Genomic DNA, 56305 nt, shown 5'->3' on the forward strand with positions numbered 1-56305 from the left:
CGGGGCGGGGCGGCCCCGCCCCGCGCCGGCCCGCGGGCCCCCCCCCCCCCGCGCCCCGGCCCCCCCCCCCCCCCCCCCGCGCCCCCGGGCCGCGACCTCCCCCATCGAGGGGGAGGTAGGCCGCTGCGCCAGCAGCCGCAGCCACATGTATTGCGCGGTGTTGGTGTCCTGGTATTCGTCGACGAGGATGTATTTGAAGCGCTTGTGGTATTCCTTCAGCACGTCCGGATTGGCGCGGAAGATGCGGATCGGGTGGCAGAGCAGATCGCCGAAGTCGCAGGCGTTCAGCGTCTTCAGCCGCTCCTGATAGGCCTTGTAGAGTTCCCGGCCCTTGCCGTTGGCGAAGCTGCGGGCATCGCCCTCGGCAATGTCGGCCGGGCCTTGGCCCTTGTTCTTCCAGCCGTCGATCATCTGCGCGAACTGCTTGGCCGGCCAGCGCTTGTCGTCGAGGCCTTCGGCCTGGATCAGCTGCTTGATCAGCCGTACGACGTCGTCGGTGTCGAGGATGGTGAAATCGGATTTGAGCCCGGCCAGCTCGGCGTGGCGGCGCAAGAGCTTGACGCCGATGGAGTGGAAGGTGCCGAGCCACGGCATGCCCTCGACGGCTTCGCCGACGAGATGGCCGATGCGCTGCTTCATCTCGCGCGCGGCCTTGTTGGTGAAGGTCACCGCCAGGATCTGCGAGGGGAAAGCCCTGCCGGTGGCCAGGATATGGGCGATGCGGGTGGTCAGCACGCGGGTCTTGCCGGTGCCGGCGCCGGCCAGCACCAGGACCGGGCCTTCGGTGGTTTCCACCGCCAGCCGCTGCTCGGGGTTGAGGCCGTTGAGATAATCGGGTGCGCTGTTGGGTCCGCTGCGGGCCGCCATGGCGCGCGCGGCTATGCCCGACGGGGCCGCGGGCCGCGCATTGGGTTCGTCGAAAAAGGGCATTTCTTCCGCAAAGCCGGACATCTCCCCCGAATGTAGTGATTCGGGAGCGAAAGACCAGAAGTGTCTACGTTTTGTTCTGCTAAAGTGCCCGATACTGCGGCTCAGGCCTTTCGGTAACCGAGCGCGACGAACAATCGATGTCCGAACGAGCGCGCTTCCTCTGTCATCACTATGCCAAAGGCCGTCAGCATCTGGTCGTAATAGCGGCTGCCCGCGGGTGACGCCAGGAATGTCGAGTACAGTCTGAGATCGCCGAGCGGGAGATCCCGGTACGTATAAGCGCTACCCTGCATGGCATTCTGTTCGATGTTCTGGCGAATTTTCACGGATTGCTGACGCACCAGCGCCATGATCTGTTCGTCCGACAGAGGCTTTCCGGCTGCGCCCAGCATCCCCGTAACCATCGCGTAGCTCATGTTCAGCGCTATCGCCTCGCCGGTGTCGACAGCGCTGATATCGTCGATGATCTTGCGGTACAATTCGAGCCGGGCTGGATCCTTGGTCGGAAGCTCGGCGAGGATTTGCTTGCCCTCTGTCTTCTTGCTTTGCCTGCCTTCCGGGCCAGACGACTGAATTTCCAAAGCGGTGACGTGCTTGCCCAACGGGGAAGCGTAAAACGCTGCGAGGTCGGACAGATCGGTGGCCGACAGCCTGTCCGCCATCCGCGATTCGATGGCAGTCTCCATTTTGACTGCGTCGAAGGCGCCTTCCAGCGCGACCGACAAGGCGTCCTGGAAATTTGCCGGTAACGGTTCGGGTATGGATTTCGTGGCTGCGGCGATGCCGGGACCGATGCCCATCAGCATCTCGTGAAAGCCGTTTGCCTTGTTGATCTCGCTCAGCGTCTGTGCCGGCGCGGCCACTGTGCCGGCCGTGAGCGCGACGAAGCTACAGAGGACAAGGACTACTCGCGTCAGAGGCGAGGCGAATGACATCACTCTGGTTGCTCCTGATGGTTGGTCGAAAGCAGACTGCTGGAAAACCCGGATGCCGGCAAGGCGGGATTGCCACCTGGGCGTGTGGCCTCGAAAAAACGCCCTGTGCGCGGAGCCTGCGGGCATGGCCGTTTGGTTTCGCCATGGATCGCTCCCCGGCGGCTTGACAGGCACGGCGGGCGGGAGAAGGTTGTACCGCCGGGGGCAGGATTGGCATACCTTTGCCCATGGCCGCGCCGCGGAATGCGCATCAGTCGAAGGAGTATCGTCTTGGCTGTCGTCATCACCTCCCTCATCCTGTTCCTCATCGGCCTCGCACTTGGCGGCGGCGGCGTCTGGCTCGCGATGCTGGGCGGCAGCTGGTACTATGTCGTCACCGGTCTCGCCTTCCTCATCGCCGCATGGCTGCTCTTCCGGCGCAAATCGACGGCGCTCTGGCTCTACGCGGCGATCGTGCTCGGCACGCTGGCCTGGGCGGTGTGGGAAATCGGCTTCGACTGGTGGGAACTCGGACCGCGCGGCGGCGTCATCGTGCTTCTGGCGCTGTGGCTGCTGACGCCTTGGGCAAGGCGGGGCCTGATCGGCCCCGACGCGCGCGCGCCGCTCATTCTGGCCGTGCTCGCATCGCTCGCCGTCGCCGGTTATTCGATGACGGCCGATCCCAAGGACATCGCCGGCGACCTCAGCGCCGACAAGGTGACGCCGACTGCCGATCTCGGCGGCAATGTGCCTCCGGGCGAATGGCATTTCTACGGCCGTACGCAATTTGGCCAGCGCTATTCGCCGCTCGACCAGATCACGCCCGACAATGTCGCCAAATTGCAGCCGGCCTGGATCTACCAGACCGGCGACGTGAAAGGGCCGGACGATGTCGGCGAAACCACCTACCAGGTGACGCCGCTGAAGGTGGGCGATGCGCTCTATATCTGCACGCCGCACAATTTCGCCATCGCCATCGATGCCGCCACCGGCAAGGAGAAATGGCGTTTCGATCCCAAGATCAAGCTCGACAAGGACCGCCAGCACCAGACCTGCCGCGGCGTGTCCTATTATGCCCATGCCAAGATCGCCGCCGGCCAGCCTTGCGCGACGCGCGTCTATCTGCCGACCTCGGATGCGCGGCTGATCGCGCTCGACGCCGCCAACGGCCAGGTCTGCCCGTCCTTCGCCGAAGCCGGCACGCTCAATTTGTTGACCAACATGCCGTATCCGAAGTCGGGCTATTATTACTCGACCTCGGCGCCGCTGATTGCGGGCGGCAAGATCATCATCGGCGGCGCGGTCAACGACAATTATTCGACGCAAGAGCCGTCCGGCGTCATCCGGGCCTTCGACGTCGACACCGGCGCCCTGGTGTGGAACTGGGATTCCGGCAATCCGGACCAGACAACGCCGCTGGCGGCAGGCCAGACCTACACCCACAACTCGCCCAACATGTGGTCGACGGCAAGCGCCGACGAGAAGCTCGGCTTGCTCTATGTGCCGCTCGGCAACCAGACGCCGGACCAGCTCGGGATGGGCCGCAGCGCCAATGTCGAGAAGTTTTCCTCCTCGATCACCGCGCTCGATCTGGCCACCGGACAAGTGCGCTGGGTGCGGCAGACCGTGCATCACGACCTCTGGGACATGGATGTGCCGGCACAGCCGACCCTGGTCGACATCACCACCGCTGCCGGCGTCGTTCCGGGCCTGGTCGGGCCGACCAAGCAGGGCGACCTCTACGTGCTCGACCGGCGCAGCGGCGAGCCGATCATCCCGATCAAGGAAGTGCCGGCGCCGGGCGGTGCTGTCGAGGGCGATCACACGTCGCCGACGCAGCCGGTCTCGGATCTCTCCTTCAATCCGAGACCGCTGACCGGCGCCGACATGTGGGGCATCACCATGTTCGACCAGCTGGCCTGCCGGATCGAATTCCAGGGCCTGCGCTACGAGGGCCGCTATACCCCGCCGTCGGTGCAGGGGTCGCTGGTCTATCCCGGTAATTTCGGCACCTTCAACTGGGGCGGCGTCGCCGTCGATCCGGTACGGCAGGTGATGTTCGGCATGCCGACCTATCTAGCGTTCAAATCGCAGCTCATTCCGCGCGACCAGGTGCCGCCCCCGGATGAGGGGCGCGGCAGCGAACAGGGGCTGAACCGCAATGAGGGCGCGCCCTATGCGGTGGTGATGGGGCCGTTCCTGTCGCCGCTCGGCGTGCCCTGCCAGGCGCCGCCATGGGGCTATGTGGCGGGAGCGGACCTCAGAACCGGCAAGATCGCCTACAAGCACCGCAACGGCACCGTCTATGACATGACGCCGTTGCCCTTGCCGCTGAAGGTCGGTGTTCCCGGCATTGGCGGGCCGATGATCACCGCCGGCGGTGTCGTCTTCCTGGGCGCGGCGGTCGACGACTATCTGCGCGCCTATGACCTGACATCGGGCAAGCAGCTCTGGCAGGCCAGGCTGCCGGCCGGTGGGCAGTCGACGCCGATGACCTACACCGTCGCCGACGGCCGCCAGTTCGTGGTCATCGTCGCCGGCGGCCACGGCTCGGTCGGCACCAAGCCCGGCGACTATGTGATGGCCTATACGCTGCCGAAGTAGCAGCGATGTGACTTAGGTAAGTGATCGGCCCGGCAGATATTCTGGCAATGTCGCGCCGCCCCTCATCTGCCTGCCGGCATCTATACGGGGAGAAGTGCCCGGCAGGGCGATGAGGGGCAGCAGCAGCCTTGGTCAGCTTGCGTAAGAGATGGCCTTTGAGACTGGGCACGGAGCCCAGTACTTCATTGGTTAGCTGCGGCCCTGTTTCGGCCTGCTGGATCAGCGTGGTGCCGGCCGACGCCGGTCGACGCGGACCTTCACCATCCGAGCGGCGGCTGCGGCAGCAGCGGAGCGCATTCCCAGCAAGGTAGCAACAGCAAGCACGAGCGAGCTTGCAAGGATCGGAGTGGACAAGGTCATGGCGTTGTTCCTTCTCGTCGGGCTCGCCGCTACGGGCGAGACCATCATCAGCTTCCTTCCATATTGTGGCGGCACCATCGACATTCTCTGAAATGACCAAAATGTGATGCGCGCGTTCGGCGGGGCCGCCGCATCGTTCGATGGCGCAAGCGTCACCCATCCGAGACTGGACCGTGCGAGCTTGCACCCTATCTTGATCCGCGAGTCATCCCGGAGTGACCGCGACGTCATCCCGGAGTGACCATGAGGTCATCCCGGAGTGACCGTGAGATCATCTCCTAACGAGGAGCACGCCATGACGAAACCCACCGCCGAAGCCGTCAAACCTGCCAAACCTGCCATCACCCAGGCGATGATCGATGCCTATGACGAATACACGCATCTGACGCTCGACCGCCGCCGCTTCATGGAGCAGCTGACCAGGCTTGCCGGATCGGGCGCGGCGGCGGCCGCGATCGCGCCGCTGCTTGCGGCGAATTCGGCGCAGGCGGCAATCGTCGCCGACAACGATCAGCGCGTGAAGGCTGAAGATATCACCTATTCCGGCAGCAGCGGTGAGATGAAGGGCTATCTGGTCAGGCCGGCGGACCAGTCCGGCAAGCTCGGCACCGTCATCGTGGTGCATGAGAACAGGGGGCTCAACCCGCATATCAAGGATGTGGCGCGGCGCGTTGCGCTGGAAGGGTTCGTGGCGCTGGCGCCGGATTTCCTGTCGCCGCTCGGCGGCACGCCCGCTGACGAAGACAAGGCGCGCGACATGTTTACCAAGCTCGAAGCCAGCCAGGTCACCGCCGATGGTGTGGCGACCATCGCCTATCTCAAGGGCGAGAAGGACGGCAACGGCAAGGTCGGTGCTGTCGGCTTCTGCTGGGGCGGCGGCACGGTCAACAATCTGGCGGTCAACGCGCCCGATCTCGCCGCCGGCGTCGCCTATTACGGCATGCAGCCGAAGGCCGAGGATGTGGCGAAGATCAAGGCGGCGCTGTTGCTGCACTATGCCGGGCTCGACGAGCGCATCGACGCCGGCATCGATGCCTACAAGAAAGCGCTCGACGCCGCCCATGTCGAATACACGCTCTATGTCTATGACGGCGTCAACCATGCCTTCAACAACGACACCTCGGCCGCGCGCTATGACAAGAAGGCAGCCGATCTCGCCTGGGGCAGGACGATCGCTTTCCTCAAGGAGAAGCTGGCGTAAGCTTCAGGCCGCCGACGACGCCCATACGCTTTCATAGGCCGGCGACAGCGTAAAACCGGCCGGCAGCACCGAGACCGGGGGCGGGCGCCGCACGCCCTCCTGCAGATAGCGCAACGCCGACACCAGTCCGTTCATCGTGTAGGGCTTGGCGATGACGCCGATCGCACCGGCGAAATGGTCGGGGATGCGTTTTGGATTGGCGGTCATGAACACCACCATGGAACGGTTACCCTCGCGGATATGCTCGGCAACCTCGACCCCGGTTGGTCCGTCGGCGAGGTGGATATCGACAAAGGCAATATCGGCATCGGCGGTATCAATCATGCCTCTTGCTTCGGCCAAGGAGGTCGCCCAACCCACAACGCTGTGGCCGGCTTCCTCGACGAGGCTTTCCAGTTCCATCGCCAGCAACGCCTCGTCCTCGACGATCAGGACCTTGAGCGGTTCGTTCATGACAGCTTCCCTTTCTGCTGCGGTTCGTTCGGCATCGAGATGACGACCTTTGTGCCCGGGCCGGCGTCGCGCCATTCGATGTCGGCATGCAACTGACGGGCAAGCGACTTGATCAACCGCATGCCGAAGGAAGCATCGCCGCTGGCCTCGGCCATGCCGACGCCGTCATCGGAAACCTCGATGTTGAAGTGGCCGTCGGGCTGGCTCATCTTGATGCCGATGCGCCCCGCGGTGGTGCCGTCCGGCTTTGCCTTGAAGGCGTGCTTCAGCGCGTTGGTAACAAGCTCATTGACCATCAAGGCAACAGGCGTGGCTTTTTCGGCCGGAATGACGATGGGTTCGAGGTCCAGCGTCGGCTTGATCTCGGCGCGCCCCGATGCGGTCAGCAGGTCGGTGACCAGATCCCTGGCGAAATCCGAGACATCGAAGCGGCTGACATCCTTTGACTGGTAGAGACGGCGATGCACCGTGCTCAGCGCCTCGATGCGCTCCAGCATGGTGGTCAGGGATCGCTTTGTCGCTTCATCCTTGATTGCCCGGCTTTGCATGATGATCAGCGAGGAGATCATCTGCAGGTTGTTTTTCACCCGATGGTCGACCTCGTGCAGCAGCGTGGTCTGCGCCTCAAGGGCGGCCTCAAGCTCGCGCGTGCGTTCCTTGACAGCCTTTTCAAAGCGGTTCTTGTCGGCGGTGATGCGATCCTCCGAGCGCTTGCGATCGGAGACATCGAGCTGTGAGGCAAAGAAGAACAGGAGTTCGCCTTTGTCGTTGGAAACCGGGCTGATGTAGAGCGCATTCCAGAATGTCGAGCCGTCCTTGCGGTAGTTCAACAGATCGATGGCGATATCGGTTCCCGCTGCTATCGCGTCGCGCACGCTAGCCACAGCTGCCTTGTCTGTCTCTGGCCCCTGCAGGAAGCGGCAGTTCTTGCCCATGACCTCGTCGCGCTCGTAGCCGGTCAGGCGCAGGAACGCGTCATTGGCAAAGACGATCGGATTGTCCGCCTGACGGGGATCGGTGATGACCATCGACATGCGGGTGGCGCGGATGGCGGCCGCGAACGGATCGCCCTTGCCGTGCTCGGCATGCAGATTGTCCGTCATGTGCCATGCGTCGGCCGGTTCCCTGGTCCTTTTCCAGTCCATGCTTTCACTCCAAGCCGTTTTTCAGGGGTCACAACGGCTTAGACGTGGAATTGGTTCAATCTTGATCTTCTTGTCGCAGGCAGCCGTTTGCGAAACCGAATCGCCGGTTGCGCAAACTGTCGAAATGAACGGTTTTTGAAGGTTGTCGGATGTAGCCGATTCGCTGAAAGCAGGGCTGGCGCCGACCTATAGAAATGATCAGGTCGCAATGGTCCGTGGCGGCGCTCGCCGGTGGCGGCTTTCTCAGAACAGCGGAAACATCAGGCGTGGCCACGCTTCATGCGCGCCTGCTTCAGGATGGCGCGCCAGCGGATCATGTCGAAGGGGATAGGCTCGTTGTTGTTGGCGATGTGGAAGATCTCGTTGTTGACGTTCTTCAACGAGCGCCAGAAATCATAGTCGGTGATGCGCGGATCGGCAGCCAGCCTGTCCACCTCGACCTTGATGTCGGTTTTCATGCACGTTCCTCGAACCGCCTGTTGCCCGCCGCCCGCGTCGCAACTCGCATGGCACCGTTCTCAAACGGTCCGCTGAGTCGTTCAATGGCCCAAATGGCTTGTTCACGTTAAAACCTTGGTAAGGTTAACGCGGGCGAGGCAGCGCTTCAAGCGGTCCTGCGGCGAATACCGATCGAACGGCCGGCGCGCTCGGGCATCGGCAGTGCAGAATGGGCGGCGCGCATGGCTTTCACCTTGGCCTGCACATCGGCGGGGAAGGGCGCGACTTTCGGCCCGGACATGTCGACATGCAGCGACAGGGTTTCGGAAGTGGCGGCGAGCCAGCCATCGACATGGCGGATTTCCTGGTAGGCCCGCAGCCGCTTGTCGTCGTGATCGATCAGCTGGAAGGATACGACGACCTTGTGTTCGAGGTGCAGTTCCTGGACATAGCAAACATGGACTTCGGCCGTGTAGATGGTCAGGCGCCGCTCTTTGACATAGTCCAGCCCCATGCCCATCGCCTCGAACGCCTCATCCGAGCAGCGGTCGAACAACACGTTGTAATAGGCCATGTTGAGATGGCCGTTGTAGTCGATCCAGTCCTTCTCGATGTCCATCGGTTTGGAAACTAAGGGGGCGGGAACAGGCATGGAAAGTTCCTTGTTCTGGTGCTGGACCGAGTTCAGGTGCTGGACAGGGCGTGGCCGCTGAGACTAGAGCGGTTCACCGTCTCGCGGAAACGGTGAACCGCTTTAGTTTTTGTTTTGACGCAATCCCGGACGGAAAAGCGCTTCACACTTTTCCTGGAATTGCGTCATGTGCATCCATAATCGCATAACAAGCATGGACGCTGGTCCATTCGCGGAGGAATTCATGGCTCTGAGCGACCTCAATCCGGTCGAACGCAACGAGGAAGGCATTGCGGCGGTGCTCGGCATCCTCAAGCAGCAGCTCGGCGAACGCTTCCAGACAGGCGCGGCGATCCGCTCGCAGCATGCGCATACCACCACCTATATTCCGACGCAGGCGCCTGACGGTGTCGCGTTCCCGGAGACGACAGAAGAGGTGCAGGAGATCGTACGTGCCTGCGCCGCGCACCGCGTGCCGGTCATCGCCTTCGGCGTCGGTTCCTCGCTGGAGGGCCACACCAACGCGCCGGGTGGCGGCATCTCGGTCGACACCTCGCGCATGAACCGCATCCTGTCGGTCAACCCCGAGGATCTCGACTGCACGGTCGAGCCTGGCGTAACGCGCGAGGATTTGAATCGGCACCTGCGCGATACCGGCCTGTTCTTCCCCATCGATCCCGGCGCCAATGCTTCGCTCGGCGGCATGGCGGCAACGCGGGCCTCCGGCACCAATGCGGTGCGCTACGGCACGATGCGTGAAAACGTGCTGTCGCTCACGGCCGTCATGGCCGATGGCGAGACGGTGACGACCGGCAAGCGGGCGAAAAAGAGTTCGGCCGGCTACGATCTGACGCGGCTTCTGGTCGGCTCGGAAGGCACGCTCGGCATCATCACCTCGCTGACCTTGAAGCTGCAAGGCATTCCGCAGGCGATCTCCGGCGGCGTCTGCCCGTTTCCAAACCTCGAGGCGGCCTGCAACGCGGTCATCGCGACCATCCAGATGGGCATTCCGGTGGCGCGCATCGAACTCGTGAATGGACTGCAGATGCGGGCGATGAAGAATTACTCGAAGCTCGATTACCCCGAGAGCCCGTGCCTGTTCGTCGAGTTCCACGGCAGCGATGCCGGTGTCGCCGAACAGGCCGAAACCTTCGGTGCCATTGCTGAAGACAATGGCGGCGGGCCATTCCTGTGGACGAGCGTCGCCGAGGAGCGCACGAAACTCTGGAAAGCCAGGCACGATGCTTATTGGGCGTCGCTGACGCTGCGGCCGGGCACCAAGGGCCTGTCGACCGATGTCTGCGTGCCGATCTCGCGGCTGGCCGAATGCGTTGCCGAAACCGAGGCCGACATTGCCGAGATGGGCCTGGTTGCGCCGATCGTCGGCCATGCCGGCGACGGCAATTTCCATGTGCTGGTGCTGATGGACGTCAACGACCCCAAAGAGATCGCGCTGGCGGAGAAATTCGTCTCGCGGCTGAACATGCGGGCGATCGCCATGGACGGCACCTGCACCGGCGAACACGGCATCGGCCAGGGCAAGATCGGCTTCCTGCGCCATGAGCTCGGCCATGGTGTCGACATCATGCGCTCCATAAAAAAAGCGCTCGACCCGCAAGACATCATGAACCCGGGCAAGATATTGCCTGCATAGCCGAAATGTGAGGAGCGGCAATGGATACCCTGATTATAAGGGCATCGCTTGGCAAGACACTGTTACTGCTGTCGGCCAGCCTCTTCTTTGTCCTGGCCTGCGCTTTCCTGATTTATGTCTCCGAGGACGGCGACACCGCCGGCCTTTGGTGGTGCGTGGCCTTTTTCGGGCTCGGCGCGTTGGTGTTTGCCTGGCAGCTTGTGCGGCCGCAGATTCTGGTGCTGAACGGACAAGGTTTCAGTCTCGGCGGAGGCCTTGTTCGATCGCCCAAGCTGGTCCCCTGGAAGGATATCGAAAGCTTCTTCGTCGTCCATCGCCGGCGCAGGATAGGCGATATGATCGGGTACAATTTCGCACCGGGGGTCAAGAAAAGCTCCGTCATGGGCAGCGTGACCAAAGGCCTCGGCGCCGAAGCCGCATTACCGCAGGGCTGGACATTGTCGCCCGAGGAGATGGTAGTGCTGCTGAACGAATATCGCCGACGGGCGGTGGCGGGTTAGTCTGTTGCATGTCGGCCGGCACGCAGTCACAGGCGTCCGAAATCTCTGCTCGTCCAGATACAGAGATCAAGCAACTCTGGATGAATTGCCTCTTTATCGACACGCTGATGCGGGTAGAGTGCGGCTGACTTTCAATCAACCCGTTCGGAGCTGATGCTCGCACGCCTGTTCGTGATCTTCGGTGGCTTGTTTGTGCTGGTGCTGGTAGCGGCGCTGGTGGTGCCGTATTTTGTCGATTGGACCGGGTACCGCGCCCAATTCGAGCGCGAGGCGAGCGCCATTCTCGGCCGCAAGGTGACGGTGCAAGGCGACGCCACGGCGCGGCTGTTGCCGTTCCCCTCGGTGACCTTCTCAAACGTCACGGTCGCCGGCGGCCCCGGCGGCCAGCCGGCAATGACAGTCGAGACCTTTTCGATGGACGCGGAACTGGCGCCGTTCCTGCGCGGCGAAGTGCTGATTTTCGACATGCGGCTGGTGCATCCGAAGGCGACGATCGACATCGCCGATAACGGCACGGTCGACTGGGCGATACGGCCGTCCTCGCCCTTCGATCTCAACCAGATCTCGATCGAGAAGCTCACGGTGACGGAGGGAGAAATTGCGCTCCGCCATGCCGCAGGCGGGCGCAGCCATCTGATTTCCGAGATCAATTCGACCATCTCTGCCAAGTCGCTGGCCGGGCCGTGGCGCATGGATGGAACGTTGCTGCTCGACGGACTGCGTTCGACTGTTGCGGCTTCGACCGGCAAGGCCGAAGGCAGCGGCCAGATGCGGCTGAGGCTCAAGGTCGATCCCGATGCCTATCCACTGGTCATCGAAACCGACGGCAATGCCGGCATCGTCAATGGGGCTGCCGTCTATTCCGGCCAGTTCAAGATTTCCGGCAACGACAAAAACAGCGCCGAACTGCGCGGCGGCGATGGCGAGAGCGTCAAAATCAGCGCCGGCAAACCCGATCCGGGGTTCAGGCTGAACGGCAAGTTCTCGCTCGACCATCAGAAGCTTGGCGTCGACGAATTCCGCTTCGAGACCGGGCCGCTCGACAATCCCTACACAGCCGACGGCAAGGCTTCGGTCGATCTCGGCCTTAGGCCGAACTTCGCCATCGAGGCCAATGGCGCGCAGGTGCAACTGGACGAGGCGGTGGGCGCTGAGAAGGGCGCCGGCCTGACGCTGGACCAGCGCATTGCCGGGATCGAGCAGGCGCTGCTCGAACTGCCGAAGCCGAGTATCCCCGGCACTGTCGAGGTCAAGCTGCCGGCGGTGGTGGCTGGCGACACCACGGTGCGCGACGTGCATCTCTCGGCCGAGCCGGTCGAGGGCGGCTGGTCGGTGAAATCGCTGGCCGCGACCTTGCCCGGGCGCACGACGCTGGAAGCCAGCGGCATGCTCAGCGTCGAAGATCATTTCGGTTTCAGCGGCTCCATGCTGCTGGCGGTGGCGCAGCCTTCCGGCTTTGCTGCCTGGTTGTCCAAAGATGTCGACGAGGCGATCCGCCGGCTGCCGGCCGCCGGCTTCAAGGCCAAGGTGGACCTGTCGGAGAAGCGCCAGGCGTTCAGCGATCTCGAACTGATCCTCGGCAAGTCGAAGTTCACCGGCCGCATCGATTCCAGCCAGCCCGACGACGCCAAGTCCTCGGTGCTGATGCGGCTCGCGGGCGGCGAACTCGACGTCGACGGGCTGACGGCCTTCGCCTCGATCTTCGTCAGCGACAAGGGCGCCAACCGCTTTTCCGACCGTGACCTCGATTTTCAGATCAAGGCAGGGCCGGTCAATGCCGGCGGGCTCACCGCCGACACGGTCGACACAGCGCTCCGGCTCCGCGACGGGCTGCTCGAAATCGACCGGCTGTCGATTGGCGGCCTTGCCGGCGCCTCGATCAGCGCCACCGGCCGGATCAAGGATTTTCCGGCAAGCCCGACCGGCAAGCTCGATGCCTCGGTGGTCGCCGTCGATCTGAAGCCGCTGATCGACATTGCCGCGCAACACTATCCCGACAATCTGATGCTGAAGGGACTGGCTGGCCGCACGGCCGCCTATCCTGAACTGTTTCAGGACGCGCGCGTCGATCTGGTGGCGAGCGCCGCCGACAATGGCGACGGCACGACCGGGCTGGCGGTGAGCGGACAAGGCAAGGCCGGCGGTTCGGCCTTTTCGGCGTCGCTGTCGGGCAAGGGTGCCGTCGGCCAGTTGCTCGACGCGCCGGTGACGGTGACCTTCAACGCCAAAAATCCCGACGCCACCGTGCTGCTGGCGCTCTACGGCCTGCCGGCGCTGCCGCTCGGCATGCTCGGCCAGGCAAGCACCGATATTTCGGCCAAAGGCACGCTCGGCGGCGGCCTGGCGACGAGCTTCAATTTCGCCGCCGATGACTTCAAGGCGACGTTCGACGGCACCGTTGCTCAGACGCCGCAAGGCGCCACCGCCAAGGGCAAGATCGGCCTCGACGCCTCCGACATCGAGCCCTGGCTGATGACGACCGGCGCCGGCCTGCCGGGTATGGGAACGGGCACCTCGACCTCGCTCAGCGCGGATGCCGATTTCGGCAACGGCCTGCTGGTGTTGAGCGGCCTCAGCGGATCCATCAACGAGTCGGAGATTTCGGGCGACGTCAACATCGATGCGAAGCAGGGGCTGCCGCATTTTGCCGGTGCGCTGGCGCTCGACGAACTGGACCTCGACCCGATTGCGGTTGCGCTGTTCGGTGACCAGTCGTTCCTCAGCAGCAACGCGAACTGGCCGACGGCGCCATTCAGCCAGAAATCCAGCCTGCCGTTCAGCGCCGATCTCGACCTGACGACGGCGACGCTTGCCGCCGGACCGCTGGCGACAGCCTATGACGCGTCGCTGTCGTTGAACCTGGACCAGGAAGGCATCCGCGTTTCGGACCTGAAGGCAAAACTGCTCGGCGGCGCGCTCACCGGATTGTTCGAGTTGAAGAACACAGACGGCACTGGACTGTTCTCCGGCCAGATGAGGCTTGCCGGCGCTGACCTGGCGACCGTGCTGCCGGCTGCCGGCCTGAGTGGCAGCGGCGATTTCTCGGCAGGGCTGTCGACCAGCGGCAAATCGGTCGACGCGATGATTGCCGCACTCTCCGGCTCGGGCACGGCGGCGCTGAAAGGCCTCACCATTGCCGGCGTCAATCCCGATGCCTTCGGCGCGTTGATTGCCAAGGCCGATGCGATCGGGCGCGACATCGACGTGGCCAAGACCGCGGGCTTTGCACCTGAGATCGCTGGCGACGGCAGCTTTGCTGCCGGCGATGCCGACATCGCCTTCACGGTCGCCGGCGGCACGTTGCGGGCACCACCGATCAAATTCGAAAACCAGGCGGCGACGCTGTCTGCCGACATCACGGCCGACCTCAACACCGGCACCGTCGCCACCAAGGGCGCTGTCACCTACAAGCCTGGCGACGAGGCGCTGATCGGCTCCGATCCGACGGTCAATTTCAGCGTCGACGGGCCGTTCGGGGCGCTGAAGAAGCAGTTCGACAGCGAGCCGCTGGCGCAATTTTTTACCCAGCGCGCGCTGGAAAAGGAGCAGCAGCGGGTCGAGGCGATGCAGGCCGCACTGCTCGAGAAGCAGCGGCTGCGGCGCGAGGTGCGCTACTACGCCGCCCTGCAGACCGAGCGCGACAACGCCGCCGAGGAATTGCGCAAGCAGGAGGAAGCGGCACGGCTCAAAGCCGAGGCCGACGCCAAGGCGAAGGCACAGGCCGATGCGAAGGCACAGGCCGAAGCGGATGCCAAGGCCAAGGCGGATGCCAAAGCAAAGGCCGATGCCGATGCGAAAGCGCAGGCAGAGGCTGACGCCAAGGCCAAGGCGGATGCGGACGCGAAGGCGCAGGCCGAAGAGCAGGCTGCCGAAGACGCCGCAAAGGCCGAGGACGAACGGAAGAAGGCTGAGCAGGCGATGCGGACCGCTTCGCAGGAAAAAGCCAGGCTGGAGGCCGAGCGCAAGGCTCAGGAGCAGGCGCCGAAGGTCGACCGCTCACTTCCCGATGTCAACGACGGTTCGGCCCCGGCGCCGCCGAAGCCCAGGACAAATCCGTTCTCGGTCGACAATTTGCTGAAGTCGCTGGGCAATTAAGAACCATTCAGACCGCGCCGCGCTTGGCCCAGTCCAGCACGTGGAGCCTGAGCGCCGAGGACAGATTGGCATCGCGCGGTCTTGTCTCATCGATCTCCGCGACCAGGGCAGCAAGCGTCAGCTTGCGCGCGGCGGCGATGGCGACGAGATCGTCATAAAAGGGTTTTTCGAGGGAATAGCTGGTGCGATGGCCGCGGATGGTCACGGAGCGTTTTTCGACCGGGCTCACCGCAGGCGGTCCATCAATCGCCCTGGTCTTCCGGGCGTTCGCGGCGGTGGCCGGCGACGAATTTTTCGGCCTTGTCCGATGTCAGACGGTCACGAGTTCTTTCGGCTTTGGAACGGCCGTGCAGAGCGCGGTTCTCGCCGGCGAGCTTTTCCTTTTCGGTGCGCGCCTTCTGCTTGCGGACCTGGCGAAGGTTGACGATTTCGCCCATGTCGCGCCGACCGTCCCACTACTTCTTGCGGAAGGCGTCGAGCGACACGACGTCGGCGCCCTTGCCGGCGGCGGCATCGGCCACGGCGGGCTTTTTCTCCGCCTCAGTGGCAGCTGCCTTCTTCTCGGCCTTCGGTTTTTTCTCGGAGACGATAGCCAAAGGCTCGGCAGCCGGCTGGGCGGCTGCATCGTCTTCCGCCGGGACGTCGGTCTTGACGTCGAATTCGAGTTCGAAATTGACCGATGGGTCGTAGAAGCCGCGTACGGCCGAGAACGGGATTTCCAGCTTCTCCGGCACGTCGGAGAAGGACAGCCCGACCTCGAAGCCGGTATCGGTCACCTTGAGGTCCCAATACTGGAACTGGATGACGATGGTCATCTGTTCGGGATAGCGCTCGCGCAGCCTGGAGGACACCCGCACGCCCGGCGCGCCGGTCAGGAATGTGATGAAGAAATGATGATTGCCGGGAAGGCCGGTGCGCGCGACTTCGGCCAGGACCTTGCGCATGACGCCGCGCAATGCCTCCTGGGCCAGAATGTCGTAGCGGATGTGGTCGTCGGCCATGTGCTGGTCGGGTTCCGTTGAATCGTCCGCATAGCTGTAATCAAGCTTGAGCGCGGCGTAAACCGGATATAGATCGCTGATGCGCCGAAGCGAAGCCCGTAACGGACGATTTGATCGCCTGCTTTGGCGTTCAGGCGCTGGCCAGCTGTTTTTCCACCGCTGCCGCTGATCTGCGCTTGCCGAAGGCGCGCAGGAATGTGCGCACGCCGTGGGTCGCGGATTGCAGCACTTCATCTTCCGACGGCATGCCGCCGAGCATGAAGGTGGTCTGCAGTTCGGCGTTGGCTAGCGCCAGGAACTGGCGTGCGGCGACATCGGGATCGTCGACCGCGAGATGGCCGGCATGGGCGAGGCGGGCAAAACGGGCGGCAAGTGCCGGCCAGGTCCGGCCCGGCCCTTGGTCGCGCCATTCGGCGAAGAGCTCGGGATAGCGCTCGCCTTCGGTCTGGATCAGCTTGCGCAGGAAGCGTCCGTCGCGGTTGCAGATGCAGTTCTGATTCATGCGCACGGCAAAGCCAATCAGGTCGGCTTCCAGATCCTTCGGCTGGTCTGGGAAAGAGGCGAAGGTGGCGAAGATGCCGGCATTGCAGCGCTCCGTCAGATCGCGCACCACAGCCATGAAGAGCTTTTCCTTGTCGCGGTGGTGATTATAGATGGTCTGGCGCGACACGCCGGCCTCCACCGCGATCAGGTCGATATTCGCGCCGGCAAAGCCTTCCCGGCAAAAGACCGAAGCCGCCGCATCGATAATCGACATACGCTTGGCCTCGTGGCCGCGTGGCGGGAAAATGTCAGGAGAAACGGCAAGCTTCATAGAAATCTATATAGAGGTGATTGACGAATTAGACAAGGCTGTCTAAATTTGTGGACACAATAAATGGGGAATTCGCTCCGTAGAGACGAATAATCTCGCTCTGAGCCGTCGGATTTCAACGGGATGGAACGTCCTAGGGTTAGTCGTCGCGTTGGCGGCGCCAACCAGACTTGAAAGAAGCCTTTATCATGAGTCCCAAATTCCTCCGCATCGCGGTCGTGCTCGGCTTGTTGTCCGCTATCGGCCCCTTCGCCATCGACATGTATCTGCCGGCGTTGCCTTCGATCGGCGAAGATCTGCATGCCGGCACCGCCGCCGTTCAGATGAGCCTTTTGATCTTCTTCCTGTCGATGGGCTTCGGCCAGATCGTCGTCGGACCGATCTCCGACATGGTCGGCCGCAAGCTGCCGCTTTACGGCGGCCTTGCGCTGTTCATGGTCGGCGGCATCGGTTCGGCCATGAGCCCGACCATCGAATGGCTGATCGCCTTCCGCTTCCTGCAGGGGCTGGGCGCCAGCGCCGGCATGGCGGTGCCGCGCGCCATCGTGCGCGACCTGCACACCGGCACCGAAGCCGCCAAGCTGATGTCGCTGCTGATGCTGGTGTTTTCGGTGTCGCCGATCCTGGCGCCGCTGACCGGCAGCCAGATCATCGAGAATTTCGGCTGGCGCGCCGTGTTCTGGACGGTGACGGGCGCGGCCCTGCTGGCCACCATTCTGCTGGCGACCTCGCTGAAGGAGACGCGGCCGGCGGAAGAACGCGTCGGTTCCTCCTTCGGAACCGCACTCGCCGGCTATCGCTTCCTCATGGGTGACCGCAATTTCCTCGGCCTGGTGGCGATCGCCGGCTTCGGCATCGCCAGCTTCTTCGTCTACCTCTCGAGTTCGTCCTTCATCCTGATCGACCATTACGGGCTGTCGCCTTCCGTCTACAGCGTGTTCTTCTCGATCAATGCGGTGGCCTTCATCGGCATGTCGCAGCTGACGGGGATGCTGTCGGAGCGCTTCGGGCTGAAGCGCGTCGTCTGGGTGGCGGTAACCGGCTATGCCACGACGATGGTTGTGCTGTTCGCAGTCATGGCGACCGGCGTCGACCGGCTCGATGTTATGGCGGCACTGCTGTTCGTCGGCTACGGCTTCCTCGGCCTGGTCATCCCGACGACGTCGGTGCTGGCCATGGAAGAGCATGGCGAGATCGCCGGCACGGCCTCGGCGCTGATGGGCACGCTGCACTTCGCCATCGGTGCGCTGGCGATGGGCGTCGCCGGCATCTTCTTCGACGGCACCCCGCTGCCCATGGTGGCCGGCATCACGCTCTGCGCCGTAATCTCGTTCACGCTGGCCAAACTGACGCTCGGCCGCTCGCGCGAAGCCGTTGAAGCGCCGGCCGAGTAAGCTGACCGCAATCGACCGGAAAGGCCGGGTCATCCCGGCCTTTTTCACGTCTGGGGTAATCCGGCCCCGGCCAGAACCACGGCCTTCGACCGACGCCAGCGGCAAATTGCACCAGCTCATGGCTCAATTTGGTGTAGGCTTCGCGGCCCATCGTCATGCGAAATCCGGCCAGCGGCAGCCGGCATTGAGCGTACGATATCGAGGAGGGGAGAAGTGGAGGTTTCTGTTGCCAGGTACCTCCGAACCCCGCCTAGAAGTGCGAACCTCTAGGGCTTGATTTGAAGCTATCGCACCGCTTACGCGGCGAGACGTGCTTCCGCATAGTTGTCATTTGCAACTACAGGTTTAGCCCGATGACGGTGGTACCATGCCGGGCAAAAGTACGATCTTTACACCTTCGTCGATCCTATTTCGCCCCCAGCAACAGCCGCTCTGATCACAGAGCGGTTCTTGGTGGAGGCGCCGGGTACCGCCCCCGGGTCCGAACGGCTTATTACATCGCCCATTTATCGCCATAGTCGGTCAAGCCGACAAAACGAATATAGGGGGCGGGCGCACAAAATGAAAGGCCGCAATGACACTTCTTGGCCGCACCAAACTGCGGCGCCGAGGGTTGACTCGCGCGCGGTCTCAACCGAAGCTTTGCGATGGTGAGGAGTATCGACCGAGCGCACAAGTTGCGGCAGCGCGCCACAGCCCTCATCGATCGGATCCCGTGGCGCCGACATGGGGAAATTTGATGGCCGATTATCTCGCAGACGTGAAGAAATACGACGCCGCCGCAAATGCCGATGTGGTTGCCAAGATTGTGAAGCATCTGGGCATCGCGCTGCGCAACCGCGATTCCTCGCTGGTATCCTGCACCGACCCCAAGGAATTGGAGCGCGTCAAGACCAACTGGGTTGCCAAGAAACTCGGCGTGACCGACGGGGCGAAAGCCGACTCAGCGATCGAGAAGACCTGCAAGGCGTTGGCCGCCGACAGCTCCAAGAGCCGCGTGACTTTCTACTATCTGGTCGCCAAGGATCTGGGCAAGCTCGGCTCTTTGTAGAGATTATTGCCGATAGGCAGAGCGCGCGTTTGATTTGCTCCTCACCGGAGGTCAGCACCACCCCTCATTGCCCTGCCGGGCATTTCTCCCCGTATAGTGACGGGGAGAAAGGGCTGACCGCAGCCTTGGCTCTCTCTCTCGAACAAGCTTGTGATTGGCGAAACCGCTGATGACAGCGCCCCTCTCCCCGTCCCTATACGAGGAGAGGATGACGGCAGGCAGGTGAGGGGCAACGCTAACCCTTGAAGAGTGATGGGGCAAGCCGCGTTCTGGTCCTTTTGCTGTGTTCGGCCGGCGGCCAGTCGGTTATGATGACGGTAACCCCGAATCGAGGCGAAGCCGATGCGCCAGTATCTCGACCTTTTGCAGCATGTGCTGGACAATGGCGCCGACCGTGGCGACCGCACGGGCACCGGCACGCGTGGGGTGTTCGGGTACCAGATGCGCTTCGACCTGTCGCGCGGCTTTCCCGTCACCACCACCAAGAAGCTGCATCTGAAGTCGATCATCCATGAACTCCTGTGGTTCCTGGCCGGCGACACCAACATCAAATACCTTAGAGATCATGGCGTTTCGATCTGGGACGAATGGGCCGACGAGAATGGCGATCTCGGCCCGGTCTATGGCAAGCAGTGGCGCTCCTGGCCGGATGGCCATGGCGGGTCGATCGACCAGATTGCCAATGTTCTGAAGGAGATACGCAGGAATCCGAATTCACGCCGGCTGATCGTTTCGGCGTGGAACCCGGCCGAAGTGGAGGCGATGGCGCTGCCGCCCTGCCACTGCCTGTTCCAGTTCTACGTCTCGGACGGCAAGCTGTCCTGCCAGCTCTACCAGCGCTCGGCCGACATTTTTCTCGGCGTACCCTTCAACATCGCTTCCTACGCGCTGCTGACCCTGATGGTGGCGCAGGTGACCGGGCTGAAGCCCGGCGAGTTCGTCCATACGCTGGGCGATGCGCATCTCTATTCCAACCATTTCGAGCAGGCGCGCGAGCAATTGCGGCGCACACCCAAGGCGCTGCCGACGCTGTGGATCAATCCGGAGGTGAAGGACCTGTTCGCCTTCCGCTTCGAGGATTTCCGGCTGGAAAACTATTTTGCCGACGCTTCGATCAAGGCGCCGATCGCGGTCTGATCCGTCCACCGTCAATCAATTCCGACCCTCAATCGATGTCGACCATGACGTCGGTTGCCTTGATCATGGTATAGGCTGCTTGCCTTTTTCGAGCTTGAGATCGGCAACGGCCTCGTTGGTGATCGAAGCGTGACGACGGAGCCGGCGACATCACCGCGGACAGGCGAGGTGCTTTGACGATCTCGACGATCGTTCCCTTGAGGATGTTGCGGGCGCTGATCTTCATCGGAGTTCCTTTCCGGGTTTCGGTGCACGTCCAAACCAGAACAATCGATGCCGAACATACGCTTTCGCAGGAGGCGGCCTTCCCTTGTTATATTCATCCAGATATATCGGTCGGCAGGAGTCGAGCCAGCAGATTTCAAGCCCAGGGAGAGTTTTCATGTTGGGGCACAAAGGTTTTGGTATGAGGGCAATCGCGATTGGCGGCTTTGCCGTAGCTCTGATGGCCGTGATGCCGGCGGCTCACGCGGGAGACAAGGTGATCGTGTTTGCCGCAGCCAGCCTCAAGGACGGGCTCGACGCCGTCACCAAGGCCTGCGAAGCCGATGTCGGTGAAGCGGCGACCGTCTCCTACGCCGCGAGCTCGGCGCTGGCCAAGCAGATCGAAAGCGGGGCGCCCGCCGATGTGTTCATTTCGGCCGATCTCGACTGGATGAAGTACCTCTCCGACAAGAGACTGACCAAGCCGGAAACCGAGGTGAAACTGCTCGGCAACCAGATCGTGCTGGTGGCGCCACAGGATTCCAAGGTTGAGACCAGGATCGAGAAAGGCTTCGACCTGGCCAAGCTGGTTGGCGACGGCAGGCTTGCCATGGGCGACGTCAAGGCGGTGCCGGCCGGCAAATACGGCAAGGCGGCACTTGAATCGCTCGGCGTCTGGTCGTCGGTCGAAGGCAAGGTGGCGCAGGCCGAGAATGTGCGCGCCGCGCTCAAGCTGGTTTCAACGGGCGAGGCCGCGCTCGGCATCGTCTATGCCACCGACGCGCATGCCGACAAGGGAGTCAAGGTGGTCGGCACCTTCCCGGAGGATTCGCACCCGCCGATCATCTATCCGGTTGCCGAGACCACCGATTCGAAGGACAAGGATACGCCGGCCTTCCTGAAGTGCCTGCAGTCCGCCAAGGCGGCGGAACTGTTTAGGGATCAGGGTTTCACCGTGCTCACGCCGAGCAATTAAGGTAGCGGCTGAGTATGAACTGGCTGCTGGACCTCACTCCCGACGAATGGAATGCGGTCCGGCTGTCGATCAAGGTGGCGACGGTGGCGATGCTGTTCAGCCTGCCGCCGGGCATCTTGATCGCGCTGCTGCTTGCCCGGGGAAAATTCTGGGGCAAGACGCTGCTCAACGGCGTTGTTCATCTGCCGCTGATCCTGCCGCCGGTGGTGACAGGTTATCTCTTGCTGCTTACCTTCGGCCGGCGCGGGCCGGCCGGCGCTTTTCTCGCCGAGCATTTCGGCATCGTCTTTTCATTTCGATGGACCGGCGCCGCACTGGCCTGCGGCATCATGGGCTTTCCGCTGATGGTGCGGGCGATCCGGCTGTCGATCGAGGCGGTCGACCGCAAAATGGAGGCAGCGGCGGGAACGCTCGGCGCCAACCCGATTTGGGTCTTCGCCACCATCACGCTGCCGCTGATCCTGCCCGGGCTGATCGCCGGCTCGATCCTGTCCTTCGCCAAGGCGATGGGCGAGTTCGGCGCCACCATCACCTTCGTCTCCAACATTCCCAACGAGACGCAGACGCTGCCTTCGGCGATCTACACCTTCACGCAGGTGCCTGGCGGCGATGACGGGGCGCTCAGGCTGACGCTGATCTCCATCGTCATCTCGATGGCCGCATTGGTCGCCTCGGAAGTGCTGGCGCGGCGCGTCGGCCGGCGGATGGACATCGAATGAGCGTGCTGGTGGACATCAGCCATCGGCTCGGCGGTTTCGCCGTCGACGCGCGTTTCGAAAGCGCCGGGCGGCTGACGGCGCTGTTCGGGCCATCGGGCTCCGGCAAGACGACGCTGATCAACGTGATCGCCGGCCTGATCCGACCGGACAAAGGGCGTATCGCGGTCGATGGCCGCGTGCTGGTCGACACCGATGCCGGCATTTTCGTGCCGAAGCACAAGCGCCGGATCGGCATGGTGTTCCAGGACGCGCGGCTGTTTCCGCATATGAGCGTGGCCGGCAATCTGCGCTATGGCCGCTGGTTCACGCCACCGGCGGAGCGCTATGCGGATATCGACGCGGTCGTCGAACTGCTCGGCATCGGTCCTCTGCTCGACCGGCGACCGGCAAAGCTCTCGGGCGGCGAAAAGCAGCGCGTGGCGATCGGCCGGGCGCTGCTTGCCAGCCCGAAACTGCTGTTGATGGACGAGCCGCTGGCCTCGCTCGACGATGCGCGCAAAGCCGAGATCCTGCCCTATATCGAGCGGCTGCGCGACGAGACCAAGCTGCCCATCGTATATGTCAGCCACTCCGTCGCCGAGGTGGCGCGGCTGGCCAGCGACGTGGTGGTGATGGCGCAAGGCAAGGTCGCTGCCTCAGGCCCGACCGGCGCGATCATGCAACGGCTCGAATTGCTGCCGGCGGAGGAACGCGGCGAGGGCGGCGCGGTTCTCGACACCAAGGTGCTGCGCCATGATGAGATCTTCGGGATGACCGTGCTCGGCTCGGCGGCGGGCGAAATCCGGGTGCCGCTTCTGGCGGTCTCGGTCGGCGCGCCTGTGCGCATCCGAATCCGCGCCCGCGACGTGATGATCGCCACCGAACAGCCGAAAGGTCTCAGTGCGCTCAACATCCTGCCGGGCGCCATCGTCACAATCGGCTCGGGCGAGGGGCCGACGGTCGAAATCGGCATCGACTGCAATGGCGCAACCGTGCTTGCGCGCATTACCGAACAATCCAGGCAGGTACTGAACCTTCAACTCGGCGGCAAGGTCTTCGCGGTGATCAAGACGGTCAGTTTCGACCGTGCCAACACCGGCGCCGGGCTGCCGGCCGAAGCGGATGGCTGATAACCGCTATATCGTTTTGGAATAGCGCTATGGGTCGAGAGGGGCTAGTGTGACTGTGGAGGACAAGAGATGCCGTCGCTGAGCCTGCGGATAAATCTCGATCCGGACGGGCGCATAGGTCCGGGCAAGATCGAATTGCTGGAGCAGATCGCCACTTTCGGCTCGATCTCGGCTGCGGCACGCGGCATGGAGATGTCCTACAAGCACGCCTGGGATCTGGTGGAAGATATGAACCGTGTGTTCGGCAAGCCACTGGTCGCGGCGCAGACCGGCGGCAAAAAGGGCGGCGGCGCACAGCTGACCTCAGTTGGCCTTGCAGTTGTCAGCCGTTTTCGCGCTATCGAGCGCGCTGCGGCGGCAGCGGCGGCCACGCATATGGACGCCTTGCAGGCGGAGATCGATGCTGGGTGAGGGTTGAAGCTTGCGATCCGTCACACCCCCCTCTGTCCTGCCGGACATCTCCCCCGCAAGGGGGGAGATCAGCTAGCCCGTAGACGGGCGCTAATCTGTTAGGCGATTGGCGAAATCCTCCGTGACGGCCAATCTCCCCACTAGAGGGGGAGATGTCCGGCAGGACAGAGGGGGGCGCGAAGGAACTCGACCTTTGAGCGCGCTATTCCTCGGGCTCTCCTGCTTTACGCAGCAGATAGGTGTCCATGATCCAGCCCTTTCTTTTCCGGGCTTCTTCTCTCGTCCTCTCAATCTCCTCGCCGACATCACCCAGGCGACCGAAAACGATGATCTCGTCCGGTGTGCCGAGATAGGCGCCCCAATGGATGATCAGATCCTTGTCTGCCAGCGTGTTGAAGGCGCATTTGCCGTCGAGCATGACCACGGCGCTGCCGGCATAGTGCGGCATGCCTTGTTCGGCGAGGCGGCGGCCGGTGGTGATCAGCACGGGGTCGCCGATGCGGTTCAGCGCCATCTTGTGGCCGGCGGCGAGCGCCTGGACGGCGGTGATGCCGGGAATGACCTCCAATTCGAATGCGACATTGCCTCTGAGCCGTACGCGCTTGAGAATGCGCAGCGCGCTGTCATAGAGCGAGGGGTCGCCCCAGATCAGGAAGGCGCCGCAGCCGTCCTCGGCAAGTTCGTCGCGGACCAGGCTCTCATAGATCTGGGCGATGGCCTCGTGCCAGTCATCGACGGTCGAGCGATAGGAAGGCGCCGGCTCGGCGCGCACCGGCACGTCGAACTCGACGCGGCGCGATTTCGGATTGCTGACGAAACGGTCGCAGATATGGCGGCGCAATTCGGCAAGGTCGTTCTTCTTCGCCCCCTTGTCGGGGATAAACAGGACGTCCGCCCGGTTTAGGCCTGATATGGCCTGCACGGTCATATGGTCGGGATTGCCGGCGCCGATGCCGATGACGAGAAGCTTGCGCATGACGCGAACTCCTGCCCGATCGAAACCTGTTAGTCCAGACCGCCGATTGGCGTGTCCAGACACTGTGGCGTCCTGCTGGGAGACGGAAGGCTTTGAAACGCCACATTGAAACGGCTAGGGTCGCGGCATTCTTGGCGAGGGGCTTCGATGTTGCAATATGTTCTGTCCGTAGCGCTGGCGCTTTTAGCCGTGCCCGCGCTGGCCAATGATACGACCGCCGAACTCGGCACAGGTGGCCTGATCCTGTCGCGTAGCGACGCGGTGTCGATGCAAAGCGAGGACCTCTATATCTCGCCGGAAAAGATCACGGTCGACTACGTCTTCCACAACAACACCGACAAGGATGTAAATGCCATCGTCGCTTTTCCGCTGCCGGACATCGAAGGCAATCCGGAGGAAATGCCGGCCATCCCGGAAAACCAGAGCGACAATTTCCTTGGCTTCGAGGTGACGATCGACGGAGCGCCGGCAAAGCCGCAGCTCGAGCAGAAAGTGTTCGCTGTCGGCATCGATATCGGCGCCGATCTGAAGGCGCAGAACGTGCCGTTCAATCCGTTCGGCGATGCGGCCAAGGCGGCCCTGGCGAAGCTGCCGAAAACGGTCGCCGAGGATTGGGAAAACCGCGGCATCATCATCGAGGATACGGGCAGCGACGGTACCGAGGCGAACAAGGTCTATACGCCGTGGTGGCAGTTGCGCTCGACCTATTGGTGGCGCGCGATATTTCCGGCCAACAAGGATGTCCACGTCTCGCACCGCTACAAACCGAGCGTCGGCGGCACGTCATCGGTGAGTTTCTTCTATGACGGCAAGTTCACCGAGGGCAGCCAGTACACGACCTACAAGACCCGCTACTGCATGGACGACAGCTTCGAGAATGCGGTGCGGCAGGCCGCCAAGGCCGACGGTTATCCGCATTTTTACGAGAACCGCATAGCCTATATCCTGACCACCGGCGGCAACTGGGCCAATGGCAGCATCGGCAAGTTCAAGCTAACCGTCGACAAGGGCAATCCGAAAGCGCTGATCTCGTTTTGCGGCGACAATGTCAAGAAGGTCGGGCCGACGACCTTCGAGACGGCGGCGCAGGATCTCTATCCCGAGCACAACATCGACATATTGCTTTTGGAGCCGTCGGATGACGGCGCCGGGGGAGCCAACTGATGGACGTCGCGATCTATGTCGCCATTGCGCAGAACGGCGTCATCGGGCGCGACGGCGGCTTACCGTGGCGGCTGTCCACCGATCTCAAGCGCTTCAAGGCCGATACGATGGGCAAGCCCGTCATCATGGGCCGCAAGACTTATGAAGGCATCGGCCGGCCGCTGCCGGGCCGATTGAACATCGTGGTGACCCGCGACAAGGCCTGGCGCGCCGAGGGCATAGAGGTGGCGCACTCGCTGGAGGCAGCGATCCAGCTGGCCACGGTGCGCGGGCGTTGCATGGCCGGCGTCGACGAAATCTGCATCATCGGCGGCGGCGAGATCTATGCGCAGGCGCTGCCGCTGGCAGACCGGCTGCACGTCACCCATGTGCTGGCGGCGGTCGATGGCGACGCGCATTTTCCCGACATCGATCCGGATTTGTGGCGCCTTGTCAGCGCTCAGGACGTTCCGGCCGGTGAAAAGGACAGCCATGCGACGCGCTATTCGGTTTACGAGCGACGCCGCGGCGTGCATTGAGACGATAAAAGGGTCGCGAACGTCCAAAACGGACATGCTCGGCAGCGGATCGCGTTGAAAGCGCATCGCTGCGTCCCTATAGAAGAACAACTGGATTTTGCGCCGCAACGTCGGCGCTGAGGGAATCCCAAGCGAAAGGACATTCATGCCCTGGAACGACAAGAGCGGCGGCGGCGGCCCATGGGGCGGCGGCGGCAACAATCAGGGACCCTGGGGGCAGGGACCGAAGGGGCCTAGCGGCCCGCCGGGGTCACCTCCCGATCTCGAAGATATCATCCGCCGCGGCCAGGACCGGCTGCGGCGCGCGCTGCCCGGTGGCGGCGGCGCCAGCCCGGCCGTCTTTGCGCTGATCGCAGCGGCCCTGATCGTGCTGTGGGCGTTCAAGGCGGTCTACACCGTGCAGCCGGACGAGGTTGCGGTCGAGCTGCGCTTCGGCAAGCCGAAGGCGGAGCTGTCGCAGCCGGGTCTGCATTTCCATTGGTGGCCGGTCGAAACCGTCGAGACGGCCAACATCGCCGAACAACTCGTCGATATCGGTGGTGGCGGCGCGACGAGCGGCAACTCGTCGGGGCTGATGCTTACCGGCGACCAGAACATCGTCAACGTCCAGTTTTCGGTGGCCTATCAGGTCTCCGATCCCCGGGCCTATCTGTTCGACGTCTCCGATCCCGAAGGCATGCTGCAGCAGGTCGCAGAGAGCGCCATGCGCGAAGCGGTTGGCCGGCGACCGGCGCAGGACATCTTCCGCGACGACCGTCAGGGCATCGCCGCGTCGGTGCGTGAAATCATCCAGACGACGCTGGACGGCTACAAGGCCGGCCTGAATGTCAACGCGGTTTCGATCGAGGACGCGGCCCCGCCGCGTGAAGTTGCCGATGCCTTCGACGAAGTGCAGCGCGCCGAGCAGGACGAAGACAAGTTCGTCGAGCAGGCCAACCAGTATTCCAACCAGAAGCTCGGCCAGGCGCGTGGCGCCGCGGCGCAGATCCGCGAGGACGCGGCAGCCTACAAGAACCGTGTCGTCCAGGAAGCCGAAGGTGAGGCGCAGCGCTTCATCTCGGTCTATGACGAATACGCCAAGGCGCCCGACGTGACGCGCCGGCGGCTTTATCTGGAAACGATGGAGAAGGTGCTGAAGGATTCCAACAAGGTCATCGTCGAACAGGGCAATGGGCAAGGGGTCGTTCCCTATCTGCCGCTGCCGGCACTGCAGCCGAAGGCGCTGCCGCCTGCGACCACGGGAGGAGCCCAGTGATGGCCAATCGTCTTCCCATCATCGCGGTCATCGCGGCCGTGCTTCTGTTCCTGCTCTACTCCTCGGTCTTCGTGGTCAACGCGCGCCAGCAGGCGCTCGTGCTGCGGTTCGGCGAGATCGTCGACGTGAAGAATGAACCCGGCATCTATTTCAAGGCGCCTTTCGCCTTCTTCGACGCCGACAGCGTGCAATTGATCGAAAACAGGGTGCTGCGCTTCGATCTCGACAACATCCGCGTCCAGGTTTCGGGCGGCAAGTTCTACGAGGTCGACGCTTTCATCGCGTACCGCATCTCGGATCCGCGCGTGTTCCGCTCAGCCGTGTCCGGTCAGATCACACTGGCCGAAGCACGACTGAGGACGCGTCTCGATGCGGCGCTGCGCCGTGTCTACGGTCTGCGCGACTTCGAGGCGGCGCTTTCGGAAGAGCGGGCCGTGATGATGCGCGAAGTGCGCGATCAGCTTCGGCCCGACGCCACCTCGCTCGGCCTGCAGATCGAGGATGTGCGCATCCGCCGAACCGATCTGACGGCTGAGGTTTCGCAGCAGACCTTCGACCGCATGAAGGCCGAACGTTTGGCCGAGGCCGAACGGCTGAGGGCACGCGGCAAAGAGGCCGCGCAGCGCATCACCGCCCGCGCCGACCGCGAAGTGGTGGAAATCGTCGCCGAAGCGCGCAAGGAATCGGAAATCCTGCGTGGTGAAGGTGAAGCCCAGCGCAGCGCGACCTTTGCCGACGCCTACAAACGCGATCCGGCGTTCTTCGACTTCTACCGGTCGATGAATGCCTATGGCACGGCGCTGGACAACTCCGGGACGACGATGGTGCTGTCGCCGAACTCGGAGTTCTTCCGCTTCTTCCGCAATCCGGACGGGACGGACGCGAAGCCGGCGGCGCCTGCGGCTCCGGCGACGGCACCTGCCGCGCCGGCTGCACAACCTGCACCCGCCCAGTAGGGCGGTGCAGGATTTCCTTGCGGCCATAGGCCTGGTCCTCGTTGTCGAGGGCCTGGTCTATGGCGGCTTTCCCGGCCTTGCCAAACGTCTTGCCGGCGAAGTGCTGTCGACGCCGGAAATTTGCGCTGCGCATAGTCGGGCTGGTGGCGATCGCCATCGGCGTCGGCATCGTCTGGTTGGTGCGTGGCTGAGGACCGCTGATCTGCAATTCCAGGAAAGTGTGAGCGGTTTTCCGTCCGGAATTGCGTAAAAGCAAAGGGATTGAACGGTTCGCCGTTTCCGCGAAACGGCGAACTGCTCTAGGGTGTAACGGAGGATTTATCCTCCTGATGTGGCCATAGCCGCAAACGTGCCGTATTTCTTGCCAACATGACGCGACGCGGCGTTTTGCCGAAGCGCTTTTTCTTTTCAGCAATCCGGGAGGCTTTCGATGACATCCAACACCCTTCTGCGCGCGGCGCGGCGGACGTTCATCGCAGGTGCTGCGGCACTTATGGTCGGCGCGCTTGCCGTTCCGGCTTTGGTGACGCCGACGGTGGCCGCGGACGGACCGGCTTCGGTCGCCGACCTCGCCGAAGGCCTGCTCGGTGCGGTGGTCAACATCTCGACCTCGCAGACCGTGAAGGGCACGGAAGGTCCGGGCGCGGTGCCGATGCCGCAGCTGCCGGAGGGTTCGCCGTTCCAGGATTTCTTCGACGACTTCTTCAAGAACCGTGGCGGCGACAAGGATGGCGGCGCGCAAAAGGTGCAGTCGCTGGGCTCCGGCTTCGTGGTCGACGCCGAGCAAGGCATTGTCGTCACCAACAACCACGTCATCGCCGATGCAGACGACATCGAGGTGAATTTCTCCGACGGCGTGACGCTCAAGGCGACGCTGGTCGGCACCGACACCAAGACCGACGTGGCGGTGCTCAAGGTCGACCCGAAGGGCCACAAGCTGACGGCGGTGAAGTTCGGCGATTCCAACAAGATGCGCGTCGGCGACTGGGTGATGGCGATCGGCAATCCGTTCGGCCTTGGCGGCACGGTGACGGTCGGCATCGTCTCGGCCCGCAACCGCGACATCAATTCCGGCCCCTATGACGACTTCATCCAGACCGACGCCGCCATCAACCGCGGCAATTCCGGCGGGCCGCTGTTCAACAGCCTGGGCGAGGTCATCGGTATCAACACGGCGATCATCTCGCCGTCGGGCGGCTCGATCGGCATCGGTTTCTCAATCCCCTCGCAGCTTGCCTCGGGCGTCGTCGACCAGCTGCGCCAGTTCGGCGAGACCCGTCGCGGCTGGCTCGGCGTGCGCATCCAGCCGGTGACCGACGACATCGCCGAGAGCCTCGGCATGGCGACCGCCAAGGGCGCGCTGGTGGCCGGCGTCATCAAGGGCGGACCGGTCGACAACGGCACAATTCTCGCCGGCGACGTCATCATCAAGTTCGACGGCAAGGACATCCATGAAATGCGCGACCTGCCGCGCGTCGTGGCGGAAAGCCCGGTCGGCAAGGCGGTCGACGTGATTATCGTGCGCAAGGGCATCGAGCAGACGGTGAAGGTGACGCTCGGCCGGCTTGAGGACGGCGAGAAGGTTGCCGCCGGTGAGGACGGCACTACCGATGAGGACAAGGGCGGCGACAAGGCGCCCGCGGTTTCGACGGCCTCGGTGCTCGGCATGACCGTCGGCGAACTCAATGACGACACACGGAAAAAATTCGGCATCGCGGCCGACGTTTCCGGCGTCGTCATCACCGACGTCACCAAGGATTCGGCCGCCGCCGAGCGCGGCATCCAGGCCGGCGAGGTGATCACCGAAATCGCCCAGGAATCGGTCGCGACCCCGAAGGACGTCATGGACCGGATCGGCGCGCTGAAGGAGCAGGGCCGCAAGAATGCACTTCTGATGCTGGCGTCGAAGACCGGCGAGTTGCGCTTCGTGACGATCCGGATGGATTGAGTCCGGAAAGCCCCATAACCGATTGTCTTCAGGGAAAGGGCGGCTAGCGAGCCGCCCTTTTTCGTGCCTGCCAGTCCGTGCGCGACAGTTTGTAGAGGACATGCCGCTTGAGGTGCGGGTGGCTGTCAGGGATGGATGGGTGGTCGAAATCGCGGGCCGGGTCAGGGCTCATGCCAAGACGCTCCATGACGGCCGTCGAGCGGCGGTTGGCCGCGACGGCGAAGGAGACGATCTCGTCGCGGTCAAGCGTTTCGAAGCCAAAGGCGAGCCATGCCTCGGCTGCCTCGGTGACGTAGCCCTTGCCCCAGAACTCGGGCGCCAGACGCCAGCCGATCTCGATCGTGCCGGCCGGCAGGGATGGCACGTGATCGGTCTTTAAGAGGCCGACGAAACCGATGCATTCCCCAGTCGCGGCGATCTCGGCGGCGGCAAAACCAAAGCCGTCCTCGGCGATCCAGCCCTGAAACTCGTCCATCTTGGCATCCGTCTCGGCGCGGTCGCGGCGAAATGGAAAGAACTCCATCACCCGCTCGTCCGAATTGATGCGGTGGAAGAGTTCGCGATCGCGGTCTTCCCAGTTGCGCAGGATGAGGCGCTCGGTGCGCATCGGTTTCATTGGGCGAACTCTTCCTGGCGGTAGCCCTGGAGATAAAGCAGTGCGGTGAGATCGCCATGGTCGATGCGGACCTCGGCTTCGGCAGCAACGGCCGGCTTCGCGTGGAGCGCGACACCGGTGCCGGCCAGGCGGATCATGTCGAGGTCGTTGGCGCCGTCGCCGACCGCAATCGCATCGAATGGCGTCAGGCCCAGGCGGGCCGAGATATCGTTCAGCGCATCGGCCTTGGCGGCGCGGCCGAGGATCGGCTCGGCGACCAGGCCGGCAAAGCGCCCGTTCTCCTCGATCAGTCGGTTGGCACGGTTTTCCTCAAAGCCGAGCATGGCGGCGACACGGCTGGTGAAGACGTCGAAGCCGCCGGAGACAAGCGCCGTCCAGGCGCCATTGGCGCGCATCGTCCGCACCAGGGCGCGGCCGCCCGACGCCAGCGTCAAGCGGTTCGCGATGATGCGGTCGACAACGGCCGTATCGAGGCCTTTCAGCAACGCTACGCGTTCCCGTAAGGCGGGCTCGAAGGCGATCTCGCCGTTCATCGAGCGTGCGGTGATGGCGGCGACGCGGTCCTTGACGCCGATCTCGTCGGCGAGTTCGTCGATGCATTCCTGGTCGATCATGGTTGAATCCATATCGGCAAGCAGGATTGTCTTGCGGCGGCTTTCGGCCTGCTGAACGATCACGTCGACCGGCTCGGAGCCAAGTGCCAAGCGCAAGGCGGCACTTGCCTCAGCGGCTTCCGCACCCTCGGGCAGCACCAGGTCGCAGGCGACGCCTTCGCCCAGCCAGCGAACAGCGCTTGCGCCGACCGACCGTGAGGCCATATTCGCAAGCGAGGCCGACATCGCGCGGCGGACGGGGTGGGACACAAGCGTGGCAATGAGCGGCATCGAGGCTTCCAAGCAGCTGGGCGAGGGCGGGCAGGCGGGCGAGGGCCGCGTGAAGAACGCGATCCTGATAGCCGGGCCGACCGCCAGCGGCAAGTCGGCGCTGGCGCTCGACCTCGCCGAGCGCAAGGGCGGTGTCATCGTCAACACCGATTCCATGCAGGGCTATTCGGTGCTCGATGTGCTGACGGCGCGGCCGAATGCCGCCGACCTCGCCCGCGCGCCGCACTATCTCTATGGCCACGTGCATCCCTCCACCGCCTATTCCACCGGCGCCTGGCTGCGCGACGTGATGAAGCTGATCGATGACGGCACGCTCGCCCGACAGCCCGATGACGCCGGCTTTGAACGTCCGGTGATTTTCGTCGGCGGCACCGGGCTCTATTTTCGCGCACTTGCCGAGGGCATTTCGGAAATGCCCGACATTCCGCAGCAGGTACGCGACCGCTGGCGCTACGAGTTAAAGGAGCAAGGCGCAGCCAAGCTGCACCGCATCCTGATGCATGAGGATTCGGCGGTCGCCATGCAGCTGAAGCCGACCGACGGCCAGCGCATCGTGCGGGCGCTGGAGGTGCTCGATGCATCCGGCCGCTCCATCCTCGAATGGCAGGCAGCGCGCGGCCGGCCGCTGATCGACCGCGACAGCGCTCGGTTCTTCGTTATCGAGCCGGACCGCGCCGCCCTTGTCGAGCGGATCGAAACAAGGTTCGACCGCATGCTCGATCTCGGCGCGCTCGATGAGGTCAAACGGCTTGCGGCGCTTGGCCTCGATCCCGAGCTGCCGGCGATGAAGGCGATCGGCGTTCGCGAACTTTCGGCCGCCATGGCCGGTGACATCAGCTTTCCTCAGGCCATCGAGCGCTGCAAGGCAGCGACGCGGCAATATGCCAAACGGCAAACGACGTGGTTTCGCCATCAGCTGGGACCGGAATGGCTGAGATTGCGGCCCGGCGACGGCCTGCAAGCCGTGATTTGATTTTCGTGCTGCTAATACAATTAAAGAAACAGAAGTAGGAATGAACATTCCCGCTCCGGTTGTCTGGATTAACCGTCCGTAAGGCGCCGGCATGCCATAGATCCGGGGGGTACTTTTCCAACGGGGAGCAGATGCGTTTCCACAAGGCGGAATCCGCATTTTTCGTCTTTATTTTCGTGATCCTGGCCGCAGGCCTGGTGACGCTTTATGCCTATGGTCAATTGCAGTCCATCGCGGTCGGTCACGATACGACTTCCCGGGTCGAGAGGATCGCTTATCTCAACACGCTGCTGTTTGTCACCGGGGTGCTGCTGGCGACAGCGCTGTTCTTCGGCGTGTTCTTCATCTACCCGCTGATCCGTAGGCAGGCCACGGAAGAGGGCAAGCTGCGCGCCATGACGGTTTCGCTCAGCGCCCGCTCGGAAACGCTGCAGCATGCGGCATTGACCGACGGCCTTACCGGCATGCAGAACCGGCGCTATTTCGACGATGCGCTGAAGGAATATCTCGAGGAATTCCGCCGCATCGAAAAGCCCGTCGGGCTGATGATCCTCGACCTCGATCATTTCAAGCAGGTCAACGACACGCATGGCCACGATGTCGGCGACGAGGTGCTGAGGGCAGTCGCCAATTGCCTCAAAGGCATGACGCGCTATCACGACGTGGTGGCGCGGCTCGGCGGCGAAGAGTTCGCCGTTGTCACCCCCAACATGGACGCGGAGTTGTTGGGGAAGTTCGCCGAACGCATCCGCAAGGCGATTGCCAACATGTCGGTGCTGTCGGGCAATGTCCGCCTCAAGATCACCACCAGCGTCGGTCTTGCCGTCTGGGATCGGAAGGAAACGGCCGAGGAATTCTACCGCCGCGCCGACCGCCAGCTCTACGAGGCGAAGAGGCAAGGCCGCAACCGCGTCTGCGCCTAAAATCCCGAAGAAGAATTCATGAGGCCGGTTGCCTGACGTGGCTTTCTCGACTTCCGGTGCTCACGGACTAAATGTCCGCTCCGCTCCGGCTTCTCGAAAGCCACGCCATTCAATCCGGCCTGATGAATTCCCTTTCGGGATTTTGCCCAAGCGGGCCAACGAAGCGGAGCCCTGGCGCTCCGGCGGCTTCTCAATTGGCCGGCAAAAAAGTCGCTACGCTGAAGGTCAATCGTTCTGCGGGCGCATGCCGAAGGTTGTGGGCTTGAGGCCGTAGCGCAGGTCGAAATCGTCGTCGGGCTGGACGCGCTGGGCGGTGGCCGGCTTGCGGTAATCGGGATCGCCGGCCTGGCGGCCGGAGTCCACGACCTCGGCGAAGGCCATCTGCTGCTGCGGTTTCGGGACGTTGCGCAGCCGCTCGACGATGGCGGCGAGATCGACGTCGTTGCCGTCCTGCGAGAACTCGTCCTGCTCTCGCTTGGCGGTGCCGGGGATCAGGTTCTCCGCCAGTTTCTCGAACTTCAGCCGCATGGTCGTCGCCACGCCTTCACCGAAGGCGATGGCTTCGCGCTGGCCCATGGAGGACAGGAAGGCCAGCGTCGAGGCGGAGGAATCGGCGATCGCCGAGCGGATGATCGCCTGGTCCTGCTCATTGGCCAGCCGCATGGCGAAGAAGGTCGAGCATTGCGACAGGATGGTCGGATCGAGTTCACCCGGGCGCTGGGTGACGACGCCGAGATAGCAGCCATATTTGCGGCCTTCCTTGGCGATGCGCGACAGTGCATGCCTTGTCGGGGCGAAGCCAAGGCGTGGATCGGCCGGCATATAGCGGTGTGCTTCCTCGCACAGCAGCAACAGCTTCAGCCGGCCCTCGCTCCACAGCGCAAGGTCGAAGGCGAGCCGAGCCAGCACCGAACAGACGGAGTTGACCACTTCGGACGGCATGCCGGCCATCTCGAAGCAGGTCACCGGGCGGCCATGATGCGGCACACGGAAAATATTGCCGATCGTTTCGTGGATCGTGTCCTCGATCAGTCGCGAATTGAACATGAAGCGATAGCGCGGGTCGGACGCGGCGGACTCGATGCGCGTCTTCAGCGATTTCAGCGTCGGGCGGTCGTTCTTGCTTTCCAGGAGGCCCATGCGCTCGTCGATCTGCTTGATGAGATCGACCATGCGGTAGGGCACCGGCGTGTCGGCGGTCAGCGCATCGCTGCCGCGGCGCACGTAAGAGCCTGAATTGGGATTGCGATAGAGGTTCTTGGCGGCGGGGATCAGGTCGCGCAGGACATCGACTTCTTCCGGCACGACCTCTCGGCCGCGAAACAGCACTTCGGCGAATTCTTCAAGCCTGAACATCCAGAACGGCAGGTCAAGCGTCTTGGAATCGACCCGGACGCAGAACTCAGGCAGGGATGCCGCGAATTCATTGTGCGGATCGAGAATGAGGATTCGCAGATCGGGCCGGGCGGCGATCGATTTGCGCAGCAGCAGCGAGATGGCGGTGGATTTGCCGACGCCGGTTGTGCCGACAACGGCAAAATGGCGCGCCAGCGTGTCGTCGATGGCGATGTTGGCGTCGATCGACTCATCCTGCGACAGCGTGCCGATGGTGATGGAATGACGCCCGGCGAGATCGTAGACCGCCTGCAGGTCACGGGTACGGATGCGGTGCGCTATGGCGCCGATATGAGGATAGGTGGTGATGCCGCGGTCGAACACCGGTTTGGCGCCGGGCTCCGCGCCGTCGCGCACTTCGCCGATTAGTTCGACGCTGACCTCGATGGGATTTTGTCCCTCATTGCTCCAGGCGCGATCCGACTTGCCGATTTCGTAGACCAGACCAACGGTGCGCGATGTCCCGAGATTGATGGAGATCATCTTGCCGACGGTCCACAGGCCGGTGACCGCTCCTTCGATGTCGTCGGCATAGGCGCTGATGGTGGCGCGCGCACCGTCGCACTGCACGACGTTGCCGAGAATGCGCTTGTCGCTCTGCTCTGCGCGGCGGCGCTCCTGCGAGGTCGGTTCGCCGACGGAGGCTTCGCGCTCGACAAACATACGATCCGATCCCCATTCTCGTGGAGCCTCGATCCTACACAGACGGGGTTAAGGTGGCGTGATGCGGGATGGTGTAGCAGGGGTTAACCCGTCAGCGAAAATTCAACCGGCCGGCCTCTTTTCCGAATCCAAATATTCGATATATTGGACGAATGACTGATATAGCGAATGACATGTCGGCCACGATAGGCAGACGAATCCACGCCGAAAGAGCCTTGCGGGGCTGGTCGTTGGCCGACCTGGCGAACCGCTCCGGCGTCTCCAAAGCCATGCTCAGCACTATCGAGCGCGGCATGACCAGCCCGACGGCCGCGCTGCTGGTGCGCATCGCCGCTGCTTTCGGCATGACGCTGTCGACGCTGATTGCACGCGCCGAGCAGCAAGGTGGCGGCCTGCTGCGCGAGAGTGAGCAGCCGGTTTGGCGCGACCCCGGTACGGGCTATGTCCGCCGGCATCTGTCGCCGGTTTCCGACACGCCGCTCGAATTGATCCGGGTGCAACTGCCGGCTGGCGCCAGTGTGAGTTTCCCGGCGGCGTCCTATGCCTTCATCAAGCAGCAGATGTGGCTGATCTCCGGGCGACTTGAGTTCACCGAGGGTGATATGGTGCATAGTCTCGAGCCCGGCGACTGCCTGGCGCTCGGCGCGCCGTCGGACTGCACGTTCCATGCCGTCGGACCGCAGCCGGCCGACTATCTGGTTGCGCTGGTCAGGGGCTGAAATCGTGGCAAGACGTCCCAAGCGCTCCGACAATGGCGGACCGCCGCTCAATGATTACAAGGGTCCGCCATGGGGCAGGGGCGATCCCTACATCTTCCTGGCCTGGCAGGCAGCGCATGCCAAGGCGTGGAAGGCGCCAAGCCGTGACGTGATGCTGATGCGCATGGAAAAGGCCGAGCGGCTTGGCCTGACCTATGAGGAATACACGCTCGAAATCCTCGAACGCGGGCTGCATCTGCAGCCGAAAGACACCGATCGCATCGCCGCGATCAAGGCGAGACGAAAGCGGCGCCGCGTCGCGCGTCTGGATTAGCAAGGGAAAGTGCAGGTGAGTCCCATCGAAATCAGGTCGCTGACTGCGGAAACACGCGACATGCTGGCCGACCTCCTGATCGAGACGGTCGCGGCCGGCGGCTCCGTCAGCTTCATGCATCCCTTATCCAGGCAAGCGGCGGAAACCTTCTGGAGCAACTCGTTGATGGCAGCAGAGAGAGGTGAAAGAGCGGTGCTGGGTGCTTGGTATGGCGACGCGTTGATCGGCACCGTCACCTTGCTGCTCGACTTTCCGGTCAATCAGCCGCACCGGGCCGAGATCGCCAAGCTCATGACCCGCGTCGAACACCGCGGCAAGGGCATAGCGAGCCGGCTGATGCGGGCGGCCGAAACGCTCGCCGTCGAGAAAGGCCGCACGCTTCTGGTGCTGGACACCGCAACCGAGGAGGGCGCTTCCAGCCTTTACGAAAAACTCGGCTTCACGCTCACTGGCGAAATACCGGACTTTGCCCTGAAACCGCATGGCGGGCTGACCGGCACGCTCATCTACTGGAAGCGCATCGGCGGCGCTGCCTAAGCCTTGTGGTGAACCTCTTGCAGCGCGTAGACCGGCGTCGCGATGCCTTCCATGCGCGCCTTCAGCTGCAGCGCCAGGAACTGGGAGTAATGGCGCGACTGGTGCAAATTGCCGCCATGGAACCACAGCGCCTCCTGCTGCGTCGGCTTCCACATGTTGCGCAGCTCGCCTTCCCAGGGGCCTGGGTCCTTCGTGGTGTTGGAGCCGAGGCCCCAGCATTTGCCGACCTTGTCGGCGACCTCCCGTGAGATCAAATCGGCCGCCCAGCCATTCATCGAACCGTAGCCGGTGGCGTAGACGATGAGATCGGCCGGCAGTTCCGATCCATCGCTGAGCAGGACCGAATGCTCCTTGATCTCCTTCACGTCGACACCGCTTTTCAGCTTGATCGACCCGTCGATGATCAGGTCGGAGGCGCCGACATCGATGTAATAGCCCGAGCCGCGTCGCAGATATTTCATGAAAAGGCCGGAGCCGTCGTCGCCCCAGTCGAGCATGAAGCCGGCCTTCTCCAGGCCTTTGTAGAAGTTGGCGTCGCGCTTCTTCATCTCGGCATAGGCCGGAATCTGGAATTCGTGCAGGATCTTGTAGGGCAGGGAGGCGAAGACGAGGTCGGCCTTGGCTGTGGTCATGCCGCTCGCAACCGCCTTTTCCGAATAGAGTGAGCCCAGGCCGATCTCCATCAGCGTGTCCGACTTGACGATGTGCGTGGTCGAGCGCTGCACCATGGTGACGTCGGCGCCGGCCTCCCAAAGGGCTGCTGCAATGTCGTGGGCGGAGTTGTTCGAGCCGATGACGACAGCTTGTCTGCCGACATAGGCATCGGGTCCCGGATGCTTCGAGGAGTGATGCTGGTCGCCCTTGAATGTGTCCATGCCCTTGAAGTTCGGCATGTTGGCCTTGCCGGATTGCCCCGTGGCCAGCACCAATTGTTTCGGCTTCAGCGTGATGTCCTTGCCGTCGCGGCGCACCACCACCGTCCATTCCTTCTTGCTGTCGTCATAGACAGCGCTCATGGCCTCGGTCGACGACCAGTAGTTCAGCTCCATTACCTTGGCGTACATTTCCAGCCAGTCGCCGATCTTGTCCTTGGGCGCGAAGACCGGCCAGTTCCTGGGAAAGTCGATATAGGGCAGATGGTCGTACCAGACCGGATCGTGCAGGCAGAGCGATTTGTAGCGCTTGCGCCAGCTGTCGCCGGCCCGTTCGTTCTTCTCGACGATGATGGTCGGCACGCCGAGCTGCCGCAGCCGCGCGCCGAGCGCGATGCCGCCCTGGCCGCCGCCAATGATGAGCGTATAGGGCTGCGTCTTGAAGCCGAGCTCGGCGGCCTCCTTCTCGCGCTCCTCCTTCCAGGTCGGGCGGTTCTTGCCATGGCCGTGCTTGGCGCCGAGCGGGCGGTCGAAACCGGCCGGCTCCTCATGGCCCTTCAGCTCGACCATGGTGGTGAGCAACGTCCAGATCTTGCCGTCCTTCAGCCGGATGTGGCCGAAGCCGCGCGCCACAGACGTTTCGAAACTGATCCAGCCGTCGAGCAGGCCATCGTTTTCAGTGGCGTCCTCGCCCCTGGCGATCGCCCAGTTCGATGGGTTGGTTTTGGCCAGCTGGCTCACCAGCATGTCGCGCACCTGGTCACGGCCTTCCATGGTCTTGATGTTCCAGGTGAAGCTGACGAGATCGCGCCAAAAACAATCCTCCTGAAAGCAGGCGACCGCCTTGTCGATGTCACCGGCGGCGAGTGCCGCGCCGAAGCGATCGAGCAGGTCGGAAAGCTTCTTGTTGGGGGCCTTGTCGAGCATTGAATTTCCTCCGCGATTTTTCTTGGCCGCCTGTAGCGAGCGGAACCCTGCCGAAGCTTGACGTCCGGCCTGGCGCAGTATCGCGACAAATTATGCGCCGCGTCACGTCGTCCAATAGTTTGCCGCGTATTCAGGGGCTTATCGGGAAATCGGGACGCCGAAGACCGTTGCGAACCAGCGGCGGACCGCTTCTTCGGCCGGGCTCAGATGCGCGCCCGAAGGTGCGGTCAGATAGTGGCCGGCACCGCTCGACAGCGTAAAGCCGGACAGGGTAACGAGAGATCCTTCGCGCAGTGCCGCGTCGGCCAACGGTCGCGATCCCAGCACCATGCCGGCGCCGTGCTTCGCCGCCTCCAACGCGGTAACGAAACTGTCGAATTTGTGCGTGGGCCCGAGCGCCGGCTTCATCCGGGCGACGGCGAACCACTCGCCCCACATTTCCCGCGCGCCGACCACTGTAAGTCTCGGCAATCCTGTCCAATCCTTGGCCTTGGCGACATTTGGCGACGCCATCGGCGTTAAGGTTTCGCGGGTGAGGCGGTCGGCCTGCCGTCCGGCAAAGGAGCCGGAGCCAATGCCGAATCGGATGTCGAGACCCACAAAGCGCTCGCCGTAATCGGCCGGTGTGTGGATGGTCTCGATCTGCAGCTGGACGAAGGGCAGGTCCTTGGCCATTTGCGGCAGCTTCGGCGCGATCATCAGCACGGCAAACGAGATCGGCGAGCGTATCGTCACGCTCTGGACGGTCTTGGGTTCGAACAACTCGCGCGTGCTGTTGGCGATCACGGCAAAGGCCGATTGCAGATGCGGCAGGTAGGCGGCACCCTCCGGCGTCAATTCGACGCCGCGCGCCAGGCGGATGAACAGCGGCTGCTTCAACCGCTCTTCGAGAGAACGGATGTGCTGGCTGACCGCAGCCTGGGTCAGGCCAAGCTCGGCCGCGGCGGCGGTGAAATTCGACAGCCGCGCGGCGGCCTCGAAACTCCGCAGCCAGTCAAGCGGGGGCAAGGGCAGGGTTGTTTCAGTCATAAACCGTTTAGGGCCTCTGGCTGCAAAATGATAATTTGAGTTATGCCTTCGACATCATCACGATGCAACCGGAAACCCTGCGGAGTTGGCTGCGGGGCGCTGCGGACAGGAACGGATCCCCATGCTTAGCCAGGTGCTGATCGGCGACGAAGGAAGAACGATCGACCTCGGGTGGAAGGACGGCGCGCGCACTCGCTTTCACGCCATGTGGTTGCGCGACAATGCGCTCGACGACAAGACGCGTAGCGCCGGCAACGGCCAGCGGCTGATCACCATTCTCGACATTCCCATGCAGACATGGATCGGCGCAGCCGCGATCAAGGGCGATGCGCTTGAAGTCAGTTTCGAACCGGAGGGAAAGACGGTGCGCTTTCCTGCGGCATGGCTGAGCGCCAATGCCTATGACCGCGATGCCGCCCGACAGCCCGGCTGGACAGGCGAGGGCACCGTGCGATGGACCAGGGCCTCTATGCAGAATTCGGTGCCGCGCGCCGGCTATGTCGCGGCCAGCCGCGACCGCGCCGTCTTGCGGCAATGGCTGTCGGCGGTGAAGACCTACGGCTTCGCGGTGATGGACGATCTGCCGGCCGAATCCGGGGCGCTGTGCAAAGTGTCCGATCTGTTCGGCTATATCAGGGAGACCAATTACGGCCGCTGGTTCGAGGTGCGCGCCGAGGTCAATCCAACCAATCTGGCCTACACCAATCTTGGCCTGCAGGCGCATACCGACAACCCCTATCGTGATCCGGTGCCGACCTTGCAGATCCTGTCGTGTATCGAAAACACGGTCGAGGGCGGCGAATCCAGCGTCGTCGATGGTTTTGCCGTGGCGGCCGCGCTGCAGGCCGAAAACCCCGAAGGCTTCCGGCTGTTGAGTTCATACCCGGCGCGCTTCGAATATGCCGGCTCGTCGGGCGTGCGATTGCAGGCCAAGCGGCCGATGATCGAGCTCGGGCCGGATGGCGAACTCATCGCCATCCGCTTCAACAACCGCTCGCTGGCGCCGACCGTCGATGTGCCGTTCGCGGAGATGGAGGCCTACTACGCCGCCTATCGCCGGTTTGCCGAACTGATCGAGGATCCGTCCTTCGAAGTGACCTTCAAGCTCGAGGCGGGCCAGGCCTTCATCGTCGACAACACCCGCGTCATGCATGCCCGCAAGCAGTTCTCCGGCGCCGGCAAGCGCTGGCTGCAGGGCTGCTACGCCGACAAGGATGGCCTTTTGTCGACGCTGTCGGCGATCGAACACGAATTCAAGGAAGCAGCGGAATGAGCAGCCAGGATTTGAACGCGAGCAACATCGTCGAATTCATCGCCGATATTTTCGAACGCCGAGGGGCTGAATCCTATCTCGGCGAACCCGTCACCATGTCGGAGCACATGTTGCAGGGCGCCTGGTTCGCCGAAAAGGACGGCGCGCCCGATGTGCTGGTGGCGGCAGCACTGCTGCACGATATCGGCCACTACACCAGCGAGTTCGGCACCTATTCGCCCGACGATGTCGAGGACAAGCATCATGACGAAGCCGGCGGCGAGGTGCTGGCGCCGTTCTTTCCACCGGTGATCGTCGAATGCGTCAGGCTGCATGTCGCGGCCAAGCGCTACCTCTGCGCTACCGACCCCACCTATTTCGGCAGGCTGTCGCAGGCCTCGGTCCACACGCTGTCGCTGCAAGGCGGGCCGATGAATGCCGAAGAGGTGGCCGAGTTCCGCAAGAACCCGTTCCACGAGGAAGCGGTGCGGGTTCGCATCTGGGACGAGGCCGGCAAGATCGCCAACATGAAGACCCGGGCATTTCGCGACTACATGCCGCTGCTGCAGCGGGTTGTCCGCGACTTCGCCAATCGCGCCTGATCGCAATCCGGGGAAGGAACGGCATATGCACCGTTTCGACGGCAAACATGCGCTAACCGTATGCCGCCGCAGACTTGCCGCGAGCGTCTGCGTGCGCAGGCGCTCGCGCCTCGCTGCCGATCCCTACCGGTGACGAGCCTTGTCACCGCGGATTTTATTGCGACATCCGTCGGCGCGGCCCAAGATCAGTAGGTCAGACTTCGGTGTATATTTGACTCAGACGAAGGTCTGAGAATCGAGCTGCAAGCACGAAAGGAGAGTTTCCTCAGCGTTTGTGAGCCGCAATTTTGGGCTGTTCATTCTTGAATACCGTGACACATCATGATGTGATGGTGGCATGAATGGAGAAAGGCAGCCCCTGTTTTCATCCGTGCGTCGCCGGGCGTACTTTAGCTTGCGCGTATTCGCGGCGGTTGCGGTGACGATGCCGGTGCTTGGTCTGCGGTTGAGCCATGTCGACGGTTACAAGATCGAATTCGCCGCTGCCAGCGCCAAGAGCGGAAACAATGGCAATGGTAACGGTGGTGGCAACGGTAGTGGTAACGGTAATGGCTCAGGCGGCAACGCCGGGAATGGCAACGCCAACGGAAAGGGAAAAAATGGTGCCGGCGACAACGCCGCCGGTAGCCAAGCTCCCAGTAGCCAAGTCAATGCCGCTGGCGACACGGTGACGGTACAGGGCGCCAAAATCCAGGTCGTGCATCGCGATGGATTCAGCGAAAGCATCGAGGCCGGCCGCTTCACTATGAAGGATCCGCTTGGAAGGACAATTGTCGAACGCGCCGTAAGGGCCTCCGACATTGCTCGTCTGAAAGGGCTGTAACTGTTGGTTCGCCAACCAGCATCCGACCTTCAGACAAGCCCCGATCTCCCTATACAAGACCCGTTTTGGGCGCGTGCATAAGAATGGCTGCTTCGGTGCGGTTTCGCACCTTTAGCTTTTGAAATATCCGAGTCATGTGGTGTTTTACCGTTTTCTCCTGCAGGTTGAGACGTTTGGCGACTTCTTTATTGCTCAGTCCTTCGCCTACCAAGGAGATTATCCCAAGCTCGCGTCCCGAGAGATTGGCAACGAGATCGGTTGTGCGCTTTTCCGGCCGGATCAGTTCATTCAAAAGCTGCGCTGACAGGGTCGGCGAAACATATTTTTTTCCTGCGGCTATATAAGTCAGCACCTCGGCCAGCGATGCCGCCCCAATCCCTTTCAGCACATATCCGCGTACGCCCAGCCTGAGCGCCGTTGCCAAATCGGCGTTCGCCTCCGAGACGGTGAGCATGACGATCTTGCAGTCAGGCTGAGTTGCAAGAATATTTTCCGCTGCCGCCAGACCCCCTCCCGGCAAACTGATGTCTAGCAGCAATATGTCGGGATTTGCCAAGGCCGCAAGCTGTTCGGCATCCGTCGCGGTTTCGCCCGCACCAACGACTTCGAAGCCGCCGATTTCGGCGAGGCTGCGAGCCACACCCTCGCGAAACAGCGGATGATCATCAACAATGGCAATCCTTATGGGAGCGGTCATTTCTGGTCCTCGATGTTGAGCGTTATGGTCAGCCGGGTCCCCCTGGGGCTCGAAAAGGTCTCGAAGTGACCTCCGATACTTTCGATACGTTCCCTCATACCGGCGAGTCCAAGTCCTTCACACGATCCCGACTGGAATCCAGGGCCGTGATCAAGCACTTGAATGAGGAGCTTGCCCTGCGTCACTCTCGCCTTGACAGCCTGCCCCTTGCCCAGACCGTGTCGCCAGGCATTGTTCAGCCCCTCCTGCGCGAAGCGAAAGATGCTTATTTTCTCGGACGTCCCCAGGTCGGGCAGGCGAGATGGCAGTGAAAGCGATACGGAGGAGGCCGTCCGGCGTTCATGTTCGGCAACCGCAAGCCGCAATATCTCCGCGACTGTCGAAGCTTCGATCTGTGGCAGCACGAGGCCGGTGCAGATGGCGCGGATCTCCCGCATCGCCTCGTCCAACGTATGATGGATATCGGCGATCTCGGTCTTCCGGTGGCTTGGGGATGCGGCGGGATCGAGCAGCAGAGGGCTGTCCATGCGCAGCGCAGCCAGTGCGACCAGCTGAGCTGGACCGTCATGCAAATCAGACCCGATGCGACGCAAGTAACGCTCGTTGATTGCCGTTGCGCGGCGCGACGCCTGCTGGACGCGCTCCCGCAAAGCGGAATTCTGCTCCAAAAGCAACTGAAGTTCGGCCACTTGTGTCTCAAGCGCTGAACGCTGCGTTTCGATAGTGCTGCTGCCGCGAAGCACGATTCCCGAGAGCATCGCCAAGGCGACCGCGGTCGCGCCAGCCACGAGCAGCCAGCTCGACCATAGTGCCGAGTTTAAAGTGCCCTGAAGATCGTCGGCTATCTCGTAGAACTCGGAAACGGCCACAACATCGCCCGACCACGGCTCTCGAACCGGATTGTAGATCTCGAGCAGCGAGGCGGTGGGGCTCTTCCGTTCCTTCCTTTCATTTTCGTCCAGATCATTGAATTGCGCCACCACGTTTCCACCGAACGCATGCAGCAAGTTCGCATTTGGCTCGAAGGTCTGGCCGATAAGAGCCGCGTCTTTGGCGTACAGCACCTTGCCATCACGCCGCCAAAGCACGAACGACGCCAGTTTTTTGCCGAGAGCACCCTGGTCCAGGGTTTCATCGAGCGCCCGTTTAACGGTGTCGCTGAGCTGCTGGCTTTTGCGCATATCCGGCAGGATTGGCGCGATGACACTGTCGACGTAAAGCGCGGTCGTGCTTGCAGAGTTGCGGATCACTCCATCTCGTATTTGCGAGGTGACCCATAGGCCGACGACCAGCATCAGCGACAGCAGCCCAATGCTTCCGACTATGATGAACTGCCAAGCCAACGATAGCCTGTTCCAGTTTTGATAGAGACTATCAATGTAGCGCACGTCTCAACCGACCCCGCGACTTTGGCCGCGCCAAAATGCCTAAGCCATCCTACATCTAGAACGGTCGATGGTGCGAGCAAGCGCTAGGTTGAATTGCCGGGGAAACCGCAATTTCAGGGCATGATCCCACCGCCACCCGCGGGGAACGGCGGTGGGATCAGCGTTACTGTATGATCTTGACGATCTTCCGCGTGCCGGGGTCGACCAGCACGGTTCGCCCGTCGACCACAACGTAGCGATACTTGACGCTCGGCACTTCATGCAGTTCCACCGTGTCGGGAATGGCGGTCCCCACGTTCAATTCGACACCTGGAATCTTCACCGACGCAAGGGGCTGCTTTTTCACGTATTCGCGCACAACCGTTTCCTGCTCCGGCGCGATGATGACGTCTTGAGCGGCAACTACGCCCGCGCTCGCGAGCAGCAAGAATCCGGCAATTGCGGTCGACTGGTACATGGTCGTCATGATTCTCTCCTTCATCAACGCTCATGCATCTTGCGCGAGCTCGATTCCGATACGGTGGTTGTTGGTGAGGTTGATGCACACCGCAAGCCGAACGGGCTTTTCGCGGCTGCGTTCCCGCGTGGGGCTTCGGTCCGGGCGTCATCGGGCCAATGGACTATAGGGAGAGGGACCAAAGTCTGGTGCCAGGCTGTAGAGGTCCTAGAGCCTCCTCAGGGCGGAACACAGGGTTCTCGGCATCGTTGAGATCAGCACTTGTGGGAGGCGTTAATGGACAACAGCGTCCATCAGGCACGATGGTTGCTCTTGCCTGTTTTCGGGGTAGCCATCCTGGTCATGACGACGGGAGTACTTCTAAGCTTGTGAGGCTGGTGTCATCGCTATGGGATCACAAGCTCAGAAAAAAGCAAAAATCTTGCGTTGCATTAATTTTTTGATGCAATTTGTAGCTGATTGTTGGCAAAACTACTGCCTACATTTATTGGTCTTCTTAGAAGCCCGATTTTATTCGCAAAATGCGGAACAAAGTATTTTTGACAGAGTTGGCTAGGCTGAGGGACCGACTCTTTAAGGAGAAAGCAGATGAAACATGTGTTGATCACGAGCATGATTGCGCTTGGCGTCGGGTGCGGCGCCGCGATCGCCCAGACCCAGGCTGTGCAGCCGAGCGGCGGCGACAACTGCGCCGCTGGCGCGGCCGATTGCCAGAAGGGCGGCAAGGCCGGCGAACAGGCGCAAGGCAAGATGAAGTCACAGACCGATCAGAATGCACAGGGCCAGGCTGGCGCCACGACCGATCAGCAGGCTCAGAGCAAAGCCAAGCTCAAGACGGATGAACAGGCACAGGGCAAGGCCGGGACCAGTACCGAGCAGAATGCTCAGGGTCAGGCCGGCGCCACGACCGATCAGCAGGCTCAGGGCAAGGCCAAGCTCAAGACGGATGAACAGGCCCAGGGCAAAGCCGGGACCAGCACCGAGCAGAATGCTCAGGGCCAGACCGGCACCAGCACCGAGAAGCAGGCTCAGGGCAAGGCCAAGCTCAAGACGGATGAACAGGCCCAAGGCAAGGCCGGGACCAGCACCGAGCAGAACGCTCAGGGCCAGACCGGCACCAGCACCGAGAAGCAGGCTCAGGGCAAAGCCGGGACCAGCACCGAGCAGAACGCTCAGGGCCAGACCGGCACCAGCACGGACCAGCAGGCCCAGGGCAAAGCCGGGACCAGCACCGAGCAGAACGCTCAGGGCAACACAAACGTCCAGACCGACCAGGGCAATACGGCCTCGATCAACAACGTGACAGTCGAGCAGAAGACGCAGGTCACGCAGATCATCCACGAGACCAGGGTTGAGCCGGTGAAGAACGTCGACTTCGACATTTCGGTCGGCATCGAGGTGCCGCGGCACAAAGTGCGCCTGCACCGTCTGCCGGCGCGCATTGTCAAGATCGTCCCGGCTTACGAATCCTATGAGTACTTCGTGCTGGCCGACGGGCGCATCGTCATCGTCGACCCGGATACGTACAAGATCGTGCTGATCCTGACGTGACACGGCAGTGGCTCTTGTTCCCGGCGCGGTGCGATTGAGGGGTATCGTATGCGCCGCGGTGGCCCGCCGACCAGAGGCGGCGGGCCACTTGCTTTGTCTTTCGCATCGCGCGTTTTTCCCGTTGACACCTTGCCTTTCACCCTCGTAGTGTCCGCCACGATGAAAAAGGCACTCATTCTCGTAGGAAAGCGCGTGGGCAAGGCGGTGTAACCGCCGGGCGAAAACCTCCCATGCGCAACACACAGGCTCCCATCGGGGGCCTTTTTTATTGCCCGAAACACGACTAAACGACCAGCAATCGCCTCATGGCTAGAAGTACGGGACCAGACCGATGAGCAACGGACAGAACGAACGGCGCGAAATGCCAAACAGGGAAATGACTGGCGCCGAAATGGTGGTGCAGGCGCTGAAGGACAATGGCGTCAAGCATGTCTTCGGCTATCCCGGCGGCGCGGTGCTTCCGATCTATGACGAAATCTTCCAGCAGGACGAGGTCGAGCACATCCTCGTCCGCCACGAGCAAGGCGCAGGGCATGCGGCCGAAGGCTATGCCCGCTCGACCGGCAAGGCCGGCGTCATGCTGGTGACCTCCGGCCCGGGCGCCACCAATGCGGTGACGCCGCTGCAGGATGCGCTGATGGATTCGATCCCGCTGGTCTGCCTGACCGGGCAGGTGCCGACTTCGCTGATCGGCTCCGACGCGTTCCAGGAGTGCGACACGGTCGGCATCACGCGCCCCTGCACCAAGCACAACTGGCTGGTGAAGGACGTCAACGAATTGGCCGCCACCATCCATGAGGCCTTCCATGTCGCGACGACCGGCCGCCCCGGCCCGGTGGTGGTCGACATTCCGAAGGATGTGCAGTTCGCCAAAGGCATCTATGTGCCGCCGCAGGCGGCGCCGCGCACCAGCTACCAGCCGAAGGTCCAGGGCGACCTGGAAAAGATCAAGGCCGCCGTCGAACTGATGGCCAGCGCCAAGAAGCCGATCATCTATTCGGGCGGCGGCGTCATCAACTCCGGTCCGGAGGCCAGCCATCTTCTGCGCGAACTGGTCGACCTCACCGGCTTCCCGATCACCTCGACGCTGATGGGCCTCGGCGCGTATCCGGCATCGGGCAAGAACTGGATGGGCATGCTGGGCATGCACGGCACTTATGAAGCCAATATGGCGATGCATGATTGCGACGTGATGATCTGCATCGGCGCGCGCTTCGACGACCGCATCACCGGACGGCTGACCGCCTTCTCGCCCAACTCGAAGAAGATCCACATCGACATCGATCCATCGTCGATCAACAAGAACGTGCACACGGAAGTGCCCATCATCGGCGATGTCGGCCGGGTGCTGGAGGACATGGTGCGGCTGTGGCGGGCGAGCGCCAAGGCCGACAAGAAGGCGCTCCATCCCTGGTGGGAGCAGATCGCCAAATGGCGCGCGCGTGACTCGCTCGCGTTCAAGATGAACCACGATGTGATCATGCCGCAATATGCCATCCAGCGGCTCTACGAACTGACCAAGGACATGGACACCTACATCACCACCGAGGTCGGCCAGCACCAGATGTGGGCGGCGCAGCACTATCATTTCGAGAAGCCGAACCGCTGGATGACGTCGGGCGGGTTGGGCACGATGGGCTACGGTCTGCCGGCTGCGCTCGGCGTGCAGATCGCGCACCCGGATGCGCTGGTCATCGACATCGCAGGCGATGCCTCGGTGCAGATGACGATGCAGGAGATGAGCGCGGCGGTGCAGCACAATGCGCCGATCAAGATCTTCATCCTCAACAACCAGTATATGGGCATGGTGCGCCAGTGGCAGCAGCTGCTGCACGGCAACCGTCTGTCGCATTCCTACACCGAAGCGATGCCCGACTTCGTCAAGCTGGCCGACGCATATGGCGGCCATGGCATTCGCTGCGAGAAGCCGGACGAGCTGGACGATGCGATCAAGGAGATGATCGCGGTGAAGAAGCCGGTGCTGTTCGATTGCCGGGTGGCGACGCTCGCCAACTGCTTCCCGATGATCCCGTCGGGCAAGGCGCATAATGAAATGCTCCTGCCCGACGAGGCGACCGACGAAGCCGTGGCCAACGCCATCGACGCCAAGGGCAGGGAACTGGTCTAGGTCCAAGCCGGGGCAGGGCTGTCGCGAGAAGCCGTGCGCAAACAGAGAATTAGCTCAAAGTCTGAAATCGAGATTCATGTCATGAACGCACAGCTTCAACCGACCGGCTCCGCCTATTTCATCGCCAAGGAAACGGAAAAGCCGGAGAACCACACGCTCTCCGTGCTGGTCGACAATGAGCCCGGTGTGCTTGCCCGGGTCATCGGCCTGTTTTCCGGCCGCGGTTATAACATCGAGAGCCTCACCGTCTCCGAGACCGAACACGAGAAGCACCTGTCGCGCATCACCATCGTGACGCGCGGCACGCCGCATGTGCTGGAGCAGATCAAGCACCAGCTCGAACGCATCGTACCGGTGCATCGCGTCGTCGATCTCACCGTGCGCTCGCACGAGTTCGGCCAGGAGCGGCCGCTGGAACGCGAGTTGGCGCTGGTCAAGGTCGCCGGCACCGGCGAAGCCCGCGTCGAGGCGCTGCGTCTGGCGGACGCTTTTCGCGCTTCGGTCATCGACGCCAACACCGAGCACTTCATCTTCGAGATTACCGGCAAGGGTTCGAAGCTCGACCAGTTCATCGCCATCATGAAGCCGCTCGGCCTGGTCGAGATCTGCCGCACCGGCGTGGCGGCGATGAACCGCGGCCCGCAAGGGATGTAGTCTCAGTCCAACTATTTTACCGGCTTGGGATCGACCTTGCCGCTCGCCAGATTCTTACTCTCCCTTTTGATCGGGCGCGATACCGGACAGACGTCCTGGACGAAGCCGTTCAGCGTGTTAACCAGATTGTTCTGGACCAGCGAGTAGCGGATGAATTGTCCCTGCCGCTCCCTGGCGATGAGGCCGGCCGTCTCCAGGATGCTCAGATGCTGCGAGATCGACGGCTTCGACATGTCGAAGCGCGCCGCGATCTCGCCCGCGGTCAGCGAGGAGTGGGCGAGATAGGCGAGGATCTTGCGCCTCGGCTGCGATGACAGCGCCTCGAACACGCGCTGTATGGCGCTGCTTGCCCCGATAGCCGTGTCGCCATCCGCTGCATTGTCTTCGATCACAGCCTGCCTCTGTCGTTTCGCTTCCGGTATTTAGTCTATTGCCTAAATACCTAAATCGGAATAGTAGATAGTTAGCTTATTGCCTAAATAAGCGCCGGCGCGCCGGAAGGCAAGGCTCTTTGGTCCGGAAATGTTTCCTGCAGAGGAGGGGTACCGATGAAGACCATATCCACAGGCAGAATGATCTCGCAGCCCTTGAGCGATGCCGAAGATGGCGAGGTCGTCTGGATGCCGGCCAAGTCGATCTGGGTCGGTGCGATGACGCTGATTGCGTTGGTGTTCGGGCCGCTGACCTTCAGCTGGAGCGCTTTCGCCCTGTTCGTAGCGACGACGGCGGTGACGATCTGCGCCGGACACTCGGTCGGCATGCATCGCCTGCTCATCCATCGCTCGTTCAAGGTTCACATCTGGCTCAAACACGCGCTGGTCTATCTCGGCACGCTCGTCGGCATGGCCGGTCCGTTCGGCATGATCTATGCGCATGACATACGAGACTGGGCGCAGCGCCAGACGGCTTGTCACGACCTGCACGCCCACCGCCGGCCTTTCTTCACCGACGCTTTCTGGCAAATGCATTGCGCCGTAGCGTTGCGCAATCCGCCTGACTTCGTCATCGAGCCGTCGATCAGAAACGACCGCTTCTACAAATTCGTCGAGCGGACCTGGATGCTGCAGCAACTGCCGTGGGCGATCCTTTTCTTGCTCCTCGGCGGGTGGAGCTGGGTGGTCTGGGGCATTGCGGTGCGTATCTCCGTGTCGCTGACCGGGCATTGGCTGGTCGGGCATTTCGCACATCGCAGCGGGCAGCAGGGCTGGCGCGTCGATGGCGTTGCCGTGCAGGGCTACAACCTGCCGCGTTTCGGCCTGGTGACCTTTGGCGAGAGTTTCCACGGCAATCACCATGCGTTTCCCGAATCCGCAAAGCTTGGCCTGGAACGCGGGCAGATCGATCTCGGCTGGCTCTTCATCCGCATCCTGGCTGCCCTCGGCCTCGCGCATGGCGTGAAGCTTCCCGGGAACACGCCGAGGCGCAAAGGCCTGCGGCGTGTGGCTGGCCGTCAGGAGGCCGCCGCCGCTCCCAGCCTGTTGTCGGCGCGGGCCCACGGCAGGTAGACTGTGCCGGCCTGGCTGGCTCGGGATAGGCGGATCACGGCGGAGCGCTTTGGACCAATGGAATGAGGTTGCGTCCAGCGCTCTGTCGATTTAAGTCAGCATTGCTGACCTTTGTGAGCCGTCATGACCCTCGACGCTTTCCTTGCCCTTTTGGTCTACGCCTTCGTGACCTCGATCACGCCGGGGCCGAACAACCTCATGCTCTTGGCGTCGGGCGTGAATTTCGGCCTGGTCAGAACCATTCCGCATATGCTGGGCATCAGCATGGGTTTCCTGGTGCTGTTGCTTGCTGTCGGCCTTGGCCTGGGCGCGGTGCTTACGGCGTTTCCGGCCTTGCACACCGGATTGAAGATCGCCGGCGCTGCCTATCTGCTCTATCTCGCCTGGAAGATCGCCATGTCGCGCTCGCTGTCCAGCAAGGGTGAGACGGAGGCACGGCCGATGCGGTTCATCGAGGCAGCCGCATTCCAGTGGGTCAATGCGAAAGCCTGGGTGATGGCGATCACCGCCATGGCCGTCTACTCCAATCCGGACCACCCGTTCCTGTCGGTGGCGCTGATCGCGATCGCCTTCACCGTCGTCAACCTGCCGAGCGTCTCGATGTGGGCCGGTTTCGGCACAGCGCTGCGCGGGTTCCTGTCGGATCCGGTGCGGCTGAAATGGTTCAACATCGCCATGGGCGTGCTCTTGGCGGCGACGCTCTGGCCGATGCTGAAATAGACGCATCCCGCCTGAGATCTCAACCGCATCCTGGCTGGTTTTCCGACTGCTGAGCCGGCTGCATAGTCATTGTGCAGTGCACATTAAATCTTCGTAATGCCGTGTTTTGGCCCTTTTCCGACAAATGTGCGTCCTATCTACTTCGGCGAGATCGCGGCAAGGCGCCGTGATTGCGTAGAATGAGACCACCGGGTTCGGCGTGTCGGATCATAGGGCTTTTAGTCGATGCGCGGTAAAGTCGTTCTGGCGGTGGTGGTGGCAGCGGCCTGTGTCGCCGCGGCATGGGTCTATTTTTCGCCGGCGGCGATGAGCAGTCTGCAGCAGATGCTGCCGGGCGCCAGGCAGACGGCAGCGGCGGACAAGCCGGCTGGATCGGACAAGGCTTCGGCCGACAAGGCAGGGGGCAAATCCGGCGCCGGCGGCAATGCCGCCCGTTCGGCCTCGATCGTCTCGGCCACCGCGACAACGGCCGATTTTCCGATCCGCCGTTACGCCATCGGCTTCGTGTCTTCGCCGGCCGTGGTCAACATCAACGCCCGCGTGTCCAGCCAGATCGTATCGATCGACGTCAGGGACGGCCAGATGGTGAAGGCCGGCGACCTGCTGTTCTCGCTCGACGACAGGGCGCTCAAGGCGCAGCTTGCCAAGGATCAGGCGACGCTCGCCAAGGACCAGGCGCTGCTAACCAGTTCGGGCTCCGACCTTCAGCGCGCCAAGGATCTCGTCGCCAAGCAGGCCGGCACGCAGCAGACTTACGATCAGGCGGTGGCGGCGCAAAAGGCTGCCGCGGCGACGGTCGATGCCGACAAGGCGACGATCGACGCCGACAATGTCCAGCTCGGCTTTGCCAGCATCAAGGCGCCGATTGCCGGCCGGCTGGGCGCGGTCAACGTTTCGGTCGGTGACCTCGTCACCTTGAGCAACGGCAACTCGAGCACGGCCACGCCGCTGGTGACGATCACCGAGATGGATCCGCTGCAAGTCAACTTCAACCTGCCGGAGAGCAACCTGGCGCTGCTGCACAAGGCGCTGGCCAACCCGCAGCAAGGCGCGGTGACGCTGACCAAGGATGGCGATCCGACGCCGATCGGCAACGGCACGCTCGACTTCGTCGATTCCAGCGTCGACACCGCGTCCGGCACCATCGCGACACGGGCGAGCATTCCCAACGCCGATCTTTCACTGTGGCCCGGGCAATATGTGAATGTCGTGCTCGACGCTGGCATCATGCCGCAGATGACATCCATCCCGACCGTTGCCGTGCAGCCCAGCCAAAAGGGACCGTTCGTCTATGTCGTCAAGCCCGACAACACGGTCGAGATGCGACCGGTGCAGGTGGCGCTGACCGAAGGCGAAAACAGCGCCATCAGCGAGGGCGTCAAATCAGGCGAGAAGGTGGTGGTCGAGGGCCAGACCAGGCTGAAGGACGGCGCCGCCATTCACGAAGGCAAGGCGGCCGGCGGTGATCAAGCTGCTCCCAAGGTCGCCGAGGCCGGCAAGGCGGCTGCCCAATGATTTCCGAATTCTGCATACGCAGGCCTGTCGCCACGCTGCTGATGTCGTTCGCCCTCGTGCTGGGCGGGCTGTTCGCCTACAAGTTCCTGCCGGTGGCGGCGCTGCCGAGCGCCGAATTCCCGGTCGTCAACGTCTCGGCCACCCTGGCCGGCGCTTCGCCCGAAACCATGGCCACTTCGGTGGCGACGCCGCTGATCAAGCAGTTCGCCACCATTGCCGGCATCGATTCGATCTCGACCAGCAATTCGCTGGGACGCACCTCGATCGCCATCCAGTTCGTGCTCAACAGGGATATCGACGCTGCCGCCGCCGATGTGCAGGCAGCGATCGCGCGCACGCAGCGCCAGCTGCCGCCCGAGATGACGGCGCCGCCGAGCTATCGCAAGGTCAATCCGGCCGACGCGCCGATCCTTTTGATGTCGCTGGTCAGCGACACGGTTCCGCTCACCGACCTCGACGCCTTCGCCGAAAACGTCATCTCGCCCTCGCTGTCGACCATCGACGGCGTGGCGCAGGTGTCGATCTTCGGCCAGCAGAAATATGCGGTGCGCGTGCAGATCGATCCGACCGCACTTGCCGCGCGCGGCATTTCGATCGATCAGCTGCAGACGGCGATCGCCTCGGCCAACTCAAACACGCCGCTTGGCGTGTTGCAGAACGACAAGCAGCAGCTGACCATCACGGCCAATACGCAGCTCACCGATGCCGCCGGGTTCTCCAACCTCATCATCGCCACCAAGAACGGCCATCCGGTGCGGCTGGGCGAGGTGACCCGCGTCATCGACTCGGTCGAGACCACGACGACTGCAAGCTGGTATGACGGCACGCGCGCCATCATCCTGGCGGTGCAGCGCCAGCCCGACGCCAACACCGTCGACGTCGTCGACAAGGTCAAGGCGATGCTGCCGTCGTTCAGGGATCAGATGCCGGCCGCAGCCGACATAAAGCTGCTCAACGACCGCTCGACCTCGATCCGCCAGGCCGTCGACGACGTCCAGTTCACGCTGCTTCTGACCATCGCTTTGGTGGTGATGGTGATCTTCGTCTTCCTGCGCCGGGTGACTGCAACCATCATTCCGGCCGTGGCGGTGCCGATCTCGTTGATCGCGACGCTCGGCGCCATGTTCCTGTTCGGCTTCTCCATCGACAACATCTCGCTGATGGGCCTGACGCTCGCAGTCGGCCTCGTCGTCGACGACGCCATCGTCATGCTGGAAAACATCTTTCGCCACATGGAGGAGGACGGTCTCTCGGCCTTCGATGCCTCGCTGAAGGGCGCGCGCGAAATCGGCTTCACCATCATCTCGATCTCGATCTCGCTGGTGGCGGTGTTCATCCCCGTGCTTCTAATGGGCGGCGTCATCGGCCGCATCTTCAACGAATTCGCCGTCGTGGTGACGGTCGCCATCCTGGCTTCGATGTTCGTGTCGCTGACACTGACGCCAATGCTGTGTTCGCGCTTGCTGTCGGTGACCAAGGCCGATCGCGACAAGCATGCCCCCGGCCACAAGCAGGATATCGTCACCCGCGGCTATGACCGGCTTTTGACCTTCTGCCTGCGCCACACTTTTCTGGTGTTCCTCGTCTTCGCCGGCACGGCGGCAGGGTCGGTCTGGCTGATCGAGGTCTCGCCGAAAGGCTTTTTCCCGCAAGAGGATATCGGCCAGATCTCGGTTACGACGATCGCCAGGCAGGACATCTCCTACGACGCCATGGTCAAGCTGCAGAACCAGGCGGCAAGTGTCTTCTCGCATTCGCCCTATGTCTCGCATGTCGCCTGGTCAGCCGGCGGCGGCAACAATGCGCTGAACCAGGGCCAGCTCTATGTGCAGCTGAAGGACAAGAGCCAGCGCCCCGACATCGACAAGGTGCTGTCGGATCTGCGGCGGCAACTGGCCACTGTGCCGGGGATCGATGCCTATATGCAGCCGGTGCAGAACCTGCGGCTTGGCGCGCGTTCTTCCGCCAGCGCCTACCAGCTCGTCGTTCAGGGCCTCGATACCGGCTTGACCGACACATGGGCGCAAAAGCTCGACGATGCGATGGCGGCCGATCATGCGAATTTCACCGACGTCACCAGCGATTTGCAGAACAATTCATTGCAGGCGACGCTGGTGGTCGATCGCGACAAGGCGGCCTCGCTCGGCATCGACACCGACACGCTGCGCTCCAGTCTCTATGGCGGCTTCGGCACGGAGCAGGTCTCGACGATCTTCGGCTCGGCCGACAGCTACGAAGTCATCATGGAGCTCGATCCCAACATCGAATGGTCGCCCGAGCGCATGCTGGCCATCCAGGTCAGGACGGCAAGCGGCAGCCTGGTGCCGCTCGGCGCCTTTGCCCGCGTCGACCGCACCGCCGGCGCGCTGACGGTCAACCAGCTCGGCCAGCTGCCGGCGGTGACCATCTCCTACAACCTGCCGCAAGGCGTGGCGCTGGGCGACAGCACGGCCCGCATCGCCGCGCTGAAGGAGCAGATCGGCATGCCGCCGGCGATTTCGACCAGCTTTGCCGGCACCGCCAAGACCTTCCAGGATTCGCTGGCCAATCAGGGCCTGCTGATCGGCGGCGCCGTTCTGACCATCTATATCGTACTCGGCATCC

The 56305-nt window shown here is 62.7% G+C and carries 52 protein-coding genes, 1 other RNA gene and 2 pseudogenes (1 of these 55 cut by a window edge); 33 read left to right on the top strand and 22 right to left on the bottom strand.

Annotated elements, in window-relative coordinates:
* Both NKJ18_RS28575 and NKJ18_RS28580 read right to left on the bottom strand, forming a co-directional pair.
* Window positions 1–951: ATP-dependent helicase (locus tag NKJ18_RS28575; RefSeq protein ID WP_352760980.1), on the bottom strand; the 951-nt coding region annotated here is incomplete at its 3' end.
* Between the two features lie 80 nt (window positions 952–1031).
* On the bottom strand, window positions 1032–1865 hold the full coding sequence (locus NKJ18_RS28580; protein ID WP_352760982.1) for a DUF2059 domain-containing protein: 834 nt from the start codon (window positions 1863–1865) through the stop codon (window positions 1032–1034).
* A 243-nt stretch (window positions 1866–2108) separates the two neighbouring features.
* Between NKJ18_RS28580 and NKJ18_RS28585 the strand changes: the two genes are divergently transcribed.
* Window positions 2109–4448, top strand: coding sequence for a glucose/quinate/shikimate family membrane-bound PQQ-dependent dehydrogenase (locus tag NKJ18_RS28585; protein WP_502906185.1), 2340 nt, complete (start codon window positions 2109–2111; stop codon window positions 4446–4448).
* Between the two features lie 655 nt (window positions 4449–5103).
* Window positions 5104–6009: a dienelactone hydrolase family protein gene (locus NKJ18_RS28590; protein ID WP_023705527.1), complete on the top strand. Its 906-nt coding sequence runs from the start codon at window positions 5104–5106 to the stop codon at window positions 6007–6009.
* Between the two features lie 3 nt (window positions 6010–6012).
* Here NKJ18_RS28590 and NKJ18_RS28595 read toward each other — a convergent pair whose 3' ends face one another.
* The 4 genes from NKJ18_RS28595 to NKJ18_RS28610 form a co-directional block, all read right to left on the bottom strand.
* Entirely contained in the window at window positions 6013–6462 is a 450-nt protein-coding gene (locus NKJ18_RS28595; RefSeq protein WP_023668313.1) for a response regulator, read from the bottom strand.
* Window positions 6459–7607 (bottom strand): histidine kinase dimerization/phosphoacceptor domain -containing protein, encoded by a 1149-nt coding sequence (locus NKJ18_RS28600; protein ID WP_023667428.1) that lies wholly within the window; start codon window positions 7605–7607, stop codon window positions 6459–6461. The genes NKJ18_RS28595 and NKJ18_RS28600 overlap by 4 nt, the downstream gene beginning before the upstream one ends.
* A gap of 260 nt (window positions 7608–7867) precedes the next feature.
* Complete coding sequence (locus tag NKJ18_RS28605) at window positions 7868–8065, bottom strand: hypothetical protein (RefSeq protein ID WP_013531006.1); 198 nt, start codon at window positions 8063–8065, stop codon at window positions 7868–7870.
* Window positions 8066–8211: 146 nt separating this feature from the next.
* Entirely contained in the window at window positions 8212–8697 is a 486-nt protein-coding gene (locus NKJ18_RS28610; RefSeq protein WP_352760987.1) for a thioesterase family protein, read from the bottom strand.
* Between the two features lie 223 nt (window positions 8698–8920).
* On the opposite strand from NKJ18_RS28610, the gene NKJ18_RS28615 reads away from it, so the two are divergent.
* The 3 genes from NKJ18_RS28615 to NKJ18_RS28625 all read left to right on the top strand — a co-directional run bounded on the left by NKJ18_RS28615 (window position 8921) and on the right by NKJ18_RS28625 (window position 14925).
* Window positions 8921–10330, top strand: a complete 1410-nt coding sequence (locus NKJ18_RS28615; RefSeq protein WP_023690898.1) for an FAD-binding oxidoreductase — start codon at window positions 8921–8923, stop codon at window positions 10328–10330.
* Window positions 10331–10350: 20 nt separating this feature from the next.
* Window positions 10351–10830, top strand: a complete 480-nt coding sequence (locus tag NKJ18_RS28620; RefSeq protein WP_352760989.1) for an STM3941 family protein — start codon at window positions 10351–10353, stop codon at window positions 10828–10830.
* A 153-nt stretch (window positions 10831–10983) separates the two neighbouring features.
* Window positions 10984–14925, top strand: a complete 3942-nt coding sequence (locus NKJ18_RS28625) for an AsmA family protein (RefSeq protein ID WP_352760992.1) — start codon at window positions 10984–10986, stop codon at window positions 14923–14925.
* A gap of 7 nt (window positions 14926–14932) precedes the next feature.
* On the opposite strand, the gene NKJ18_RS28630 is transcribed toward NKJ18_RS28625, so the two are convergent.
* From NKJ18_RS28630 to NKJ18_RS28645, 4 genes are all read right to left on the bottom strand, one after another.
* The gene (locus NKJ18_RS28630; RefSeq protein WP_023668319.1) at window positions 14933–15154 is read right to left on the bottom strand and encodes a ribbon-helix-helix domain-containing protein; all 222 of its coding nucleotides are present in this window, start codon (window positions 15152–15154) and stop codon (window positions 14933–14935) included.
* Window positions 15155–15167: 13 nt separating this feature from the next.
* On the bottom strand, window positions 15168–15362 hold the full coding sequence (locus NKJ18_RS28635; RefSeq protein ID WP_023667420.1) for a DUF4169 family protein: 195 nt from the start codon (window positions 15360–15362) through the stop codon (window positions 15168–15170).
* 18 nt (window positions 15363–15380) lie between these two features.
* Complete coding sequence (locus NKJ18_RS28640) at window positions 15381–15926, bottom strand: SspB family protein (protein WP_023667419.1); 546 nt, start codon at window positions 15924–15926, stop codon at window positions 15381–15383.
* A gap of 130 nt (window positions 15927–16056) precedes the next feature.
* Window positions 16057–16740, bottom strand: coding sequence for a TetR/AcrR family transcriptional regulator (locus NKJ18_RS28645; protein WP_023668320.1), 684 nt, complete (start codon window positions 16738–16740; stop codon window positions 16057–16059).
* A 188-nt stretch (window positions 16741–16928) separates the two neighbouring features.
* On the opposite strand from NKJ18_RS28645, the gene NKJ18_RS28650 reads away from it, so the two are divergent.
* Window positions 16929–18134, top strand: coding sequence for a multidrug effflux MFS transporter (locus NKJ18_RS28650; RefSeq protein WP_023682099.1), 1206 nt, complete (start codon window positions 16929–16931; stop codon window positions 18132–18134).
* Between the two features lie 212 nt (window positions 18135–18346).
* Here the strand turns inward: NKJ18_RS28650 and ssrA are convergent.
* Window positions 18347–18705: a transfer-messenger RNA gene (ssrA, locus tag NKJ18_RS28655) on the bottom strand.
* 168 nt (window positions 18706–18873) lie between these two features.
* On the opposite strand from ssrA, the gene NKJ18_RS28660 reads away from it, so the two are divergent.
* The gene (locus tag NKJ18_RS28660) at window positions 18874–19185 is read left to right on the top strand and encodes a DUF2853 family protein (RefSeq protein WP_023668323.1); all 312 of its coding nucleotides are present in this window, start codon (window positions 18874–18876) and stop codon (window positions 19183–19185) included.
* A gap of 342 nt (window positions 19186–19527) precedes the next feature.
* Window positions 19528–20322 carry a thymidylate synthase gene (locus tag NKJ18_RS28665; RefSeq protein WP_023688064.1) on the top strand — a complete coding sequence of 265 codons (795 nt, stop codon included), beginning with the start codon at window positions 19528–19530 and terminating at the stop codon, window positions 20320–20322.
* A gap of 28 nt (window positions 20323–20350) precedes the next feature.
* On the opposite strand, the pseudogene NKJ18_RS28670 reads toward NKJ18_RS28665, so the two are convergent.
* Window positions 20351–20548: pseudogene (locus NKJ18_RS28670) on the bottom strand (TOBE domain-containing protein).
* A gap of 159 nt (window positions 20549–20707) precedes the next feature.
* On the opposite strand from NKJ18_RS28670, the gene modA reads away from it, so the two are divergent.
* The 4 genes from modA (at window position 20708) to NKJ18_RS28690 (ending at window position 23741) form a co-directional block, all read left to right on the top strand.
* Window positions 20708–21502 carry a molybdate ABC transporter substrate-binding protein gene (gene modA, locus NKJ18_RS28675; RefSeq protein WP_155927182.1) on the top strand — a complete coding sequence of 265 codons (795 nt, stop codon included), beginning with the start codon at window positions 20708–20710 and terminating at the stop codon, window positions 21500–21502.
* A 14-nt stretch (window positions 21503–21516) separates the two neighbouring features.
* A complete protein-coding gene (gene modB / locus NKJ18_RS28680) occupies window positions 21517–22221 on the top strand; it encodes a molybdate ABC transporter permease subunit (protein ID WP_023746895.1) in 705 nt (234 codons plus the stop codon).
* Window positions 22218–23330 carry a molybdenum ABC transporter ATP-binding protein gene (gene modC / locus NKJ18_RS28685; protein WP_023725336.1) on the top strand — a complete coding sequence of 371 codons (1113 nt, stop codon included), beginning with the start codon at window positions 22218–22220 and terminating at the stop codon, window positions 23328–23330. The genes modB and modC overlap by 4 nt, the downstream gene beginning before the upstream one ends.
* Before the next feature lie 69 nt (window positions 23331–23399).
* Window positions 23400–23741 (top strand): winged helix-turn-helix domain-containing protein, encoded by a 342-nt coding sequence (locus tag NKJ18_RS28690; protein WP_023667411.1) that lies wholly within the window; start codon window positions 23400–23402, stop codon window positions 23739–23741.
* A gap of 202 nt (window positions 23742–23943) precedes the next feature.
* Here NKJ18_RS28690 and cobF read toward each other — a convergent pair whose 3' ends face one another.
* The gene (gene cobF, locus NKJ18_RS28695) at window positions 23944–24717 is read right to left on the bottom strand and encodes a precorrin-6A synthase (deacetylating) (RefSeq protein ID WP_023725335.1); all 774 of its coding nucleotides are present in this window, start codon (window positions 24715–24717) and stop codon (window positions 23944–23946) included.
* Window positions 24718–24864: 147 nt separating this feature from the next.
* Here cobF and NKJ18_RS28700 point away from each other — a divergent pair, with 147 nt between their 5' ends.
* The 6 genes and pseudogenes from NKJ18_RS28700 (at window position 24865) to NKJ18_RS28725 (ending at window position 30558) form a co-directional block, all read left to right on the top strand.
* The gene (locus NKJ18_RS28700) at window positions 24865–25881 is read left to right on the top strand and encodes a DUF4424 domain-containing protein (RefSeq protein ID WP_023714745.1); all 1017 of its coding nucleotides are present in this window, start codon (window positions 24865–24867) and stop codon (window positions 25879–25881) included.
* Window positions 25881–26399: a dihydrofolate reductase gene (locus tag NKJ18_RS28705; protein ID WP_023667408.1), complete on the top strand. Its 519-nt coding sequence runs from the start codon at window positions 25881–25883 to the stop codon at window positions 26397–26399. The genes NKJ18_RS28700 and NKJ18_RS28705 overlap by 1 nt, the downstream gene beginning before the upstream one ends.
* A 145-nt stretch (window positions 26400–26544) precedes the next feature.
* A complete protein-coding gene (hflK, locus tag NKJ18_RS28710) occupies window positions 26545–27654 on the top strand; it encodes an FtsH protease activity modulator HflK (protein WP_023667407.1) in 1110 nt (369 codons plus the stop codon).
* Window positions 27654–28610: a protease modulator HflC gene (gene hflC / locus NKJ18_RS28715; RefSeq protein ID WP_023750917.1), complete on the top strand. Its 957-nt coding sequence runs from the start codon at window positions 27654–27656 to the stop codon at window positions 28608–28610. Before hflK ends, hflC begins: the two co-directional genes overlap by 1 nt.
* A gap of 4 nt (window positions 28611–28614) precedes the next feature.
* Window positions 28615–28801, top strand: a pseudogene (locus NKJ18_RS28720) (DUF2065 domain-containing protein).
* Window positions 28802–29040: 239 nt separating this feature from the next.
* Complete coding sequence (locus tag NKJ18_RS28725; RefSeq protein ID WP_023817971.1) at window positions 29041–30558, top strand: DegQ family serine endoprotease; 1518 nt, start codon at window positions 29041–29043, stop codon at window positions 30556–30558.
* A gap of 43 nt (window positions 30559–30601) precedes the next feature.
* Here the strand turns inward: NKJ18_RS28725 and NKJ18_RS28730 are convergent, their stop codons facing one another.
* Together NKJ18_RS28730 and serB are read right to left on the bottom strand one after the other, a co-directional pair.
* Complete coding sequence (locus NKJ18_RS28730; RefSeq protein ID WP_352760998.1) at window positions 30602–31174, bottom strand: GNAT family N-acetyltransferase; 573 nt, start codon at window positions 31172–31174, stop codon at window positions 30602–30604.
* Complete coding sequence (gene serB / locus NKJ18_RS28735) at window positions 31171–32058, bottom strand: phosphoserine phosphatase SerB (RefSeq protein ID WP_023692053.1); 888 nt, start codon at window positions 32056–32058, stop codon at window positions 31171–31173. Before serB ends, NKJ18_RS28730 begins: the two co-directional genes overlap by 4 nt.
* Between serB and miaA the strand changes: the two genes are divergently transcribed.
* Both miaA and NKJ18_RS28745 read left to right on the top strand, forming a co-directional pair.
* Window positions 32048–33031 carry a tRNA (adenosine(37)-N6)-dimethylallyltransferase MiaA gene (miaA, locus tag NKJ18_RS28740; RefSeq protein ID WP_023690906.1) on the top strand — a complete coding sequence of 328 codons (984 nt, stop codon included), beginning with the start codon at window positions 32048–32050 and terminating at the stop codon, window positions 33029–33031. The two genes, serB and miaA, sit on opposite strands and share 11 nt — an antisense overlap.
* Before the next feature lie 131 nt (window positions 33032–33162).
* On the top strand, window positions 33163–33954 hold the full coding sequence (locus tag NKJ18_RS28745) for a GGDEF domain-containing protein (RefSeq protein WP_023690907.1): 792 nt from the start codon (window positions 33163–33165) through the stop codon (window positions 33952–33954).
* Window positions 33955–34179: 225 nt separating this feature from the next.
* Here NKJ18_RS28745 and NKJ18_RS28750 read toward each other — a convergent pair whose 3' ends face one another.
* Complete coding sequence (locus NKJ18_RS28750; RefSeq protein WP_023668338.1) at window positions 34180–36012, bottom strand: ATP-binding protein; 1833 nt, start codon at window positions 36010–36012, stop codon at window positions 34180–34182.
* Window positions 36013–36164: 152 nt separating this feature from the next.
* Between NKJ18_RS28750 and NKJ18_RS28755 the strand changes: the two genes are divergently transcribed.
* The 3 genes from NKJ18_RS28755 to NKJ18_RS28765 are packed head-to-tail and all read left to right on the top strand — an operon-like array spanning window position 36165 to window position 37581.
* Complete coding sequence (locus NKJ18_RS28755) at window positions 36165–36731, top strand: helix-turn-helix domain-containing protein (protein WP_023733840.1); 567 nt, start codon at window positions 36165–36167, stop codon at window positions 36729–36731.
* 4 nt (window positions 36732–36735) lie between these two features.
* Entirely contained in the window at window positions 36736–37044 is a 309-nt protein-coding gene (locus NKJ18_RS28760; protein WP_352761002.1) for a hypothetical protein, read from the top strand.
* A gap of 15 nt (window positions 37045–37059) precedes the next feature.
* The gene (locus tag NKJ18_RS28765) at window positions 37060–37581 is read left to right on the top strand and encodes a GNAT family N-acetyltransferase (protein ID WP_023733839.1); all 522 of its coding nucleotides are present in this window, start codon (window positions 37060–37062) and stop codon (window positions 37579–37581) included.
* Here NKJ18_RS28765 and NKJ18_RS28770 read toward each other — a convergent pair.
* On the bottom strand, window positions 37578–39380 hold the full coding sequence (locus NKJ18_RS28770; protein ID WP_023668342.1) for an NAD(P)/FAD-dependent oxidoreductase: 1803 nt from the start codon (window positions 39378–39380) through the stop codon (window positions 37578–37580). The genes NKJ18_RS28765 and NKJ18_RS28770 overlap by 4 nt on opposite strands.
* A 138-nt stretch (window positions 39381–39518) precedes the next feature.
* Window positions 39519–40409: a LysR family transcriptional regulator gene (locus NKJ18_RS28775; RefSeq protein WP_023668343.1), complete on the bottom strand. Its 891-nt coding sequence runs from the start codon at window positions 40407–40409 to the stop codon at window positions 39519–39521.
* Window positions 40410–40530: 121 nt separating this feature from the next.
* Here NKJ18_RS28775 and tmpA point away from each other — a divergent pair, with 121 nt between their 5' ends.
* The 3 genes from tmpA to NKJ18_RS28790 all read left to right on the top strand — a co-directional run bounded on the left by tmpA (window position 40531) and on the right by NKJ18_RS28790 (window position 43086).
* Window positions 40531–41682 (top strand): 2-trimethylaminoethylphosphonate dioxygenase, encoded by a 1152-nt coding sequence (gene tmpA / locus NKJ18_RS28780; RefSeq protein WP_023712477.1) that lies wholly within the window; start codon window positions 40531–40533, stop codon window positions 41680–41682.
* Window positions 41679–42263, top strand: a complete 585-nt coding sequence (gene tmpB / locus NKJ18_RS28785) for a (R)-1-hydroxy-2-trimethylaminoethylphosphonate oxygenase (RefSeq protein WP_023707734.1) — start codon at window positions 41679–41681, stop codon at window positions 42261–42263. The genes tmpA and tmpB overlap by 4 nt, the downstream gene beginning before the upstream one ends.
* A gap of 394 nt (window positions 42264–42657) precedes the next feature.
* Window positions 42658–43086 (top strand): hypothetical protein, encoded by a 429-nt coding sequence (locus tag NKJ18_RS28790; protein ID WP_023731683.1) that lies wholly within the window; start codon window positions 42658–42660, stop codon window positions 43084–43086.
* A gap of 49 nt (window positions 43087–43135) precedes the next feature.
* Here NKJ18_RS28790 and NKJ18_RS28795 read toward each other — a convergent pair whose 3' ends face one another.
* From NKJ18_RS28795 to NKJ18_RS28805, 3 genes are all read right to left on the bottom strand, one after another.
* Window positions 43136–43783 (bottom strand): LuxR C-terminal-related transcriptional regulator, encoded by a 648-nt coding sequence (locus NKJ18_RS28795; RefSeq protein ID WP_023668347.1) that lies wholly within the window; start codon window positions 43781–43783, stop codon window positions 43136–43138.
* Window positions 43780–45171, bottom strand: a complete 1392-nt coding sequence (locus NKJ18_RS28800; RefSeq protein ID WP_023690914.1) for a sensor histidine kinase — start codon at window positions 45169–45171, stop codon at window positions 43780–43782. The genes NKJ18_RS28795 and NKJ18_RS28800 overlap by 4 nt, the downstream gene beginning before the upstream one ends.
* Before the next feature lie 163 nt (window positions 45172–45334).
* Window positions 45335–45637 (bottom strand): DUF1236 domain-containing protein, encoded by a 303-nt coding sequence (locus NKJ18_RS28805; protein ID WP_023731684.1) that lies wholly within the window; start codon window positions 45635–45637, stop codon window positions 45335–45337.
* Window positions 45638–46216: 579 nt separating this feature from the next.
* Between NKJ18_RS28805 and NKJ18_RS28810 the strand changes: the two genes are divergently transcribed.
* From NKJ18_RS28810 to ilvN, 3 genes are all read left to right on the top strand, one after another.
* The gene (locus NKJ18_RS28810; RefSeq protein WP_352761007.1) at window positions 46217–47179 is read left to right on the top strand and encodes a DUF1236 domain-containing protein; all 963 of its coding nucleotides are present in this window, start codon (window positions 46217–46219) and stop codon (window positions 47177–47179) included.
* Between the two features lie 331 nt (window positions 47180–47510).
* Window positions 47511–49307, top strand: a complete 1797-nt coding sequence (locus tag NKJ18_RS28815) for an acetolactate synthase 3 large subunit (RefSeq protein ID WP_023668351.1) — start codon at window positions 47511–47513, stop codon at window positions 49305–49307.
* 81 nt (window positions 49308–49388) lie between these two features.
* Window positions 49389–49961, top strand: a complete 573-nt coding sequence (gene ilvN / locus NKJ18_RS28820; RefSeq protein ID WP_023668352.1) for an acetolactate synthase small subunit — start codon at window positions 49389–49391, stop codon at window positions 49959–49961.
* An 11-nt stretch (window positions 49962–49972) separates the two neighbouring features.
* Here the strand turns inward: ilvN and NKJ18_RS28825 are convergent, their stop codons facing one another.
* Window positions 49973–50353, bottom strand: coding sequence for a metalloregulator ArsR/SmtB family transcription factor (locus NKJ18_RS28825; protein ID WP_023702997.1), 381 nt, complete (start codon window positions 50351–50353; stop codon window positions 49973–49975).
* A 156-nt stretch (window positions 50354–50509) separates the two neighbouring features.
* On the opposite strand from NKJ18_RS28825, the gene NKJ18_RS28830 reads away from it, so the two are divergent.
* The 4 genes from NKJ18_RS28830 to NKJ18_RS28845 form a co-directional block, all read left to right on the top strand.
* On the top strand, window positions 50510–51466 hold the full coding sequence (locus NKJ18_RS28830; RefSeq protein ID WP_023714739.1) for an acyl-CoA desaturase: 957 nt from the start codon (window positions 50510–50512) through the stop codon (window positions 51464–51466).
* A gap of 123 nt (window positions 51467–51589) precedes the next feature.
* Window positions 51590–52186: a LysE family translocator gene (locus NKJ18_RS28835; RefSeq protein ID WP_352761009.1), complete on the top strand. Its 597-nt coding sequence runs from the start codon at window positions 51590–51592 to the stop codon at window positions 52184–52186.
* Between the two features lie 225 nt (window positions 52187–52411).
* Window positions 52412–53701 carry an efflux RND transporter periplasmic adaptor subunit gene (locus tag NKJ18_RS28840; RefSeq protein ID WP_023805518.1) on the top strand — a complete coding sequence of 430 codons (1290 nt, stop codon included), beginning with the start codon at window positions 52412–52414 and terminating at the stop codon, window positions 53699–53701.
* Window positions 53698–56305, top strand: partial view of an efflux RND transporter permease subunit gene (locus tag NKJ18_RS28845; protein ID WP_352761012.1) — the 5' portion only. Its footprint extends 554 nt past the window's final position; 2608 of the gene's 3162 nt are visible here — the first part of the coding sequence; the start codon lies at window positions 53698–53700; the stop codon falls past the right edge of the window. Before NKJ18_RS28840 ends, NKJ18_RS28845 begins: the two co-directional genes overlap by 4 nt.

Source organism: Mesorhizobium sp. M0217, assembly GCF_040321955.1.
Taxonomy (GTDB): Bacteria; Pseudomonadota; Alphaproteobacteria; order Rhizobiales; family Rhizobiaceae; genus Mesorhizobium.

What these genes read in the sequence shown, in the direction of transcription:
- NKJ18_RS28595 (WP_023668313.1), bottom strand. Translation starts at nt 6,462, where the DNA reads ATGAACGAACCGCTCAAGGTCCTGATCGTCGAGGACGAGGCGTTGCTG.
- NKJ18_RS28810 (WP_352761007.1), top strand. Translation starts at nt 46,217, where the DNA reads ATGAAACATGTGTTGATCACGAGCATGATTGCGCTTGGCGTCGGGTGC.
- NKJ18_RS28835 (WP_352761009.1), top strand. Translation starts at nt 51,590, where the DNA reads ATGACCCTCGACGCTTTCCTTGCCCTTTTGGTCTACGCCTTCGTGACC.
- NKJ18_RS28705 (WP_023667408.1), top strand. Translation starts at nt 25,881, where the DNA reads ATGGACGTCGCGATCTATGTCGCCATTGCGCAGAACGGCGTCATCGGG.
- ilvN (WP_023668352.1), top strand. Translation starts at nt 49,389, where the DNA reads ATGAACGCACAGCTTCAACCGACCGGCTCCGCCTATTTCATCGCCAAG.
- NKJ18_RS28770 (WP_023668342.1), bottom strand. Translation starts at nt 39,380, where the DNA reads ATGCTCGACAAGGCCCCCAACAAGAAGCTTTCCGACCTGCTCGATCGC.
- NKJ18_RS28585 (WP_502906185.1), top strand. Translation starts at nt 2,109, where the DNA reads ATGCGCATCAGTCGAAGGAGTATCGTCTTGGCTGTCGTCATCACCTCC.
- NKJ18_RS28650 (WP_023682099.1), top strand. Translation starts at nt 16,929, where the DNA reads ATGAGTCCCAAATTCCTCCGCATCGCGGTCGTGCTCGGCTTGTTGTCC.
- modB (WP_023746895.1), top strand. Translation starts at nt 21,517, where the DNA reads ATGAACTGGCTGCTGGACCTCACTCCCGACGAATGGAATGCGGTCCGG.
- serB (WP_023692053.1), bottom strand. Translation starts at nt 32,058, where the DNA reads ATGCCGCTCATTGCCACGCTTGTGTCCCACCCCGTCCGCCGCGCGATG.
- NKJ18_RS28730 (WP_352760998.1), bottom strand. Translation starts at nt 31,174, where the DNA reads ATGAAACCGATGCGCACCGAGCGCCTCATCCTGCGCAACTGGGAAGAC.
- NKJ18_RS28840 (WP_023805518.1), top strand. Translation starts at nt 52,412, where the DNA reads ATGCGCGGTAAAGTCGTTCTGGCGGTGGTGGTGGCAGCGGCCTGTGTC.
- NKJ18_RS28590 (WP_023705527.1), top strand. Translation starts at nt 5,104, where the DNA reads ATGACGAAACCCACCGCCGAAGCCGTCAAACCTGCCAAACCTGCCATC.
- modC (WP_023725336.1), top strand. Translation starts at nt 22,218, where the DNA reads ATGAGCGTGCTGGTGGACATCAGCCATCGGCTCGGCGGTTTCGCCGTC.
- NKJ18_RS28750 (WP_023668338.1), bottom strand. Translation starts at nt 36,012, where the DNA reads ATGTTTGTCGAGCGCGAAGCCTCCGTCGGCGAACCGACCTCGCAGGAG.
- NKJ18_RS28660 (WP_023668323.1), top strand. Translation starts at nt 18,874, where the DNA reads ATGGCCGATTATCTCGCAGACGTGAAGAAATACGACGCCGCCGCAAAT.
- NKJ18_RS28605 (WP_013531006.1), bottom strand. Translation starts at nt 8,065, where the DNA reads ATGAAAACCGACATCAAGGTCGAGGTGGACAGGCTGGCTGCCGATCCG.
- NKJ18_RS28700 (WP_023714745.1), top strand. Translation starts at nt 24,865, where the DNA reads ATGTTGCAATATGTTCTGTCCGTAGCGCTGGCGCTTTTAGCCGTGCCC.
- NKJ18_RS28645 (WP_023668320.1), bottom strand. Translation starts at nt 16,740, where the DNA reads ATGAAGCTTGCCGTTTCTCCTGACATTTTCCCGCCACGCGGCCACGAG.
- tmpA (WP_023712477.1), top strand. Translation starts at nt 40,531, where the DNA reads ATGCTTAGCCAGGTGCTGATCGGCGACGAAGGAAGAACGATCGACCTC.
- NKJ18_RS28805 (WP_023731684.1), bottom strand. Translation starts at nt 45,637, where the DNA reads ATGACGACCATGTACCAGTCGACCGCAATTGCCGGATTCTTGCTGCTC.
- NKJ18_RS28635 (WP_023667420.1), bottom strand. Translation starts at nt 15,362, where the DNA reads ATGGGCGAAATCGTCAACCTTCGCCAGGTCCGCAAGCAGAAGGCGCGC.
- NKJ18_RS28775 (WP_023668343.1), bottom strand. Translation starts at nt 40,409, where the DNA reads ATGACTGAAACAACCCTGCCCTTGCCCCCGCTTGACTGGCTGCGGAGT.
- NKJ18_RS28625 (WP_352760992.1), top strand. Translation starts at nt 10,984, where the DNA reads ATGCTCGCACGCCTGTTCGTGATCTTCGGTGGCTTGTTTGTGCTGGTG.
- NKJ18_RS28610 (WP_352760987.1), bottom strand. Translation starts at nt 8,697, where the DNA reads ATGCCTGTTCCCGCCCCCTTAGTTTCCAAACCGATGGACATCGAGAAG.
- miaA (WP_023690906.1), top strand. Translation starts at nt 32,048, where the DNA reads ATGAGCGGCATCGAGGCTTCCAAGCAGCTGGGCGAGGGCGGGCAGGCG.
- NKJ18_RS28640 (WP_023667419.1), bottom strand. Translation starts at nt 15,926, where the DNA reads ATGGCCGACGACCACATCCGCTACGACATTCTGGCCCAGGAGGCATTG.
- NKJ18_RS28755 (WP_023733840.1), top strand. Translation starts at nt 36,165, where the DNA reads ATGACTGATATAGCGAATGACATGTCGGCCACGATAGGCAGACGAATC.
- NKJ18_RS28795 (WP_023668347.1), bottom strand. Translation starts at nt 43,783, where the DNA reads ATGACCGCTCCCATAAGGATTGCCATTGTTGATGATCATCCGCTGTTT.
- NKJ18_RS28580 (WP_352760982.1), bottom strand. Translation starts at nt 1,865, where the DNA reads ATGTCATTCGCCTCGCCTCTGACGCGAGTAGTCCTTGTCCTCTGTAGC.
- NKJ18_RS28665 (WP_023688064.1), top strand. Translation starts at nt 19,528, where the DNA reads ATGCGCCAGTATCTCGACCTTTTGCAGCATGTGCTGGACAATGGCGCC.
- NKJ18_RS28830 (WP_023714739.1), top strand. Translation starts at nt 50,510, where the DNA reads ATGAAGACCATATCCACAGGCAGAATGATCTCGCAGCCCTTGAGCGAT.
- cobF (WP_023725335.1), bottom strand. Translation starts at nt 24,717, where the DNA reads ATGCGCAAGCTTCTCGTCATCGGCATCGGCGCCGGCAATCCCGACCAT.
- NKJ18_RS28600 (WP_023667428.1), bottom strand. Translation starts at nt 7,607, where the DNA reads ATGGACTGGAAAAGGACCAGGGAACCGGCCGACGCATGGCACATGACG.
- tmpB (WP_023707734.1), top strand. Translation starts at nt 41,679, where the DNA reads ATGAGCAGCCAGGATTTGAACGCGAGCAACATCGTCGAATTCATCGCC.
- NKJ18_RS28725 (WP_023817971.1), top strand. Translation starts at nt 29,041, where the DNA reads ATGACATCCAACACCCTTCTGCGCGCGGCGCGGCGGACGTTCATCGCA.
- NKJ18_RS28815 (WP_023668351.1), top strand. Translation starts at nt 47,511, where the DNA reads ATGAGCAACGGACAGAACGAACGGCGCGAAATGCCAAACAGGGAAATG.
- NKJ18_RS28615 (WP_023690898.1), top strand. Translation starts at nt 8,921, where the DNA reads ATGGCTCTGAGCGACCTCAATCCGGTCGAACGCAACGAGGAAGGCATT.
- hflC (WP_023750917.1), top strand. Translation starts at nt 27,654, where the DNA reads ATGGCCAATCGTCTTCCCATCATCGCGGTCATCGCGGCCGTGCTTCTG.
- NKJ18_RS28745 (WP_023690907.1), top strand. Translation starts at nt 33,163, where the DNA reads ATGCGTTTCCACAAGGCGGAATCCGCATTTTTCGTCTTTATTTTCGTG.
- NKJ18_RS28620 (WP_352760989.1), top strand. Translation starts at nt 10,351, where the DNA reads ATGGATACCCTGATTATAAGGGCATCGCTTGGCAAGACACTGTTACTG.
- hflK (WP_023667407.1), top strand. Translation starts at nt 26,545, where the DNA reads ATGCCCTGGAACGACAAGAGCGGCGGCGGCGGCCCATGGGGCGGCGGC.
- NKJ18_RS28690 (WP_023667411.1), top strand. Translation starts at nt 23,400, where the DNA reads ATGCCGTCGCTGAGCCTGCGGATAAATCTCGATCCGGACGGGCGCATA.